We start from the raw sequence: 57,671 nt of genomic DNA on the forward strand, positions 1-57,671 counted from the left end.
GCTATGGGTGTTGCAGTGGTCAACGTTCTGGATGTAGATACGGCCGGTAGAGGCACGTTCCTGCATCATCAGAGAGAACAGTTCAACCGCTTTGATGCGCTGTTTACGAATGCTGTCGTCTTGTTCGTATTGGGTATACAGACGCTCGAATTCGTCCTGATCGGCGAAGAAGGCATCGTACAGGCCCGGGACATCAGACGGGCTGAACAGGGTAATGTCGCCGCCTTTCAGCAGACGGGTGTACATCAGCTTGTTGATCTGTACGCCGTAGTCCATGTGACGCACGCGGTTGCCTTCCACGCCGCGGTTGTTTTTCAGTACCAGCAGGCTTTCCACTTCCAGGTGCCACATCGGGTAGAACAGGGTAGCCGCGCCGCCGCGAACGCCGCCCTGAGAGCAGGATTTCACCGCCGTCTGGAAGTGCTTGTAGAACGGAATGCAGCCGGTGTGGAACGCTTCACCGCCGCGAATCGGGCTGCCCAGCGCACGAATGCGGCCGGCGTTGATGCCGATACCGGCGCGCTGGGAAACGTATTTCACGATCGCGCTGGAGGTGGCGTTGATGGAGTCCAGGCTGTCGCCGCACTCGATCAGCACGCAGGAGCTGAACTGACGGGTCGGGGTACGCACGCCGGACATAATCGGCGTCGGCAGCGAAATTTTGAACGTAGAGACCGCATCGTAGAAACGTTTGACGTAGCTCAGACGGGTTTCACGCGGGTAGTTGGAGAACAGGCATGCCGCCACCAGAATATAGAGGAACTGCGCGCTCTCGTAGATTTCACCGGTCACGCGGTTCTGAACCAGGTATTTCCCTTCCAGCTGCTTAACGGCGGCGTAGGAGAAGGTCATGTCACGGTCGTGAACGATGAACGAGTCCATCTGCTTGAACTCTTCTTCCGTATAGTCTTCCAGCAGATGATTGTCGTATTTACCCAGGCTTACCATGTTTTTCACGTGGTCGAGCAGCGCCGGCGGCTCAAACTGGCCGTAGGCTTTTTTGCGCAGGTGGAATACCGCCAGACGCGCGGCCAGGTACTGGTAGTCCGGCGCGTCGCGGGAGATCAAGTCAGCAGCGGCCTTAATAATCGTTTCATGAATGTCTGACGTTTTGATGCCATCGTAAAACTGGATGTGTGAACGCAGCTCGACCTGGGAAATCGACACGTTGTGCAGCCCTTCCGCTGCCCAATCCAGCACGCGATGAATTTTGTCGAGGTTAATGCGCTCTGTGCGGCCGTCACGCTTCGTCACCAGCAGACTCTGATTCATGTGATTGTTACCTGTCCGTGAAAAGAAAAATATCCCCTGATTTATCCACAATTGCGCTAGTCGTAAAACCTGTGGATAAATACTACATGTAGGGGTTCGTTGATTAAGTGAACGCTATATGGTGAGTATTCTAGTCCGGATTCTTTTGAGTACAAGGGTTGATTTTGACGTTAAATTGAGGTTGATAAAGGGTGAAAAACGTCAAGTCCACGGCGCATAAGGGCTGGCGGGGATGTCAATAATATGCAAAAAAAAATGAAAATTTGATCGAGTGCTGATTTCTTCGGCGAAGCTGTAAATTGCGCAATGTGATGTGGCGCAATTTTGTTGTAAGCGCCTCCCATGATTGGTAGGCAATATGTCGCAGGCGGATAATTAGTGGGTAGCCCGGGCGAGGCATTTATGCCGACCCGGCGTCGCGTTCGCTCGACCGGGCTACCGGTCATGCTGATTTGGCGGTGGTGTGCAGCATATAGTTAACGTCAACGCCCGGCGCCAGCTTGAAGCGGTTGGTGATCGGGTTATAGTGCAGGCCAATCATATGGCGCTCTTTCAACACCGTCTGGTCGACCCAGCCGAGCAGCTCGGCAGGCTTGATGAATTTCTTCACGTCATGGGTGCCTTTCGGCACCATACGCAGGATATATTCCGCGCCGACCACCGCCATCAGCCAGGACTTGCCGTTGCGGTTAAGGGTAGAGAAGAACACCTGGCCGCCGGGTTTCACCAGCTGCGCGCAGGCTTTAACCACCGACTGTGGGTCCGGCACGTGCTCGAGCATCTCCATACAGGTCACCACATCATACTGACCGGCGTGCTTTGCGGCATGCTCTTCTACCGTCTCCTGGACGTACTCGACGGGAATACCGGTTTCCAGTGAGTGCAGCTTTGCCACCTGTAACGGCTCAAAGCCCATATCCAGCCCGGTGACCGTCGCGCCTTCGCGGGCCATGCTTTCGGCCAGAATGCCGCCGCCGCAGCCGACATCCAGCACCTTTTTACCGAACAGGCCGCCGGAGCGCTCGGCGATGTAGCCCAGACGCAGCGGGTTAATGCGGTGTAGCGGCTTAAATTCGCCTTCCAGATCCCACCAGCGTGACGCGACGGCCTCGAATTTGGCGATCTCTTCGTGGTCAACGTTATGCGCTACCGCAGCTTTTTCGGCATTCATGGGTGTTCCTGCTCCTTATTTCATTATTGTCTGCGAGTATATCAGCACCGACGCGCGAATAAAGCGTCTGGCAGGTGCTAATGGGTTTACCTGTCTTTACGCTAATGTGTTATAATTTGCGACCTTTGAATCCGGGAATACAGTAGAGGGATAGCGGTTAGATGAGCGACCTTGCGAGAGAAATTACACCGGTCAACATTGAGGAAGAGCTTAAAAACTCTTATCTGGATTATGCGATGTCGGTCATTGTTGGCCGTGCGCTGCCGGATGTCCGAGATGGCCTGAAGCCGGTACACCGTCGCGTACTTTACGCCATGAACGTATTGGGCAATGACTGGAACAAAGCCTATAAAAAATCAGCCCGTGTCGTTGGTGACGTAATCGGTAAATACCACCCGCACGGCGACTCCGCGGTATATGACACCATCGTTCGTATGGCCCAGCCGTTCTCGCTGCGCTACATGCTGGTGGATGGCCAGGGGAACTTCGGTTCAATCGATGGCGACTCCGCGGCGGCAATGCGTTATACGGAAATCCGTCTGGCGAAAATCGCTCACGAACTGATGGCCGATCTCGAAAAAGAGACGGTGGATTTCGTGGACAACTATGACGGCACGGAAAAAATTCCGGACGTCATGCCGACCAAAATTCCTAACCTGCTGGTTAACGGTTCGTCCGGTATCGCCGTAGGTATGGCAACCAACAGTCCGCCGCACAACCTGACGGAAGTGATCACCGGCTGTCTGGCCTATGTCGATAATGAAGACATCACTCTCGAAGGCCTGATGGAACACATCCCAGGCCCGGACTTCCCGACTGCTGCCATTATCAACGGCCGCCGCGGGATTGAAGAAGCCTATCGCACCGGCCGCGGTAAAGTGTACATTCGTGCCCGCGCGGAAGTGGAAGTTGACCCGAAAAACGGTCGTGAAACCATCATCGTGCACGAAATTCCGTATCAGGTGAACAAAGCGCGCCTGATCGAGAAAATCGCCGAGCTGGTGAAAGACAAACGCGTTGAAGGCATTAGCGCGCTGCGCGACGAGTCTGATAAAGACGGCATGCGCATCGTGATTGAAGTGAAGCGCGACGCGGTGGGTGAAGTGGTTCTTAACAACCTTTACTCCCAGACTCAGCTGCAGGTTTCCTTCGGTATCAACATGGTTGCGCTGCACCATGGTCAGCCGAAGATCATGAACCTGAAAGATATTATCGCCGCGTTCGTTCGCCACCGTCGTGAAGTGGTAACGCGTCGTACGATTTTTGAACTGCGTAAAGCGCGCGACCGTGCGCACATCCTTGAAGCGCTGGCGGTTGCGCTGGCGAACATCGACCCGATCATTGAACTGATCCGTCGCGCACCGACGCCGGCCGAAGCGAAAGCGGGCCTGGTGGCGCAGGCGTGGGATCTGGGCAACGTATCGGCGATGCTGGAACGTGCAGGCGACGACGCCGCGCGTCCGGAATGGCTGGAACCTGAGTTTGGCGTACGCGACGGTAAATACTACCTGACCGAGCAGCAGGCACAGGCGATTCTGGATCTGCGTCTGCAGAAACTGACCGGCCTTGAGCATGAAAAACTGCTCGACGAATACAAAGAGCTGCTGGAACAGATCGCTGAACTGCTGCACATTCTGGGCAGCGCCGAGCGTCTGATGGAAGTGATCCGCGAAGAGCTGGAGCTGGTTCGCGAACAGTTCGGTGACGAGCGTCGTACCGAAATCACCGCCAACAGCGCCGATATTAATATCGAAGATCTGATCAGCCAGGAAGATGTTGTCGTGACGCTGTCTCACCAGGGTTACGTCAAGTATCAGCCGCTTACCGATTACGAAGCGCAGCGTCGTGGCGGTAAAGGCAAATCAGCCGCGCGTATTAAAGAAGAAGACTTTATCGACCGCCTGCTGGTGGCCAACACCCATGACACCATCCTCTGCTTCTCCAGCCGGGGCCGTCTGTACTGGATGAAGGTCTATCAGCTGCCGGAAGCCAGCCGTGGCGCGCGTGGCCGTCCGATCGTCAACCTGCTGCCGCTGGAAGCGAACGAACGTATCACCGCCATCCTGCCGGTGCGCGAGTACGAAGAGGGCGTGAACGTCTTTATGGCGACCGCCAGCGGTACCGTGAAGAAAACGGCGCTGACCGAGTTCAGCCGTCCGCGTTCCGCCGGTATCATCGCGGTGAACCTGAACGACGGCGACGAGCTGATTGGCGTTGACCTGACCTCCGGTTCCGATGAAGTTATGCTGTTCTCCGCCGCCGGTAAAGTGGTGCGCTTCAAAGAAGATGCCGTGCGTGCCATGGGTCGTACTGCGACCGGCGTACGCGGTATCAAGCTGGCGGAAAACGACAGCGTAGTCTCGCTGATTATTCCGCGCGGCGAAGGCGCAATCCTCACCGTGACCCAGAACGGCTACGGTAAACGTACCGCTGCGGAAGAGTATCCGACCAAGTCGCGTGCGACCCAGGGCGTTATCTCTATCAAAGTGACCGAGCGTAACGGCTCCGTGGTCGGCGCGGTGCAGGTCGACGATTGCGACCAGATCATGATGATCACCGATGCGGGCACCCTGGTGCGCACTCGCGTATCGGAAGTCAGCGTGGTTGGCCGTAACACCCAGGGCGTGATTCTCATCCGTACCGCGGAAGACGAAAACGTAGTGGGCCTGCAGCGCGTGGCCGAGCCGGTTGACGACGAAGAGCTGGACGCTATCGACGGTAGCGTGGCGGAAGGTGACGATGAAATCGCGCCGGAAACCGACAGCGACGACGACGTAGCGGACGACGCTGACGAGTAATCGTTGAGCAACGTTGCGAAAGGGCCGGTGAATACCGGCCCTTTTTTATTCGGGGTATGGGCGTCGCGACGCGCGGTTGGGCTACTCTCTGATTGCGACAAATGCCTTTTCCCGCTACCTTAAACCCCATCCTGTTAGCCATTGACGGCGGAGTTTCGCCCCCTTGAAATATCTTGTCTCCTTTCGCACAACGCTGAAAGTTTCACGCTACCTGTTCCGGGCTTTGGCGTTGCTGCTGTGGCTGCTTATCGCGCTGATCTCCGTGTTCTATATCGTGAACACGCTGCATCAGAAAGAGTCGGAAATCCGCCAGGAGTTTAATCTCAACGCCGATCAGGCGCAGCGCTATTTCCAGCGAACCTCCGATGTGATGAAGGAGCTGAAGTATATTGCGGAAAACCGCTTAACCGCCGCTAACGGCGTGCTGCCGGCCATCTCCACAAAAGACAGCACCGACGTGCCGGACTTTGAGCCGCTGTTCTCTGACTCTGACTGCGGCGCGCTCGACACCACCTGGCGCGGGCCGTTGGAGTCGCTGGCCTGGTTCCTGCGCTACTGGCGGGAAAACTTTTCGGCGGCCTACGACCTTAATCGCGTGTTCCTGATTGGCAGCGATAATCTGTGCATGGCCAACTTTGGCCTGCGCGAAATGCCGGTTGAGCGCACCGAAGCGTTGCAGGAACTGCACCAGCGCATCATGGACTACCGTAACGCGCCGCAGGACGATCGCGGCGGCAACCTGTTCTGGGTCGGGCAGGGGCCGCGTCACAGCGTCGGTTATTTCTATGCCCTGACGCCGGTGTATCTGGCTAACCGCCTGCAGGCGCTGCTGGGCGTGGAACAAACTATCCGCGCAGAGAATTTCTTTACCCCGGGCAGTATGCCGATGGGGGTGTCGATTCTTGACGATAACGGCAAGACGCTCATCGCGCTGGCCGGGCCGGATAGCCGCCTGCGCATTAGCACAAAGGGAATGCAGGAGCGGCTGTGGTTTGGCTACACCGCGGGCTATCGTGAGCTGGTGCTGAAAAAGACGCTGGCACCTTCGTCGCTGAGCATCGTGTATTCGGTGCCGCTGGACGCGGTGCTTGAGCGGATCCGCGTGCTGGTCCTGAACGCGCTGCTGCTGAACCTGCTGACCGGCATCGCGCTGTTCACCATGGCACGCATGTATGAGCGGCGCATTTTCCTGCCGGCAGAGTCTGACGCGCTGCGCCTGGAAGAGCATGAGCAGTTCAACCGTAAAATCGTCGCCTCGGCGCCGGTGGGGATCTGCATTCTGCGCACCCAGGATGGGACCAATATCCTGAGTAACGAACTGGCGCACAACTATCTCAATATGCTGACCCACGAAGACCGCCAGCGGCTGACGCAGATTATCTGCGGCCAGCAGGTGAACTTCGTAGACGTGCTGACCAGCAACAATACCAACCTGCAAATCAGCTTCGTCCATTCGCGCTATCGCAATGAAAACGTGGCGATCTGCGTGCTGGTGGACGTGAGCTCGCGCGTCAAAATGGAAGAGTCCTTACAGGAGATGGCGCAGGCGGCGGAGCAGGCGAGCCAGTCGAAGTCGATGTTCCTCGCCACCGTCAGCCATGAGCTGCGCACGCCGCTGTACGGGATTATCGGTAACCTGGACCTGTTACAGACCAAAGAGCTGCCGAAGGGAGTTGACCGCCTGGTGACGGCGATGAATAACTCTTCCGGGCTGCTGCTGAAAATCATCAGCGATATTCTCGACTTCTCGAAAATTGAGTCCGAGCAGCTGAAAATCGAGCCGCGCGAGTTCTCGCCGAAAGAGGTGATGAACCACATTACCGCCAACTATCTGCCGCTGGTGGTGAGAAAGCAGCTGGGGATGTACTGCTTTATTGAGCCGGATGTGCCGACCAAGCTGATGGGTGACCCGATGCGTCTGCAGCAGGTGATTTCCAACCTGCTGAGCAATGCCATCAAGTTTACTGATGTTGGCTGCATCGTGCTGCACCTCAAGCGGGAAGGGTACTACCTGAGCATCAGCATTCGCGATACCGGCGTGGGCATCCCGGCCAAAGAGGTGGTGCGTCTGTTCGACCCGTTCTTCCAGGTGGGGACCGGGGTGCAGCGTAACTTCCAGGGTACCGGGCTGGGGCTGGCGATTTGTGAAAAGCTGGTCAACATGATGGACGGCGATATTGCCGTGGATACCGAGCCGGGCATGGGCAGCCAGTTTACACTGCGTATTCCGCTGTACGGCGAGCAGGATGCCACGCCGCTGGAGATTGACGGCCTGGCGAAGATTCGCTGCTGGCTGGCGGTGCGTAACGCCTCCCTCGCCGACTTTATTCAGTCGCTGCTCGTTTTCCACGGGATGGATGTGCAGATCTATAATGGCGAAGCACCGGCCGCGGACGATCTGCTGATTACCGATGCCGCGCTATCGCAGCCGTGGGCGGGCAGGGCGGCAGTCGTGTTCTGCCGCCGGCATATCGGTATTCCGCAGGAATCCGCGCCTGGCCAGTGGGTGCACAGTATCGTGTCGCCGCATGAGCTGATGACGCTGCTGGGCCGTATTTATCGCGTGAGGGTGACCACCGGCGATGCGACGGAACTGCAGTCCGCGCCGGAAGAGCCGGAAGACAGCAACGACGATATGATGATCCTCGTGGTTGACGATCATCCGATTAACCGTCGACTGCTGGCCGATCAGCTGGGATCGCTCGGCTATCAGTGCAAGACCGCTAACGATGGCGTCGACGCGCTGAACGTGCTGAGTAAGAACCATATTGATATCGTGCTGAGCGACGTCAACATGCCGAATATGGACGGCTATCGTCTGACCCAGCGTATTCGCCAGCTGGGGCTGACGCTGCCGGTTGTCGGGGTGACGGCGAATGCGCTGGCGGAAGAGAAGCAGCGCTGTCTTGAGTCGGGCATGGATAGCTGCCTGTCTAAACCGGTGACGCTGGATGTGCTGAAGCAGACCCTGACGGTCTATGCGGCGAGAGTGCGCAAATCGCGGGAATAATGGCGCCTCCACGGCGTCGGCTGCGCCTCGTCCGGGCTACGATCGTGTAGCCCGGCCAAGCGAAGCGCCGCCGGGACGGGCGCTGAAGTTTGAATAAAGACGTTAGTCTTTGTCGGAAGGAGACAGCGTGACGGAAGAGAGGTAGTTCAGCAGCGCGATGTCGTTTTCCACGCCCAGCTTCATCATCGCCGATTTTTTCTGGCTACTGATGGTTTTGATGCTGCGGTTTAGCTTCTTGGCAATTTCGGTCACCAGGAAACCTTCTGCGAACAGACGTAGCACTTCACTCTCTTTTGGCGACAGACGTTTATCGCCATAGCCGCCGGCGCTGATTTTCTCCAGCAGGCGAGAGACGCTCTCCGGGGTAAATTTCTTGCCTTTCTGCAGGGCAGCCAGCGCTTTCGGCAGATCCGTCGGCGCGCCCTGTTTCAGCACGATCCCTTCGATATCCAGATCCAACACGGCGCTCAGAATCGCCGGGTTGTTGTTCATGGTCAGTACGATAATCGCCAGCCCTGGGAAATGGCGTTTAATGTACTTAATCAGGGTAATACCGTCGCCGTACTTGTCTCCGGGCATGGAGAGGTCTGTGATCAGCACGTGGGCATCAAGTTTCGGTAAGTTGTTAATTAGCGCAGTGGAGTCTTCAAATTCGCCAACAACGTTTACCCATTCAATCTGTTCCAGGGATTTACGGATCCCGAACAGCACAATCGGATGGTCATCGGCAATAATTACGTTCATATTGTTCATGTAAAGGCTACCTTGCTACAGCAAGCTCTTGACGTAGGCGTCAATGTCGCTGATGTATTTTTCTATGCTGGATGCATCTTTCTCACGAATAAGATGTTCAAGCGTTTCACATAACTGCTTGCCAGGTACCAGATTTAGCATGGCAAACACACCCTTAAGGCGGTGAGCTGTCTGTGCCAGTGCGGCAAAGTCCTTTGCTGCAGATTCAGTATACAGCCTGCTAACATCTTCCGGTACCGTATCAACAAACAGAGCATAATATCCGCTGGCCTGAAGTTCGGCGTTTTCATCACCACCCAGCGGCGATTCCGTCACTTCTTCCTGCGCCAGCTGCTCCTCAATAAGCTGGAGCACGGCATCCTGCATGGCATTACTCATGTTAAAGTTGACGCGCAGCTGGCCTGGGCCAATTTTGCGTACTCCAGCCTCATCATCGCTTAAAAGCAAGCCGGAAGCAGTAAGATTAGACGGATTATCAGTTAAAAACAGATCAAATTCTTGACTTGTTGCGCGCTCGTCCGGGCTGATGCAGGTTGCCCCCCAGCTTTCCAGCTGGCGAGTGACGATGTTGCGAATCTCGTTAGAGGTGATATCCACCATCGCCACCACATCATCAAGCAGCTGCTCTTCCACCTCGGCGCCTTCCTCACGCACCGCCATTTTCACGTGCAGCGTGTAGCGGGTGCCCAGCGTTTCCCGCGATTTAATGTTCAGATGCCCGCCAAGTTTGCGCGCCAGCTGGTCGCACAGCCAGAAGGTGAGGGCGTTGGCCTTACCGTAGCGGTCCGACTGGGTATCGTTCAGATACGGGAAGTGCAGGTTGTCGATTTCGCCATGCGACACGCCGCTGCCGGTGTCGAGAATGCGGAAGGTTAAGCGCTCCTCCGCCGACTCGTCGGCGCTGACTTCAAGGGTAATTTTGCCTATCTGAGTGGTGGTCACGGCGTACTGGATCAGCAGCAGCAGGATCCTACGCAGCGCGTCGCGGTCGCCGTGGCGCTGCTCTTTACCCGGAACCTGGTTGTTGATCAGCAGCTGCAGCCCTTTACGTTTGATCGACGGCAGCACTTCCGGCACCACTTCATCAATCAGCTCCTGCAGCGAGAACTGGGTGGTCGAGCCTTTCCAGCTGTCGTTTTCCAGCATGTTGGCCAGCTGAATTTCGTCGACCAGACGCACCAGTAGATCGGCGTGGTTCGCCAGCCGCTGGCTGTCTGGCGTATTAAGGTGGCTGGCTTCCGCCGCCAGCGCCTTGATCGGCTGCTTCAGCGTATCGCTAATATTCTGCATAAACGCCGCGCGACCCTGCTGATTTTTCTCATACAGACGCTGCGCCTGTTTGAGCTTTTTATTCACCAGTATTTCACGATCCTGATCGCGAATGATGAAAATCTGCGTGCGCGGCGATACCTGGCTGCGGAACTGGCGGATCTCGTACAGTTCGTTATTGATGGTGGCCTGAATCACCCCTTGATGCTGGTCCGCCATGCTGGTGATGTTCTGCAGATTAAGGTGCGGCAGCAGGTGGTCGGCAATTTTATTACTGATGACCGTACGGTTCGACTCCTGGTCGTGTACCAGCAGACCCAATGGTAATAAAGAGACGATTTCTTCATTAATCGCTCTGAGCACGCGCAGTTCGTTGTTGTTGCCGGCAGAGGAGACGCTGCTGCTGGTATTGCCGCGTGTGGGCAGGTTACGGAAGGTGGAATAGCCGAACAGCGCCAGCGCCAGCAGGCCGATATTCAGCAGCAGCGGCAGCATGATGTTCTGGAAGGTATCCAGCAGCAGCGTGCCGAACGGCACCTGCCACACCAGCCGCATCCCGGTGGTGTTCAGGGCTGAAGTGATCTCAATGCGCGAGCTATTAAAGTTAATCGCTACGCTGTCGCTCGGATCTTTCTCCTGGCTGCGCTGGGCGTTTTGCGCCGGATCCGGTTCGAGGCGGAAGCTATCCAGTGACATGGTTGGCGGCACCAGATCGTTAATCGGCAAATCGAAGGCCACGACGGTCGCCAGATGCCCCGGCTGATTAAAGGTGGTGCGCAGGGTGAAGTAGCGGCCATTCTGCCAGGCCAGACGGCGTAACGACGAGAACGTTTCACGTTCATCCAGCGTGTTGGCCTGCTGCAGCATCTCGGCGCGGCGTGAGTCGACAATGCTGCCGACGGTGGATTCTTTAAAGCCGGAAGAGAGATCTTTAAGCGGGAGCGTAGAGATCAGGATCAGGCTGTTGTCCTGGCCGTTCAGGTAGTACATCGACCACGGTACGTTTTCCGCGCCCCACAGGGTATCCAGATAAGTTGACATGCGCTGGGTGATGTCGAGCGTTGCGCTGTCGTGAGAGCCAAAAATCAGCGCCTCGGTTTTACGCCGCGGCTTTTCCAGATAATAGACGTCCTGCTTCAGACGTGTTTCCTGAAGACCATCGGCAGGCGTGGCGTTGGTGCTGGACGCGGCAATGTTGTCGTAGATCTGCCAGGTGGTGTAGCGCCAGGTATCGATGCGCTTATGGACGGCATGCGTCATATCGACAATCTGATAGCTTTTATCTTTCAGCCACGCGTTGACCGCGCTTTGAATCATCACGCCCATCGTCACGAGCAGAACGATGATCATAAGAAGGAAGAAACGCGTGATGCTCCCAGGGAGCAGGGTGAATTTCGTCGGGCTCATCTTGTCGGACTGACTCATTGGCGTGTGTAACCCATCATAACGGCATCTGAATGAGGATATGCTCAAGCTTATAACGCATTGAGACGTGCAAACCCTGCTTTTGTTCTGCTGGCAGTATATACAAAAAAATCGGCGGGGTGCATCCACGAGGCAAAAACGTCGTCGGCAAGGGGCGCTTTTGGCTGGCAGAATGAAACGGAGTTTTATTGTCAGAGGCCAGGAAAATTCAATATTGCGGATTATGTGTACAACAAGACGGATATTGTACAATTATTGATTAAATTCGGATAAAAATAGCACTAAATAACAAGACATTAATTTTCATTGGTGTGCAAAGACATTATTTGTCATCAAATGCGATTAGTTAATAGTCGTTATAATTTACGATTGTTAGCACAGTATGATTAAGTTTACGTAAAGAAAGGTAAAAAAAAACCGGATGCGAAGCATCCGGTGGAAATAGGGGTAAACAGACATTCAGAACTGAATGACGGTAATAAATAAAGTTAATGATGATAGCACTGACTATTTTAGTTCTGGGTGAAGGTTTTGTTTTACCATTCAGTGCTATACCCTTTAGGTTTTTTAACTCATTGATTTTATGTATGTATTTTTTATTCTTTTGATTATTAGTGCTATTTTTCCAGGCTTTTTGTGCTTATAAAAGTTCCCTTGAATTTACATTTTGAAACATCTGTATGGACAAATGAAACATTTCAAGGGTTTTCGTATCATATTCTTATTGGATTATTCCTGTTTTTACAGCACAATGGGTCTGCCGACTGATTAATGAGGGTTAATCAGTAAGCAGTGGCATATATAAAGGCATATATATATAACAGAGGGTTAATAACATGAAAGTTAAAGCACTGTCCCTCCTGGTACCAGCTCTGCTGGTAGCGGGCGCAGCGAATGCGGCTGAAATTTATAACAAAGACGGCAACAAATTAGACCTGTACGGTAAAGTTGATGGTCTGCACTACTTCTCCAGCGACAACGGCGTTGACGGCGACCAGTCCTACGTTCGTCTGGGTATCAAAGGTGAAACTCAGATTAACGACCAGCTGACCGGTTACGGCCAGTGGGAATACAACGTTCAGGCGAACAACGTTGAAGGTTCTTCTGACCAGGCGTGGACCCGTGTAGGCTTCGCAGGTATCCGCGTTGCTGACGCAGGTTCTTTCGACTACGGTCGTAACTACGGCGTGGTTTACGACGTGACTTCCTGGACCGACGTTCTGCCGGAATTCGGCGGCGACACCTACGGTTCCGACAACTTCCTGCAGTCCCGTGCTAACGGCGTTGCGACCTACCGTAACACCGACTTCTTCGGTCTGGTTGAAGGTCTGAACTTTGCTCTGCAGTATCAGGGTAAAAACGGCAGCGTATCCGGCGAAGGTTCAACCGCTAACGGTCGTAAAGATCTGAAGCAGAACGGTGACGGCTTCGGCGGCTCCCTGACTTACGATCTGGGCGAAGGCTTCAGCGTAGGTACTGCGATTGCTAGCTCCAAGCGTACCACCGATCAGAACAACATGGTTTACGGTCACGGCGACAACGCAACCACCTACTCCGGTGGCGTGAAATATGATGCGAACAACATCTATCTGGCCGCTCAGTACACCCAGACCTACAACGCTAGCCGCTTCAGCGGTAACGGCAATGCTGACGCAATCAGCGGTTTTGCTGAAAAAGCGCAGAACTTTGAAGTGGTTGCACAGTACCAGTTCGATTTCGGCCTGCGTCCGTCCATCGCTTACCTGCAGTCTAAAGGTAAGGACATCAATGGTTCTGCCGGTAACTACGGCGACCAGGACCTGCTGAAATATGTTGACGTAGGTGCGACCTACTACTTCAACAAAAACATGTCCACCTACGTTGACTACAAAATCAACCTGCTGGATAGCAACGAATTTACCCGTCGCGCCGGTATCTCTACCGATAACGTCGTAGCACTGGGTATGGTTTACCAGTTCTAATACTGTTAATACCGTTGCAAAAGGGGCCTTTGGCCCCTTTTTTTGTGCCGAATTTCAGCAAATTAGTGTACTCTTGCGCCGATTGCAGGAGGGTAATAACGGATGGAAATGACTTTTATACGAATGGCGCTGTTGAGCGTCGTCATTCTGCTGACGGGCTGTGATAACGCCAGCGCGCCAGCGGCCCCCAAAGCGGCGGTAACCGTGCTGGAAGGCAAAACCATGGGCACCTTCTGGCGCGTGAGCGTGGTAGGCATCGACAAAGCCCGGTCTGAAGAGTTGCGCACCAAGGTACAAAACCTGCTGGATAGCGACGACCGCCTGCTGTCGACCTGGAAAAACGACTCGTCGCTGATGCGTTTCAACCATTCACAGAGCACCACGCCGTGGCCGGTGAATGAAGCGATGGCGGATATCGTCACCGAATCACTACGCGTCGGGCGTAAAACCGACGGGGCGATGGATATCACCGTTGGCCCGCTGGTCAATCTCTGGGGTTTCGGCCCGGACAAACAGCCGGTGAGCACGCCGACCCAGGCGCAAATTGACGCCGCGAAAGCGCGTACCGGGCTGGACAAACTGACGGTGATCAACCGCGCGGATCGGCAGTATCTGCAAAAATCGATCCCCGATCTTTATGTCGATCTCTCCACGGTAGGCGAAGGTTATGCCGCCGATCATCTCGCGCGACTGATGATTGAAGAAGGCATCTCCCGCTATCTGGTTTCGGTCGGGGGGGCGCTGGTAAGCCGCGGCATGAACGCCGATGGCCAGCCGTGGCGAGTGGCGATTCAGAAGCCGACCGACCGGGAAAACGCGGTGCAGGCGATCGTCGATATCAACGGTCACGGCATCAGCACGTCCGGCAGCTATCGGAACTATTATGAACTGGACGGCCAGCGGATCTCACACGTGATCGACCCGCAAACCGGACGGCCGATTACCCATAAGCTGGTTTCCGTCACCGTGATTGCGCCAACCGCGCTGGAAGCCGACGCCTGGGATACCGGCCTGATGGTGCTCGGCAGCGAGAAAGCCCAGCAGGTGGTACGCGAGCAGGGCCTGGCGGTGTACATGATCATGAAAACGGATGATGGTTTTAACACCTGGATGTCGCCGCAGTTCCGCGCCTTCCTGGTGAATGGGAAAAATTAGAAAGCAAGATTGCGGGTTTTTTAATTCCTCCTTTCCGGCACTGTGGCAGTTACACTAGAAGGAGGAGCCCATTATGACGATTCAAACGCGACATACCGACGAGGCGCGCTGGCAGGCGGTCCTCGATCGCGACGCAAATGCCGACGGTCAGTTCGTCTTTGCCGTGCTGACGACCGGTATCTTCTGCCGTCCGTCCTGCCGCGCGCGTCATGCGCTGCGGCAGAACGTACGCTTCTTCAACGATGCCAGCGCGGCACTGGCGGGCGGTTTTCGTCCCTGCAAGCGCTGCCAGCCGGACACGCTCTCGCCTGAACAGCAGAAAATCGCTAAGGTGGCCCACGCCTGTCGGCTGCTGGAGCAGGACCGCCCGGTCACGCTCGATGCCCTGGCGCAGGCGGTGGCGGTTAGCCCCTATCACTTCCACCGTCTGTTTAAGTCCGTCACCGGTCTGACGCCCAAAGCCTGGCAGCAGGCCTGGCGCGCAAACCGTCTGCGAGAGGCGCTAAGCGAGGGCAGGCCGGTCACCGAGGCGGTGCTGGCGGCGGGCTTCCCGTCGAGCAGCAGCTATTACCGCCACGCCGACTCGCTGCTGGGTATGACCGCAGCTACCCGGCGTCGGGGCGGCGAAGCGGCGGAGATTCACTACACCGTGGGTGAGTGCTCGCTGGGGCGTTGCCTGGTGGCGCTGAGCGAGCGGGGCGTTTGCGCCGTCCTGCTGGGCGACGATGACGCTAGCCTGCTGGCCGAACTGCAGCGTAGTTTTCCCGCCGCGCGGCTGCTGGCCGCCGGAGCGGAGGTGAGCGCGGCAACCCGCACCGTAATGGCAAGCCTTGAACCCCACGCGGCGGCGCTGACTTTACCGCTGGATATTCAGGGGACCGCTTTTCAGCAGCAGGTCTGGCAGGCATTACGCGCCATTCCCACGGGCGAGACCCGCAGCTACCGGCAGGTGGCGGAGGCGATCGGCAAACCGAACGCGGTGCGCGCGGTGGCCAGCGCCTGCGCGGCAAACCGGCTGGCAATACTGGTACCCTGTCACCGGGTGGTACGCGGCGACGGCAGCCTCTCCGGCTACCGCTGGGGCGTGGCGCGTAAAGCCCGATTGTTAGCGCGAGAAAAAGCGCAGGAGAGCGAATGTTAGATTTGTTTGCTGATGAAGCGCCATGGTCGGAACCGCTGGCTCCCGGCGCGATGGTGTTACATCGGCTGGCGCGGGCGCAGAGTGACGCGCTGCTGGCGGCGATCGCCGAGGTTGCGACGGCCTCGCCGTTTCGCCACATGGTGACGCCGGGCGGCTATACCATGTCGGTGGCGATGACCAACTGCGGCCCGCTCGGCTGGAGTACGGACCGTCGCGGCTATTGCTACGCCACCGTTGACCCGCTGACGGGAAAGCCCTGGCCCGCGATGCCGGACTGTTTTCGCCGGCTGGCGCAGGAGGCGGCCAACTGCGCGGGCTACCCGGGCTTTAACCCCGACGCCTGCCTGATTAACCGCTATCAGCCGGGGGCAAAGCTGTCGCTGCATCAGGACAAAGATGAAGCCACGCTGGACGCGCCAATCGTGTCGGTATCGCTCGGCCTGCCCGCTGTTTTTCAGTTCGGCGGCCTGACGCGCAGCGCCCCGCTGCAACGCGTGCTGCTCGAGCATGGTGATGTGGTGGTATGGGGCGGTGAATCGCGGTTGTTTTATCATGCCATTCTGCCGCTCAAAGAGGGTAATCACCCGCAGGTTGGCCCGTGGCGTTACAACCTGACCTTCCGCCGCGCCGCAGAATGACGAATAAAAATAAGAATTATTCTTGATGTAGACTCTCAGCAGTTTACACTGCTGGCTGTTTTTTCTTGCCCTGGTCACTGCTATGGAACTTCTGTTACTTGTCTGGCGTCAGTATCGCTGGCCCTTTATCGGCGTTATCGCCCTAAGCCTGCTGAGCGCCGCGCTCGGTATCGGGCTGATTGCCTTTATTAACGTACGTCTGATTGAGACGGTGGATACCACGCTGACCGTACTGCCGGAATTTCTTGGCCTGCTGCTGCTGCTGATGGCGGTGACGCTCGGTTCACAGCTGGCGCTGACCACCCTGGGGCACCATTTTGTCTACCGCCTGCGCCGGGAATTTATCAAACGGATCCTCGACACCCAGGTGGAGCGCGTAGAGAAACTCGGCAGCGCCTCGCTGCTGGCGGGCCTGACCAGCGACATTCGCGCCATCACCATTGCCTTCGTGCGCCTGCCGGAGCTGGTGCAGGGGATTATCCTGACCGTGGGGTCGGCGGCCTACCTGGCGATGCTATCGAGCAAAATGCTGCTGATTACCGCGCTGTGGATGGCGCTGACCATCTGGGGCGGTTTTATGCTGGTGGCGCGCGTGTACCGCCATATGGCGACCCTGCGTGAAACGGAAGATCGGCTGTACAACGACTACCAGACGGTGCTGGAAGGGCGCAAAGAGCTGACCCTCAACCGCGAGCGCGCGGAGTACGTTTTTGAGCAAAAATTTACCCCGAATGCCAAAGACTACCGCCACCATATCGTTCGTGCCGACACCTTCCACCTGAGCGCCGTTAACTGGTCAAACATTATGATGCTTGGTGCCATCGGCCTGGTGTTCTGGATGGCGAACAGCCTCGGTTGGGCCGACACCAACGTCGCCGCCACCTACTCGCTTACGCTGCTGTTCCTGCGCACGCCGCTGCTGTCGGCGGTGGGGGCGCTGCCTACGCTGCTGAGCGCCCAGGTGGCGTTCAATAAGCTGAATAAATTCGCGCTGGCGCCGTATCAGGAAACCTTCCCGCAGCCGACCGCGCACCCGAACTGGCAGACGCTGGAGCTGCGCGACGTCACCTTCCATTATGAAGACAACACCTTTGCGGTAGGCCCGCTGAACCTGACGCTTAAGCGTGGTGAACTGGTGTTCCTGATTGGCGGCAACGGCAGCGGTAAATCAACGCTGGCGATGCTGCTGACCGGCCTGTATCAGCCGGTTTCCGGGCAGATTCTGCTGGACGGCCAGCCGCTGGCGGCGGACAAGCCGGAAGATTACCGCAAGCTGTTCTCGGCGGTGTTTACCGACGTCTGGCTGTTTGACCAGCTATTAGGCCCGGAAGGCAAGAACGCGGACCCGGCGCTGATTGATAAATGGCTGACTCAGCTACAGATGACGCACAAGATTAAGCTGGAAGACGGGCGGATTCTGGATCTGAAGCTGTCGAAAGGGCAGAAGAAGCGCGTGGCGCTGCTGCTGGCGCTGGCGGAAGAGCGTGACATCATTATGCTTGATGAGTGGGCGGCCGATCAGGACCCGCATTTCCGCCGTGAGTTCTATCAGGTATTGCTGCCGCTGATGCAGCAGATGGGGAAAACCATTTTCGCCATCAGCCATGACGATCACTACTTTATTCATGCCGATCGCTTGCTGGAAATGCGTAACGGCCAGCTCAGCGAGCTGGTGGGCGAGGAGCGCGAACGCGCTTCCCGCGATGCCGTTGCCCGTACCGCCTAACTTTTTTTTCGCCGCTCTGCCGGTTTTTTCACCGGACGGGCGGCTCGTTTAAACTTTTTTACATCTCTGCGCGCTATGCTTAATTCGCCCGGCTATCCGGCGGGGTAACGTCTCACGAATAAGGATTATTCATGTCTCTGTTGAAAAAGAACAGCGCCCGTCTGCGCGACGAAGAGCGCCAGCGCCTTATCTGGCTGCTGACCACTGATAAAGCCGTGACTTCCGCGCTGCTGGGCAAACTGACGCTTGCCGAGCAGTACGATGAAGGCACGCTGGTTGACGACCTTGCTGAAGTCGGCAATTTAGTGGCGCACCTGCCGCCGCCGGATCTCGCCGATACCCTGGAAGCGTTACCGTCTGAAGAACGCCATGCGCTGTGGAACATGGTTGAAGACGATCGCCGCGGGAAAGTGTTGCTGGAAGCATCGGAGAACGTCTGGGACGACCTCATTGAAGATATGAGCGACCGGGCGTTGCTCGATGCACTGCAAACGCTGGATATCGACGAACAGATTTACCTGGTGCAGCACCTGCCGCGCGACCTGACCGGACGCCTGCTGGCGTCGATGTCGCCGGAAGAGCGCGCGCGCGTACGTCAGGTGATGAACTACGCCCACGAGCAGGTGGGTTCCATCATGGAGTTCGAGGTGATTACCATTCGCCCGGACGTCACGCTGGCCTCGGTGCAGCGCTTTTTGCGCCGCCTGGGCAAAATGCCGGAGAACACCGATAAGCTGTTTGTCGTCCAGCGCGATCAGACCCTGATTGGCGAGCTGGAGCTGAAAACCATTCTGCTCAACCCGGCGGAAAAACTGGTGCATGAAGTGATGGAAGCCGATCCGGTCGCCTTCCATCCGGAAGAAAAGTCGGAACTCGTCGCGCGTACCTTCGAACGTGACAACTTAATCAGCGCCGCGGTAATTGACTCTCAGGGCAAGCTGATGGGGCGTTTGACCATCGATGAGATCGTCGACGTGGTCTATGAAGAGACCGACAGCGACCTGCGCCGCATGGGCGGCCTGAGCAGTGAAGAAGACGTGTTTGCGCCGGTGACCAAAGCGGTGAAAACCCGCTGGGCGTGGCTGGCCATTAACCTCTGCACCGCGTTTATCGCCTCGCGAGTGATTGACGGCTTTGAACACACCATTTCTCAGCTGGTGGCGCTGGCATCGTTGATGCCTATTGTCGCGGGCATCGGCGGGAATACCGGTAACCAGACCATTACCATGATCGTGCGCGCGTTGGCACTGCAACACATTCAGCCGGGTAACTTCTCGTTCCTGATCCTGCGTGAAATGGGGGGGGCGCTGATTAACGGTATTGTCTGGGGCGGCATCATGGGCACCGTGACCTGGCTGCTGTATGACGACCTGGCGCTCGGCGGCGTGATGACGCTGGCGATGATCCTGAACCTGCTGGTGGCGTCGATCATGGGGGTGCTGATCCCGATGATCATGGCCAAGCTTGGGCGCGACCCGGCGGTCGGCTCAAGCGTGATGATCACCGCGATCACCGATACCGGCGGCTTCTTTATTTTTCTTGGGCTGGCGACGCTGTTTCTGCTTTAAGCTTCGCCCGAAGCTTCAGGCGTGCAGGCACGATCGCCATCATGATGATACCTGCCAGCACGCCAATCGCCAGATTACCGGTACTGACCGTTGCGCCAACGGTGACCAGCATCACCAGCGTTTCCGGCCACGGCGCGCGCTTGAGCGTCGCGGGCTGGAGGCTTGGCCAGCTAAAGGTCTTAAAGGCCACAATCACCATAATCCCCGCCAGTACCGCCATCGGGATCTTCGCCATCACTTCGCTTAAGGCGGTTACCAACAGCAGCAGCACCAGCGCGGCGGCAACGGTTGATACGCGGCTGCGGCCTTTCCCCATCTCCACGTTCACAATGGTCTGACCGATCATCGCGCATCCGGCAATACCGCCGTAGCAGCCGGCCAGCATATTGGCGATGCCGAGGCCCGCGCTTTCACGCGTTTTGTTCGATGGCGTATGGGTGAGATCGTCTACCAGTTTAGCGGTCAGCAGCGATTCCATCAGTCCGACGAAGGCAATGCTCAGCGCACAGGGCCAGATAATTTGCAGCGTCTCGAGGTTAAACGGCACCAGCCACTGAGTCAGCCCCGGCAGGCCGCCGCTCATTGAGCCTTCATCGCCCACGGTCGGCAGAATCTGCCCGCTGGTGACGGTAAACAGCGTCAGCAGCACGACGGCAACCAGCGGGGAAGGGATGCTTTTTGTCACCCGCGGTAGCCACAGTACGATCAGAATGGTAGCGGCAAACAGCGCGACGATAAGCGGGCTGCGGCTCCAGAAGTGGGGTACCTGGGCAAAGAAAATCAGGATGCCGAGCGCGTTCACAAAACCGGTCATTACCGACTGGGGAATAAAGCGCATCAGCTTCGCCATGCCGCAGAGGGCAAACAAAATTTGAATGATGCCGGCCAGCAAAACCGCAGGTAAAATATAGGCCACGCCGTGCACGTGGACCATCGGGCCGATGACCAGCGCGACTGAACCGGCGGCGGCCGTGACCATTGCCGGGCGTCCGCCAAGGAACGACATGCTAAGGCACAGCACGACCGACGCAATCAGGCTGACTTTAGGGTCAACGCCGGCAATCACTGAAAACGAGATCACTTCAGGGATCAGCGCCAGGGCGGTAATAACGCCAGCCAGCGCTTCGCGGGTAAGCAGCGACGGTGAGCGTAGCACGCTCAAGGAGGAGGTGTTCGACATTAGAGTATTCGCAGGTTATCGATGGCCGGTTTTCCATAAGCCACGGCTTCCGTGCGTACCATCACAAAGGGGAGAATAATACCGCTTCCCGTCACATTCTGCCAGTACCAAATCTCATTTTCTGTACACATTTATTAAACATTTTAATAACAGATCTCAAAACTCAACTTAAATTTTAAACAATATTTAAATTTCATCGCCCTGGTGGTAACGTAACTGTACGGATGTTTTTACCTGCATGTAACAACTCGATGGTCAAGTAAGGCCCCCTACGATGAAAAAAAAGATAGCTGTACCCAACTCACAGAAATCGGGTACCGAGAAGACTTCTGTGGCGAAAAAGGCGAAGACTCGTGCGGTTCACGAGACGGATGTATTGCTGATCGGTGGCGGAATTATGAGCGCTACGCTGGGTACGTGGCTGCAGGAGCTTGAACCAGACTGGTCGATTACCATGGTTGAGCAAATGGAGAGCGTCGCGGAAGAGAGCTCAAACGGCTGGAATAACGCCGGAACCGGGCACTCCGCGCTAATGGAACTCAACTATACCCCGCAAAAAGCTGACGGCTCCGTCAGCATCGATAAAGCCATTGATATCAACGAAGCGTTCCAGATCTCCCGCCAGTTCTGGGCGCATCAGGTGACGCGCGGGGTGCTGACGCAGCCGAAAAGTTTTATCAACACCGTGCCGCACATGAGCTTTGTGTGGGGCGAGGATAACGTTAATTTCCTGCGCGCCCGCTACCGCGCGCTGCAGAAGAGCCCGCTGTTTAACGGCATGCGCTACTCCGAAGACCACGATCAGATTAAAGCGTGGGCGCCGCTGGTGATGGAAGGGCGCGATCCGCAGCAGAAAATCGCCGCCACCCGCACCGAAGCGGGCACCGATGTGAACTACGGCGAGATCACCCGTCAGATGATCAATGCGCTGAAAACCCGTGACGGTTTTTCTCTTCAGCTGAACACCGTGGTACGCCGTTTTCATCGTAACGCCGATAACAGCTGGAACGTGACGGTTTCCAACGCCAATAACAGCCATGAAAAGCGCACGATTAAAGCGAAATTTATATTTATTGGCGCGGGCGGCGCGGCGCTGAAGCTGCTGCAACAAACCAAAATCCCGCAGGCGAAAGAGTATGCGGGCTTCCCGGTCGGCGGGCAGTTCCTGGTGTGTGAGAACCCGGAAGTGGTCAACCATCATCTGGCGAAAGTCTACGGCCAGGCTTCTGTGGGCGCGCCGCCGATGTCGGTGCCGCATATCGACACCCGTATTATTGACGGCAAACGGGTGGTGCTGTTCGGGCCGTTCGCCACCTTCTCTACGCGCTTCCTGAAAAATGGTTCGCTGTGGGATCTGCTGGCGTCCACCAATAAATCCAATATCTTGCCGATGCTTAACGTCGGGCTGGATAATTTCGATCTGGTCAAATACCTGGTCAGCCAGGTGCTGCAGAAGGATAAAGATCGCCACGCCGCGCTACGCGCCTACTACCCCATGGCGAAAAAGCAGGACTGGCGTCTGTGGCAGGCGGGCCAGCGCGTGCAGATTATCAAACGCGATGCGCGCATTGGCGGCGTGCTGCGTCTGGGCACTGAAGTGGTGAGCGACGATGAAGGTACCGTTGCCGCGCTGCTGGGCGCTTCGCCGGGCGCGTCTACCGCCGCGCCGATCATGCTGGATCTGATGGAAAAAGTGTTTAAGGATAAGATGCAGACCGCCGAGTGGCAGACTAAGATTCGCGCCGTGGTGCCAACCTATGGCTCAACGCTAACCGAAAACCCGCATCTGATTGAACAAACGCTGGCTTATACCAGCGAGGTGCTGGGCCTGCGTCATGAAGCGCCGCGTGAAGCCGATCCGGTGCCGGCAGTGCAGACGCCGCCGAAGACGGTGACGGTGAAAGAGGTTGCCGATATCGCGCTGTAGCTGCGGGACAGGTTATCATCAGGCAGTAAAAAAAAACCGGCATCGCCGGTTTTTTTATCATCTATTTTAAACCACCTCCGGGGAGGTGGCGATCGTTCATCAACGCACTTCGGCGTTATGTACCGTTTCCTGGGCTTCCCAGACGCGGTATTTGACTTCCACATTTTCCGGGGCGTAAACCACGATCGGCAGCTTGCTGTTGTAGCGCAGCATGCCATCGTCACCCAGCGAAGCGGTGATGAATTTCCTGGTTTTTTTCTGGTCAGGGCAGGCCATCATTGTTGACATCGGGCCGCTGACTTTCTCTACCACGTAGTAGTCATAGCCCCAGCCTTCCAGCGTTTTGCTTTCCAGCTCGGCACCCAGGCGCTGATGATTACAGTCGACTTCCAGCGTTTTACCAATTAATAACTCTACCTTATAGGCAGATTCGTCTTTCTGCGCCGGTAACTGAATGACCTGACGCTTCATGCCTTTCTCAGCCTGCGGGTAAGGGGCAACCTTTTCAAGCGGCTGTTCTGCGGCCCAGGCGGTGCTGGAAGCGCAGGCGATGGCGAGTAATGAAGCGGCAAGCTTATGTGAATTTTTCACTGTTCATCCTTTTTATCAGTTTCAACAACAAGAGAATAGCATTCCTGATGTGAATGGTAATCGGTTTTTACTATATTTTTCATTAGGAATAGTTTGATATTTTGGTTTTGTGTTTATGTGTGGTGTTTATGACTGGCTTGTTGCTTTGTAATGTGCTTTTTACTCTGTGATTTTGCGGGGCTCCCTTTTATTTGCTTACCGACTGCTTGCCGGGGTTGGCTGGTTTCTGGATTGAGAGGTCATAGAACAGATTATTTTTAAATTTAGAATAAATATCCTACATAGTGGTATACATAAATTTAAAAATTAATTGGCTAATTATATTTTTGCTGGGTAATAGAGGGGTAAACGGGTTGATCTGGTATTACCTGTGGCTGATATTTTATTTTTCCTATTGTAAAAAAATGTATATGAGAATAGATTGCCAACATCTTTCGATGTTCAAAATTTGTTCTAACAAATATCCAACAATTATGATGGTGGTTTCATATGAAGTATAAAGTATTCGCTTTATCTATTTTCTTTTCCGTCTCCGCTTATGCAGGTGTGGGGGCATCTTCATTAGCTAACAATGGGATTACCGATCCTTCTTTAGGGAATACCATAAACTATTCAGGCAACAATGCTAATATAGCAAATCAGTCATATGGCTCTTCCTACATGAATGCACGTAGCCAACAGGTTCTTGGCACAGCCCCTAATACTGGAACCCCACCTAATACTGGTAATCCATCGAATACAGGTACCCCATCGAATACAGGCACTCCGTCGAATACAGGTACTCCATCGATTACTGGCACTCCTGATGTAACAGAACCCAATGAACCCGGGCATGTGGTCACCGTTCATCCTCCGTTTGCGGGCGAATCCTGGGGTAATCATAGCCAGAGCAAGAGTAGCCATGGAGAGCATGGAACGGGTAATGGCGGCGAAAATGCGCAGAACAGCCATAGCGCCGGCGGGTTCTCCACTGCGGGTACCCACATCGGTGGCGGGCATTCCAGTTCAGGTTTCCATTATTAAGCTATTGGTAGCATCCACATTTAACATTGTGGGCGTTTACACGTTGCCGTTTTCTCGGTACAGAAATAATGATGCTAGCAGGGTGCTATTTTTTCGGCATAGAGAGACAAATATTTATTTATAATCATTAAGTTCGCATCAAATTTGGGCTGAATATAGTGTTATAACCATTTTTATAATAATGGGGATTACCTATGGGCGAATTATTGATGACTAAAGTATACATATATACATCAGAATAGGTGCGACCTGGACGTGCGTGAGGAATGACTAAATAGAAACAGGGGCCACCCCTGTTTCTATTTATGGTGAGGCTCAGCATGACTGATATGCTAAAAGCCCTCGGCCAGCTTTATCCTCACAGGCTACAAACCTATTGGTAAATAACCCTGCCATTCTGGTCGATCCCGGCACCCTGAATCACAAGGTGTGAGATGAATGAATAGATCGCCAATCCTCTCAAGTAGTAAGCAATCATCAACCTCGGTCAAATTATCTTTATGCTGCTGATCGACACCACAGAGCAGGGTATTCAACGCTTTATTTTTTGCAGCCTGGGCATTCTCGGCGACAAATAAATCGTACTCATGGAGCTCCGCGAGCGTATCCGGCCTGTAGCCTCCTGCGTTAACGAAGAACAATCTTTTGGAGGACTTGGGCGGCACCGGGGAGAGTGTGACAGAATACCCATCTGCCCACGTGATACGACTGTAACCGTCGATATGAATTTTATCTTTATCACCGAACCATGCTTCACGCAGCGCGGGCCAGGTATCTTTTGCTTCGTTGGCTGCTACAAACTGAATATCGTGGACCTCGATGTTCGATTTTCCGGCATTCCCACCGATGTAAAACATAAACAAATGCATCGTTAACCCCATTAAAATAATATAATCGTTATGTATTTGACTATATAACGATAGTTCTCGCAACTGACTTATCGATGCCATGTTGAGATAGGTATGTTCAGCGACTATCGACCGCGGACTCTTACGCTCAGGGAGCCATCGTGCTCTGAACGTCGGCGGTGAAAGAAAGTGATAAAGACCAGAAGTGGGTTCATTACTGATGTATTACGCAGAATGCCGGGAGGAAAACGAAGGGGGATTTCCCAGTATGTCCGCTCAGAAGACAGGCATAAAAAAACCAGCCTTAAGAGGCTGGTTTATATAATAATTTTGGTCGGCACGAGAGGATTTGAACCTCCGACCCCCGACACCCCATGACGGTGCGCTACCAGGCTGCGCTACGTGCCGACGCATGGGCAAATACTACCGCTTTTATCGCTGATTGCAAGCCGATAACCCACTGATTGATTCATAATTAATCAATCAGTTAGCGATAAAACGTTTTTCGTCGGTCAACACCTGCAGCAGCAGGCTCAACTGGGCTTTCTGATCGCGTACGCGTTCGCCCTCGGCGGTCCAGGTTTTATAGTGGCCGTTATGATCGAGCACCACGGTGAGGGTCGGCGTGGTGATGGCCAGCGTACTGCTATCTGCCGCGGTAACCCAATTATGACGGCGCGCGGCGCTGAACAGATCCTGGCCCTGCGAGTATTCGTTGGCCGACGTTGATACGTGCAGCAGGCGCTGCATCAGGGTAGTCATAACGTCTTTATGATCGGTCAGCAGGTCGATACGCTGGGCCGGGGTGCCTGGCCAGTGAATCACCAGCGGTACCTGCAGCCGCGCGCGTGACCAGTCGAAGCTGTTTTCCTGCCCGCTGAGCGGCACGCCGTGACCGGCGGTAATAATCACCACCGTATTTTTCAGCTTGCCGGAGCTACGCATTGCGTCCAGCATGCGGCCAATTTGCTCATCAACCTGCGCGGCCGCGCGGCCATACTGACGGTCGCTAGCCGGTGAATTGCTGACGGTGGTGCCGTTAAAGGATACCCACGAGAACCAGCGCGTTTCCTCCTGCGCATTGTTGGTCAGCCAGTTAATCCACTGATTGGCCGTTTGAGTATCGTTCTGCGGCTTGCCAGGCGGCAGCGAGAAGTCGGACAGCAGCGCCTGGCGGTAAATAGGGCTTTCAAAGCCGTCGGAGGAGAACAGCCCCAGCTGATATCCCTGCTGGTTAAGCGCGCTGATGAGCGCTGCCGGAATGCGCGCCGCGAGCACGCCGTCCATATAGCCAGGCGAGATACCGTAGAACAGGCCAAAGATACCGCTATCGGCGGTGTTACCGGCGCTCATATGCTGGGTAAAGTTGACGTTATCGTTGGCAAACCGCGCCAGCGACGGCATCTGCTGTTCGAAGCGTGAATAGTTCAGCCCATCGACGGTAATCAGCAGCACGTTCTGGCCTGCACCCATATCGCGATAGCGCAGATCGCTCAGCGGATATTGCACGGTGACCGCTTCCGGGTCGCCTTGCTCCACCAGGCGGCGCTGATAATCCTGCGCGTCAAGCAGGCCGTGTTTCTCCAGGAAGCGGCGGGCCGTCATCGGATAGGAGAGCGGCAGGTTGGCGCGCTGCATGGTAATCGGGCGATAGAAGTTGGCGTCTGCCCAGATGTACATCACGTGCGAAGCGATAAACGAGGCAAAGAAAAACCACGCGACCGGGCGCGCGTAGTGGCGGCGGCGCGTCAGGCTGCGCAGCTTCTGCCAGCTCCAGGTGGCGAACAGCATTTCGACGAGCAGAATCACCGGCACGCTGATAAACATCAGCTGCCAGTCGCGAGCCGTCTCGTTTTGATCGGGGTTGATGACCAGCTCCCACACCACCGGGTTCAGGTGCAGGTGGAAGCGGGTAAAGACCTCGCTGTCGATAATCAGCAGCGTCATGCCCGCCGTCGCCAGAATGGCCGACAGGAAGCGCATCAGGCGCTGGGACATGACGATAAAGGTCAGGGGGAATAAGATCAGCAGATAGGTGGAGAACACCAGAAAGCTGAAGTGCCCGACGAGGCTGATGTAGGAGAACACGCGTCCTGCCAGCGTCGTCGGCCAGTCGGCGACAAACAGATAGCGGCTACCGAGCACCATGGCCAACAGCATGTTGAACAGGGCGAACCAGTGCCCCCAGCTAACCATCTGGGAGACTTTTTCTCGGTAAGGCTGACGATGTGTCACCATAAACTGTTGCTTGTACCCTTAGTGCGCAGGATCGCTATTAATGGAAGATTGCAGCGCCTGGGCAAAAGAACGCGCGATAGCCTGGCGCTGAGCCGGAGCCACGCTGCTGTTAATCAGGTTGGTTACCATATTGCCCAGCACCATCAGCGAAAGATCGGTCGGGGTTTTATGTTGTTCCAGCACGTTAGCCAGCTCGCTCAGCAGCTGTTCTACGTGTTCATCACTATAGCGGGATTGTTGTGGCATAAATCGAAATCTGTCTGTTCATTAAAGGGCAGTATATTACCGTAGCAGCAGCATTTTTTCCGCTTTTTTTCCGCGTAACGCGTTATCCTTTGCGCATTATACTGCCGCGACCCCGGTAATATGCGAGTTGCACTGTGATATCGGGGGTGGTTGAATACACCCGATCTTAAAGGAGAGTTTAACATGAGTCTGGATATCGACCAGATCGCTTTGCATCAGCTCGTCAAACGCGATGAGCAAAACCTCGACGTGGTGCTGCGCGACACGCTGCTGGAGCCGACGGCGCCGGTTGAAGAGATGATGGCCGAGCTGCATCGGGTGTACAGTGCCAAAAACAAGGCCTATGGCCTGTTTACCGAAGAGAGCGAACTGGCGCAAACGCTGAAGTTGCAGCGTCAGGGCGAGGAAGATTTCCTCGCGTTTAGCCGCGCGGCCACAGGGCGTCTGCGCGATGAGCTGGCAAAATATCCGTTCGCCGACGGCGGCATCGTGCTGTTCTGCCACTATCGCTATCTGGCGGTAGAGTACCTGCTGGTGGCGGTGCTGAACAACCTCAGCAGTATGCGCGTCAACGAACAGCTGGATATCAGCGCCACCCACTATCTGGATATCAACCATGCGGATATCGTGGCGCGTATCGATCTCACCGAGTGGGAAACCAACCCGGAATCAACCCGCTACCTGACCTTCCTGAAAGGGCGCGTTGGGCGCAAAGTGGCCGACTTCTTTATGGACTTCCTCGGCGCCAGCGAAGGCCTGAACGCCAAGGTGCAGAACCGTGGTCTGCTGCAGGCGCTGGACGATTTCGCCGCCGAAGCGGAGCTGGATAAAAACGAACGCCAGAACGTGCGTCAGCAGGTGTATAGCTACTGCAACGAACAGCTGCAGGCGGGCGAAGAGATCGAGCTGGAGTCGCTGTCGAAGGAGTTGGCTGGCGTCAGCGAGGTGAGCTTCAGCGAGTTTACCGCGGAGAAGGGCTACGAGCTGGAAGAGAGCTTCCCGGCGGATCGCAGCACCCTGCGCCAGCTGACTAAATTTGCCGGCAGCGGCGGCGGGCTGACGATTAACTTCGACGCCATGCTGCTGGGCGAGCGTATCTTCTGGGATCCGGCGACTGACACGCTGACGATTAAAGGCACCCCGCCGAATCTGCGTGACCAGCTACAGCGCCGGACATCAGGCAAAAGCTAATCCCTAAAGCCCGCCTTCGTGCGGGCTTTGTCTATTTGCTCTCTGCGCATAGTGAGTGACCCCACTCGCAATTCTGAGATCGCTTCTTTTGTATGCAGGTCAAATCTTGACCTGACTCTCAGTTATTTCGCATGAAAATAAATAAAAATGCGTTTCATTTTAAATGCAAAATTATTTTGATTTTATAAGGAGAGCTGTTTTTACAACAGCAGCTCATGAACGCGGTTATTTGTGCCCAATACCGCGGAAAACTGAGAGGAAAAATAAAACATGCACAATACCTTCAGGCATTCCCGAATTGCGCTGGCTTCGGCGCTACTCTTTACAGGCCTGCTGAGCGGCTGCGACGACAGCGCTGCCGCCGAGCGCGCTGAGTCGGCAGCGCCGCAGAACGTCCAGTCGCCGGTACTGTCAGCCGACGATGGGCACGTGGTGCTGGTTTGGGAAAAGCCGCTCGCGGAAGCAGAGAAGGTGGTTGATTACCATATTTATCGTGATGGCGTGTTTACGGGGAGCGCGCGGGATAATCAGGACGTTTACTCTCCGGCCAAGCCTTACATCGATAACTTCTATCAGACGCTGGACGACGGCTGGCAGCAGAAGGTGGATCTGCGTACCTTTACCGCCGACGGCCTGAAGGCCGATACCGAATACCGCTTCACCGTGCGGGCCGTTTATGCGGAGGGTAAAGAGTCTGTCGATAGTGCGCCGATTGCATTGCGGACCACCAAAACACCGCACGTTGTGGATGTGAAAGATTTTGGGGCGGTGGGTGACGGTAAAACGCTGGATACCGCTGCACTGCAAAAGGCGATCGACAGCTGCACCCTTGCGGCGTATCCCCAGGGATGCAAAGTCAGCCTGCACGACGGCGTTTTTAAAAGCGGCGCGTTGTTCCTGCACAGCGACATGACGCTGGATATTGCCGCCGGGGCAACGCTGCTGGGTTCCGATAACCCGGCTGACTATCCGCTCAGTAAAGGCTATTACCTTTATCCTTATACCGACAACCCGCTGCCAAAGCGCCCGCCGTCGCTGATTAACGCGCTGGAGGCGGACGATCGCGGTAGTTCACACGCGGGCACCTTCCAGAATATTCGCATCGTCGGCAAAGGCAGCATTGATGGCAATGGCTGGACGCGGGGCGTGAAGGCCGGCGGCGCAGAATCGATTACCGATGAGCTGGGAAACACGCTGCCGCAGTATCGGGCCAGCAATGCGAAGAAGGTTGCAAGCGACGGCATCCTGGCGAAAAACCAGACCGAGCAGGCGGTAGCCGAAGGGATGGACCGTGATAGCGCCTATAAAAACCGCCGCTCCAGCCTGATGACGCTGCGCGGCGTCAGCAATCTCTATCTCGAGGGGTTAACCATTCTCAACCCGGCGTTTCACGGCATCATGGTGCTGGAGTCAGAGCACATCGCTTTCAACGGGCTCTCGCACAAAACCTTCGACGGTAATAACGCCGACGGCATTGAGCTGGGCAACAGCCAGAACGGTATGGTGTTCAACAACTTCTTCGACACCGGCGATGACGGGATGAACTTTGCGGCGGGCTATGGCAAGGGGGTGGAGACGTTTAACCAGAAAGCGCAAAGCGGTACGTGGATCTTCAATAACTACTTCCGTAAAGCGCACGGCGCGGTGGTAACCGGCAGCCATACCGGCGCGTGGATCGAGAAGATCGTCGCGGAAGATAACGTGATGTACCTGACAGACATTGGCCTGCGCATGAAAAGTCGTCCTTATTACGGCGGCGGGGCGCGTGAGGTGGTCTTCCGCAATAACGCGATGAAAGATTTAGCCAAAGAGCCGTTTATCTTCACCATCAAATACAGCGCGGACGTCAACGACACCACGCCAGCCGCAGAACCGGCGCAGTTCCGTGATGTAACGGTGGAAAATGTGACCGTCGACGGCACGGCGGCGAAGAGCAGCATTCTGGTCGATGGTATGACGGCGGATGAAATGGCGGCGGCCTATGGCATCACGTTTGCTCGCGACGCGTACCATCAGAATCTGCTGTTCAGCAACGTGAAGTTCCGCAATACCCGGGCGACCAATATTTCCTTCCTGCGTGACAGCCAGTTCAAAAATGTGACCTTTGAGAATACGGTGCAGGCGTGGAATTTTGCGCAGGTGAGCAATGTTACCTTGCAGGATAGCGCCAACAATGAAACGCTTTCAGCGACGGGAACGGAAACGGTGATACGGGAAGCGGCAACGCAATAAACGACAGGCATAAAAAAACGGCTCCCATAGGGAGCCGCTCTTTCGTCACGTAGACTCGCTGGCGATTAAGCGCGAACGAAGTCGATGTGAGCCAGTTTCGGCTTGAACGGGTGACGCTGCACCGCCTGAGCCTTAACTTTTTCTTCTTTACCATCAACAACGATGGTCAGAACTTCGCTGTAGAATTCAGCGTTGTTCTGCAGGTTCCACAGCTTGTCGTGATCCAGTTCGATAGCAACCGGAGCTGCTTCGCCACCATAAATGATAGCCGGGAACTTGTTAGCTGCGCGCAGGCGGCGGCTCGCACCCTTACCCTGCTCTTTACGTGCTTGTGCTTCGATAGTAAACATTGAATAGCTCTCTTGATTAATCCTGCTACAGGCGACCCAGCAGCAGGCAAATGATCTGCTTCACGGATGTGAAAGCGGGCGGCATTATAGCCTCCAATCCACTGGCGGGCAATGAAAACCTCACCGTCAATTGGCCGTCATTCGCAGACGCAGGCTGTCGGGGTAGGGCGCAAAATAGCGCTGAGTCTGCAGGTAGGCGTCCGGGTGCTCGGCCAGATAGTGCTTCAGCAGCGTCAGCGGCGCGAGAATCGGCAGCAGCCCCGCGTGATAATCATCGATAGCGTTGCGTAGCTCCGCGCGCTGACGGTCGTTCAGCTGTTTGCGGAAGTAGCCCTGAATATGCATCAACACGTTGGTGTGGTTCTTGCGCGAGGCGGGCTGCTGCAAAATCGCCATCAGTTTTTCCCGGTACGCCACAAAAAAAGCCGCCAGATCGTCCCATTCATGAATACGGGCGATAAACGGACCAATTTCGCGATATCCCGGCTGGCTATGGGCCAGCAGATGCAGCTTATAGCGGCTGTGAAAGGCAATCAGGCCGCCGCGCGTCAGCCCACTTTCCCGCAGCGTGTTCAGCTCGTGCAGGGCAAACACGCGCGCGACGAAGTTTTCCCGCAGCACAGGATCGTGCAGGCGGCCGTCTTCTTCAATCGGCAGCCACGGGTAGCGCTGGCGAAGCGCGGCGGTAAACAGCCCGACGCCCGCCTTGGCGCCCCGGTTGCCGCGATCGTCATAGAGCCGCACGCGCTCCATGCCGCAGCTTGGCGATTTTGCGCAGACGATAAAGCCAGCGTAATCGGCAATACCGGGAAGGTAGCCTTCGGCAAAACGCTGCATTTTGTCGGTCAGATCGTTGTCGGCATCCTGGCTGACGCGCATACGGGTGTCGCCGTCGGTGGTAAGCACCAGCCGCAGCGCCGGGCGCGGCACCGGCAAGCCAATAGCCATTTCCGGGCAGACCGGTTTAAAGGTTACCCATGCGGCAAGTTCATCCATAATGAACCCCATCCGCTTATGTCCGCCGTCGAAACGGACGGCCGCGCCGGTCAGACAGCCACTAATGCCCAGCATCGGTTTATTACTCATGTTCGCGTCCTTTTGCTTGCGGAGGATAAGTTAAGCATAGGATCGGCCTATTCTGGTCGCGCGGCTTTTTTTATCTTCTACACTGGAGGAATACCGTTTTTTGAAAGGAGATTGCATGAAGCTATGGCCGGTGGTTACAGGGGTTGCTATCACACTCGCGCTGGTGGCCTGTCGTTCGCCGACGCCGCCTAAGGGCGTCACGCCCATCAGCAATTTTGACGCCAGCCGCTATCTGGGCAAATGGTATGAAATCGCCCGCCTGGAAAACCGCTTCGAGCGAGGGCTGGAGCAGGTGAATGCCACCTACGGCAAGCGCTCGGACGGCGGCATCTCGGTGGCGAATCGCGGTTTTGATCCGCAAAAGGGTGAGTGGAAGCTCAGCGAGGGCAAGGCCTATTTTACCGGTAAGCCCACGACCGCCGCGCTGAAAGTCTCCTTCTTTGGCCCGTTTTACGGCGGCTACAACGTGATTGCGCTGGATGACGACTATCAGTATGCGCTGGTGAGCGGGCCAAACCGCGACTACCTGTGGATTCTGTCGCGTACGCCAACCCTGCCGCCTCAGGTTCGCCAGAACTATCTCACCATCGCCCGCGGTCTGGGCTTTGCGGTGGATGAGCTGGTATGGGTAAAACAGTCGCGTGATTAGCGCAGCTCGTTAGCCCGACGGTAGCGACCTTCATAGTCGAACACCTTCTCGCGCACCTGCCAGTAGGGGCCCTTTTTCCGGGCGACGACAAAATCCGGCGCCCGCAATAGCGCCTGCTGGGCGATAATGTCGGCCGGCGTTATCCAGCGCAGCGGTACGCCGGGCGTGCGGGTGTGCGGGCGGATAAACAGCTGCTCAAACGCCGTTTTTTGCGCCGGCGTGTGCAGGCGGAAACGCTCGCTGACGTCGGCACCGTCCTCATCGTAGTAGGTTATTTTCAGCCAGCTGCCTTTCTCGTCCATCCCGTCCTGTAGCACCATGCCGCTACAGCGCAGCACCAGCGCGTCCTTCAGCTTCAGCGCCGCCTTCAGCATGTCGTCCGGGTCAACCAGTACCGTATCGCACTCGCGGCAGCGGCGGGCGGCAATGTCGTTTTCAGCGTTACACTGCGGGCAGTTTTTAAAGCGGAATCGATAGTCGCACTGCTCGCGGTGGCCCTCGTCATCCTCCAGCCAGCCCTGACAGCGGCGGCCAAAGTGCTCAATCAGGGTGCCGTCGGCGGTGGTTTTGCCCCAGAAGGTGTTGGCGAAGCCGCAGCCGGGGCAGAACACCTGTACCGGCACGTTATCACTTTTGCCTTTTGGCGCGCCCACTTCCGGCGCGTAGAGGTCGTGCGGGTTACCAGCGTAATCGAGGATCAGGCAGTCCGTTTTTCCCGGCGCCAGGCGCAGGCCGCGGCCGACAATCTGCTGATACAGACCGATCGATTCGGTCGGGCGCAGGATGGCAATCAGGTCGACGTGCGGGGCGTCAAAGCCGGTGGTCAGCACCGCCACGTTCACCAGATAGCGGAACTGCTGATTTTTAAAGGCCTCGATCAGCGTATCGCGCTGCGGCCCCGGCGTTTCACCGGTGATCAGCGCCGCGTCATCGGCGGGCAGCAGGCCGGTTATTTCCCGGGCGTGCTCAACGGTGGCGGCGAAAATCATCACCCCTTTACGCGTCTGGGCAAACTCTTCAATCTGGCTGATGATGTGCGGCGTAATACGCTGCTGCTGTTTCAGCTCGCGGTTGAGATCCGCCTCGCTGAACAGGCCGTTACTGTTGGACTGTAAACGGCTGAAGTCGTACTGCACCACCGGCATATCCAGCCGCTCCGGTGGGGTGAGGTAGCCATGCTTAATCATATAGCGCAGCGGCAGCTCATAGATGCAGTCGCGAAACAGCGCCTTGTCGTCGCCGCGCACCATGCCGTGGTAGTGGAACTGGTAAATCCAGCCTTTGCCCAGGCGGAAGGGGGTGGCCGTCAGCCCGAGCAGGCGAATCTGTGGGTTAACCTGCTTAAGATGGCTCAGTATCTGCTGGTACTGGCTGTCATCATCGTCGCTGATGCGGTGGCATTCGTCGACGATCAGCAGCGAAAACTCGCCTTGAAAATGGTCGAGGTTGCGGGCGACGGACTGCACGCTGCCGAAGACCACTTTGCCGTGGCTCTCTTTACGCTGCAGCCCGGCCGCATAAATATCGGCCTCCAGCCCCAGCGCGCAGTATTTCGCGTGGTTCTGCGCCACCAGCTCTTTGACGTGGGCCAGCACCAGCACGCGCCCGCGCGCCAGCCGCGCCAGCTCGGCGATAACGAGGCTTTTGCCCGCACCGGTCGGCAGAACGATAACGGCAGGCTGCGTGTGGCGGCGGAAGTAGGCCAGCGTGGCGTCAACCGCTTCCTGTTGGTAGGGGCGAAGTGTAAAAGTCATGAGCGTCGTGATTGTCCTTAACAGCCAAATAGTATGCCACGAATCTTTTCACTTGAGTGGCAGGGTAAGCCCGTTATACTTACCGATTGTTATTACCCCTTTTTTCGGACGCCTCGTCCGGCACCCGGCACTTTTTACAGGCTAAAAATACTTCATGCGACTTGATAAGTTTATCGCTCAGCAACTCGGCGTCAGCCGTGCTATTGCCGGGCGTTTGATCCGCGGCCACCACGTGACCGTTGACGACGAAGTGGTACGCGATACCGCCTTCAAACTACAACCTGACCATAACGTGGCCTATGAAGGCAATTCGTTGACCCAGCAGAACGGTCCGCGCTATTTCATGCTGAACAAGCCCCAGGGCTACGTCTGCTCGACGGAAGATCCGGATCACCCGACGGTGCTCTACTTCCTGGATGAACCGGTTGCCCACAAGCTGCACGCCGCGGGGCGTTTAGATATCGACACCACCGGCCTGGTGCTGATGACCGACGACGGCCAGTGGTCTCATCGCATTACCTCGCCGCGCCACCACTGCGAAAAAACCTATCTGGTGACGCTGGAAAATCCGGTCAGCGACGATACCGCCGCGCAGTTCGCCAAAGGCGTACAGCTGCATAACGAAAAAGATCTGACCAAACCGGCGGTGCTGGAAGTGGTGACGCCGACCGAAGTGCGTCTCACCATCAGCGAAGGCCGCTACCACCAGGTCAAACGCATGTTTGCCGCCGTGGGTAACCATGTGGTGGGGCTGCACCGTGAACGTATCGGTGACATTGCTCTCGATCCTGAGCTCGAGCCGGGAGAATACCGCCCGTTAACCGCAGAAGAAATCGCCAGCGTTGGCGCCCCCGCGCGCTAACCCACTCATCAGAGGTAGATTGTGACGTCCAGGTCGCGCTCGTCGTTAAAGATTGTTTTCATTCTTGGCCTTCTGGCCATGTTAATGCCGCTGTCGATAGACATGTATCTTCCGGCGCTGCCGGTGATCTCCGAACAGTTCGGCGTCCCGGCCGGCAGCGCGCAGATGACCCTCAGTACCGATATTCTGGGGTTTGCCCTCGGCCAGCTGCTGTATGGCCCGATGGCCGACAGCCTCGGACGCAAGCCGGTGATCCTTGGCGGCACGCTGATCTTTGCGGCGGCAGCGGTGGCATGTGCGCTCGCGCCGTCCATCGACTACCTGATCGCCACCCGCTTCTTCCACGGGCTGGCTGCCGCGGCGGCCAGCGTGGTGATCAACGCCCTGATGCGCGATATCTATCCCAAAGAAGAGTTTTCACGGATGATGTCGTTCGTGATGCTGGTGACCACCATCGCCCCGCTGGTGGCACCGATGGTCGGCGGCGCGGTGCTGGTCTGGTTTAGCTGGCACGCCATCTTCTGGATTCTGGCCGTTGCGGCGCTGCTGGCGTCGGCAATGATCTACTTCTTTATTGATGAAACGCTGCCGATTGAAAAGCGTCAGCCGTTCCGCCTGAGCACCACTCTCGGGAACTTTGCCTCGCTGTTTCGCCACAAGCGCGTGCTGTCGTATATGCTGGCCAGCGGCTTCAGCTTTGCGGCGATGTTCTCGTTCCTCAGCGCCGGGCCGTTTGTCTATATTGAGCTGAACCACGTTTCGCCGCAGCATTTTGGGTACTACTTCGCGCTGAATATCGTGTTCCTCTTTATTACTACCACCATCAACAGCCGCTTTGTCCGCCGGGTAGGGGCGCTGTGGATGTTCCGCGCTGGGCTGCTGATTCAGTTTGCGATGGCGGTGTGGATGGTGGTTACCGCGCTGCTGGATGTTGGCTTCTGGTCGCTGGTGCTGGGGATTGCGGTGTTTATCGGCTGCGTGTCGATGGTTTCGTCTAACGCGATGGCGGTGATCCTCGATGAGTTCCCGCATATGGCCGGGACGGCGTCGTCGCTGGCAGGCACTTTCCGCTTTGGTATTGGGGCCATTGTTGGCGCGCTGCTGTCGCTGGCGACCTTCACCACCGCCTGGCCGATGCTGATTTCAATCGCGCTTTGCGCCTCCTGTTCCATTCTTTTCTATCTCTATGCCAGTCGGCCACGCAAATCCGCGCACTAATACATCTTTCGTAGGGGCGAAATACGCCCCTTTGTTGATATGTATCAACAGAAATGGCATTGCTGCTGGGGTGCGATGTTTCTTTTATGTAAAATCCATTCATGCAAAAAGTCACATTGTTGTAGATAAAAAGGTTGCGTTAGATCACAGATACGGGTACATATAGCGCACAAATGCATCAGTGCACCGAATAATGTCGTAAGAAGAATGTTGAATGCTGGCGTTTTTTTTCTGGATGCAGGACGATTTGTCAACAATGTGTTAATATGGATGTGAAATAATTGTGAAGTCATGTGGCTTCCGGGGAAAAGAACGTAATGACATTCCAGCTATCAATCGTACATCGACTGCCGCAGGACTATCGCTGGTCTGCGGGTTTTGCAGGTTCCAAAGTTGAACCGATTCCGCAAAATGTCGCTGAGAGCGACAACGCACTGGTGGCGCTGAAATTATTAAGCCCGGACGGCGATAGTGCCTGGCCGGTCATGCACTCGCTCAGCCAGGCGTTAACGGACATTTCCGTTGATTGTTCGGTGCTCGAGTGTGAAGGGGAACCGTGCCTGTTCGTGAAGCGCCAGGACGAGTTTGCCGCCACCTGCCGCCTGAAAAATTTCGGCGTCGCCATTGCCGAACCGTTTTCCGGCAACAACCCGTTTTAACCGTCAGCTCAACGTAATGAGCTGACGCGTATACGCCTGCTTCGGTTCGGTAAACACGCGCCGACACTCACCCTGCTCGACAACCTCTCCCTGCCGTAACACGATTACCTGGTGGCACAGCGACCGGACAACCTGCAGATCGTGGCTGATAAAAATATAGGCCAGGCGGTGTTTTTCCTGTAACGCCTTCAGCAGCGTCAGGATCTGCGCCTGCACCGTGCGATCGAGCGACGAGGTCGGTTCATCCAGCACGATCAGCTCGGGTTTGAGGATCAGCGCCCGCGCGATGGCGATACGCTGCCGCTGCCCGCCGGAAAACGCCGACGGATAGCGCTGGCGGGTTTCGGGATCCAGCCCCACTTCCTGCATCACGTGGATAACCTGCTGCTCGCGTTCAGCGGCGCTCAGCGACGGATGGTGTACCCGCAGCCCCTCTTCAATAATCTGTAGCGCCGTCAGCCGTGGATTAAGCGATGAGTTCGGATCCTGAAATACCACCTGGATGCGATGACGCAGCGGCAGCATCTGCCGCCTGTCGCGTCCCTGAATGGCTTCGCCCGCAAAACGAATATCTCCCTGCGAGGCAATCAGCCTCAGCAGCGCCAGCCCGGTGGTGCTTTTCCCCGACCCGGACTCGCCAACCAGACCCAGCGTTTCACCGGCCCGCAGCGTAAAGCTGAGTTCTTTCACCACGCGGTTATGATCGACAACGCGGCGCAAAACACCTTTACGAATAGGGAACGCGACGCTGAGCTGGTTCACTTCGAGCAGCGGTGCGGCATCGGGCGGCAGAGGAATAGGCTCGCCCGTCGGTTCGCTGTCGAGCAGTTTACGGGTGTAGGGATGCTGAGGTGCGGCAAACAGCGCCGGTGCCGCGTTTTGCTCCACACAGCGGCCATGCTGCATCACCGCCACCCGGTCAGCCAGTTTGCGCACGATGCTCAGGTTATGGGTGATAAACAGCAGCCCCATATTCAGTTCAACGCGCAGCTCGCGCAGCAGTTGCAGGATTTGCGCCTGCACCGAAACGTCCAGCGCGGTCGTGGGCTCATCGGCAATCAGCAGCTCCGGGCGCGTGAGCAGCGCCATGGCAATCATCACTCGCTGGCGCTCGCCGCCGGAGAGCTGGTGCGGGTAGTCCGCCAGCCGTTTCGCCGCCTGACGAATGCCAACGCGATCCAGGCAGTCCAGAATCTCCCCGCGCGCCGCCTCTTTGCGCATCCCGCGGTGCAGCGACAGCACCTCGTAGAGCTGTTTTTCCAGATTGTGCAGCGGGTTTAGCGAGACCATCGGCTCCTGGAAAATCATGGCGATACGGTTGCCGCGCACCCCGCGCAATGTTTGCGGGCTGGCGTGAAGCAGCGACTCGCCGGCAAAGCGGATGTCGCCGGTGGGATAGCTGACCGGCGGCTCCGGCAACAGGCGTAAAATGGACAGCGCCGAGACGCTTTTCCCCGAACCCGACTCGCCGACCAGCGCCAGCGTCTCCCCGGCGTTCAGCGACAGCGACAGCTGCTCAACCACCGTGGTGATCACCCCCTGCTGGCGGAAGGCGATAGAGAGGTTGTCGATTTCCAGAAGTGGCTGCTGCATCTTATACCGCCTTAGAAGGATCGAAGGCGTCGCGTACCGCTTCACCGATAAAAATCAGCAGCGACAGCAGGACGGCGACGCAGAGAAAGCCGGCGATCCCCAGCCATGGAGCCTGGAGGTTATTTTTGCCCTGCAACAGCAGCTCGCCCAGCGACGGCGAACCGAGCGGCAGACCAAAGCCGAGAAAATCGAGTGAGGTCAGGGTGGTGATCGAGCTACACAGAATAAACGGGATAAAGGTCAGCGTGGCGACCATCGCATTGGGCAGCATGTGGCGCAGAATAATACTGCGATCGCCCACTCCCAGCGCCTGCGCGGCGCGGATATAGTCGTAGTTACGGGTACGCAGGAACTCGGCGCGCACCACGCCGACCAGCGACATCCAGCCGAACAGCACGGTGATGGCCAGCAGCCACCAGAAATTAGGCTGTACTACGCTTGAGAGCAGGATAATCAGAAACAGCGTCGGCATCCCCGACCACACTTCGATAAAACGCTGGCCCCAAAGGTCGATACGCCCACCGTAGTAGCCTTGCACCGCGCCGACCAGCACTCCCATCACGCTGGAACAGAAGGTCAGAATCAGGCCGAACAGCAGCGAGATCCGCGTGCCGTAGAGAATCCGCGCCATCACGTCGCGGCCGTTGGCGTCTGTGCCCAGCCAGTTCTGCCGCGAGGGTGGTGAAGGGAAGGGGACGCTGCTCGCATAGTTGATGCTGGTGGCGCCAAAGCGCACCGGCGCCCACAGCACCCAGCCGTTATCTTCGAGCCGTTGCTGTAGCCACGGATCCTGATAGTCCGCCGTGGTGGCAAACTCGCCGCCGAAGGTTTTTTCGTCGTAGTTTTTCAGTACCGGCACGTACAGGCTGCCCTGATAGCTCACCAGCAGCGGCCGATCGTTGGCGATAAGTTCGGCGCACAGGCTGCAGAGAAAGATCGCCAGAAAAATCCACAGCGACCAGTAGCCGCGACGGTTGTGGCGAAAGCGCGCCCAGCGGGCCTGATTGACGGAGCTTAGGGTCATGGTTAGCGGCCCTCAAAATCAATGCGGGGGTCGACCAGCGTATAGCTGATATCGCTGACGATATTCATCAGCAGGCCGATCAGGGTGAAGATATACAGCGTGCCGAACATCACCGGGTAGTCGCGCGAGACGGTGGCCTCGTAGCCCAGCAGCCCCAGCCCGTTGAGGGAGAACATCACCTCAATCAGCAGTGAACCGGTAAAGAACATGCTGATAAACGTGGCGGGGAAGCCGGCGATCACCAGCAGCATGGCGTTGCGAAACACGTGCTTCCAGAGGATCTGCTTTTCGCCGACGCCCTTCGCCCGGGCGGTGACCACGTACTGTTTACGAATTTCATCAAGAAACGAGTTTTTGGTCAGCATAGTCAGCGCCGCAAAGCCGCCAATCACCGTCGCCAGCACCGGCAGGGTAATATGCCAGAGATAGTCGGTGATTTTTTGATACCACGGCAGGGTATCAAAATTGGCCGACACCAGCCCGCGCAGCGGGAAAATATCGTAGTAGCTGCCGCCAGCGAACAGCACGATCAGCACGATGGCGAACAGAAACGCCGGAATGGCGTAGCCGATAATAATGCCGGTGCTGCTCCAGATATCGAAGCGGCTGCCGTTATATACCGCTTTGCGGATGCCAAGCGGTATCGACACCAGATAGATAATTAACGTACTCCACAGCCCCAGAGTGACCGACACCGGCAGGCTCTCCTTCATCAGCTGCATCACCGAGGCGTTGCGGAACAGGCTGTTGCCGAAATCGAAGCGCAGGTAGTCGCCGAGCATTTTGAAGTAGCGCTCGTGCAGCGGCTTGTCGAAGCCGTAGCGCTGGGTAATTTCCGCAATCACCTCCGGGTCGAGGCCGCGCCCGCCGCGGTACTGGCTTTCGGCAATATTACTGACGCCCGCGCGCGCCTGGCCGCCGCCCATCCCACCGCCGCCGCCGGGCAGGCTGCCCTGGTGACCGAACTCGACCGCCGCAATGGCCTGATCGACCGGGCCGCCGGGGGCAATTTGCACAATAAAAAAGTTCAGCGTGATGATGGCCCACAGGGTCGGGATAATCAGCAGCAGTCGACGAATCAGGTAGGCGCCCATATTCTCTCCTTAGCGACGGGCAGCGGGCAGGGTGGCCGCTTTGTTGACGTCATACCACCAGGTGTCAAAACCGGGCGCGTCCACGCCGGATGAGTACAGCGGATGCACCGGCGGATAAGAGAACTTATTCCAGTAGGCGGTACGGCTGCCGGCCATGTACCACATCGGTAACATGTAGTTGTTCCAGGTTAATACCCGGTCGAGCGCGCGGCCGAGCGGCACCAGCTTCTGTTTGTTGCCCTGCCAGCGGATGATTTGGTTAATCAGGCTGTCGATGGCTGGGCTGGCTACGCCGGGCGCATTGTAGGAAGAGTTGATATACGCCGATGACCAGGCGATTTGCAAATCCGCGCTGGGCCACGGCGTGGCCCGCCACAGGCTTGGCATCATGTCATAGTCGCGCTTGCGCAGGCGGTTGGTGAGCTGGGAAATATCCACCTGACGGATATCCATCCTGACGCCAAGGCGCTGTAAATTATGCTGGAACGGCATCACCCACTGGTCGTTTCCGCCGGAGGCCAGCAGCAGTTCGAAGCGCAGCGGCTGGCCGGTTGTGGCGTTTACTCGCTGTTGGCCCTTCAGCACCCAGCCCGCGTCGTCTAACAGCTGGCCGGCTTTAAGTAGATTCTTACGATCGAAACCGTCGCCGTTCGACGTTGGCGGCTGATAAATCGATGTAAACACTTCCGGCGGCAGTTCATCTTTGAGCGGCCCCAGCAGCACCAGTTCGTCGGCGTCCGGATAGCCGCGGGCGGCGTATTCGGTATTCTGGAAATAGCTGTTTGGGCGGCTGTAGGCGTTATAGAACAGCGCTTTGTTCATCCATTCAAAATCAAACGCCAGGCTGACCGCCTGACGTACCCGACGGTCGGCAAACACCGGGCGCTGAATGTTAAAGGCCAGCCAGCGCGTATCCTGCGCGGCATCGTTTTTTTGCCGATCTTTAACGATAAACCCGCTGGCGAAGTTTTTGCCGATATAGCGGGTTGCCCAGTTTTTGGCGCTGCTTTCGGTGCGAACGTCGTAGGCACCGGCCTTAAAGGCTTCGAAGGCGACGTTGTCATCGAGGTAATAATCGTAGCGCAGCATGTCGAAATTCCAGCGCCCGCGGTTTACCGGCAGCTCGGCGCCCCAGTAATCCTTGACGCGGGAGTAGACAATATATTGCCCCATCTTCCAGCTGCTGATGCGGTACGGGCCGCTGGCCAGCGGCGGCCTGCTTAGCGGATCGCTGAGCTTATGATCTTTCCAGAACTTTTGCGGCAGAATCGGCAGCGTAAACAGCCCGAGCATATCTTCTTTACCGGGCTTCGCCAGTTCAATACGGACGGTCAGCGGAGCGATGGCTTTGACGGTTGAGCCTTTATAAATCAGGCGGAACTGCGGTACGCCTTCGGCCATAAATTTGTGGAAGGTAAAAGCCACATCGTCGGCGGTAATTGGGCTGCCATCGTGAAAACGGGCGTGGGGGTTTATCGTCAGCTCCACCCATGAATAGTCGTCGGCATAGCGCGCACGGTCGGCAACCAGCGGATAGTAGCTACCCGGTTCATCGTCAGAAGTGGTGAACAGCGCATCGTACAGCGATTCGGTGCGCACCGCGGCGTTGCCGCGCAGGGCATAGCGGTTAAAGTTGTCGAAGGTGCCAATGGCCGCCAGGGTGACGCTGCCGCCCTTGGGGGCCGCAGGGTTAACGTAGTCAAAGTGATGAAAATCGACGTCGTTCTTTGGGTCGCCGATCACCGCAAAGGCAAAGCTCTCTTTGATCGTTTGCGCTTGCGCGGGCAACGCGCTAAGCAGCAGCAGGGCAAAACAGATACGCGCTATGATCACGACAGGCTACCCCGCATTGAACGTGTTGATTGAACACACCTTTTACCACGAAATCTTAATCGAGCTTGATTAACTTGTGAAATAATTTGCGGGCTTATGATATTCCGCCAGCAGATCCTTCAGCGTCAGCGGGCGGCTTATCAGGTAACCCTGGAGGTAATCCACCCCGTGATCGCGCAGCCACGCCGCCTGCTCTTCGGTTTCTACGCCTTCCGCCACTGTCACAATATCCAGCCGCTGGGTTAGCGTCAGCACGGCGTCCAGCACCGGAGAGGTGATCGTCTCACGGCCAATGGCGCTCACAAAACCGCGATCGATCTTCAGATAATCAAGGGTAAAGCGTTCGAGGTAAATCAGCGCGCTGTGGCCGGTACCGAAGTCATCAATCGCCACTTCGACGCCTTCACCGCGCAGCCAGCTAAACAGGCTCATGGCCTTTTCCTGGTGGAGCATGTCGCGTTCGGTTATCTCCAGCACCAGCTGGAAATAGTTGTCGGGCAGGCTCGCCGCCAGCTTACGGATATCTTGCTGGAAACTCTCGCCGTGCAGATGCCCCGGCGCGATGTTGATGCCGAGCTTCGCCCCCGGCGGCAGAATCTCTTTGAGCGTCGCGGCGTCATTGGCGATCAGTTCAAACAGATGCTGGGTGAGAGGAACAATCAGATTCTGCGCTTCGGCAAAGCTGATAAAGGCGTCCGGCGGAATATTGCCCGCCGTCGGGTGCGACCAGCGCATCAGCGCTTCGACGCCGCCAATCTGCCGATTCTTTGCATCCACCACCGGCTGATACACCACATGGAACTGATGATGTTTGATGGCGGAGAGGATCTCTTTGCCCGGGCGTGAGCGAATGGTCAGGATATAGAAGCACAGGATCCCGCCAACCAGGCCGCAGGTCAGCCCTAAAAGCAGCGCAAACAGCGAGTTGTCGGTGCTCGAGGCGTTGCTATAGAGATAAACCTCCAGCGGCACGCCTTTAATTTTGACGTGGCGCACCGCGGTGTCGGTAATCTCGCTCAGTGCGATAGGTTTACTGCTAAAGGTGGAGATGGCCGTTTTGCCGTTAACCACCAGCGCTACGCCGTTGTACGGCGTCTGTTTTGAGGAATAGAGCACCCACGGCATTAAATTGGCGTTAATCGAGGCGAAGATGCCGCGGTTTTCCAGCAGCGGGCTTTTGACCCACAGCACGAAGGCTGGCGTGGTGGGCATCATCGGTGTGCCGGGCAGGATCCCCATGACGTGGTTTTTATTGAGATCGAGATCCGGCACCAGATCTTTTAACGGCATCGACATCGGCCCGGTGGCCGAGGAGCAGTAGGCGATGTGATCCTTCACCAGCAGGAACGCGCGTACGTTCATGCTGAACGCGGCGCGAGCGGTCAGCTCGGACGACACATCGTCGCACGGGTTCATGGTCAGCGTTTGTAGCGAATCCATGGTGATGAGGATTTGGCTGAAGTAGCCGTTAAGGTAGTTCTGCAGGCTGGAGATGGTGTTGTCGAACTGTACCGCGCGACGATGATGGAATATAGAAAACTGCATCACCCCGGCAAGCAGAGCAATCAGCAGACCAGCAATAACGCTGGTAAATATAATACGACGGTTAATCGACGAATAACGGGTGAACATTCAACTTCTCTATGCTACGGAACTCTAAAGAAAAGAATACTGATGAAGCATAAAAAAAGCACTGCCGAAGCAGTGCTTTTTTTATGCTTACCGTCAGCCAAGGGAAACTGACGCTAAACGGCATTACGAACGGCTCAGTACGCGGCGAGCCTCGTTGTAACGCTTGTTCCAGTACGGTTCATTCATGCTGGAAATCGTCACACCGCTGCTGGTGGATGCATGTACGAACTGATTGTTACCAATATAAATGCCAACGTGGCGACCGGTAGAACCGGCACGGAACAGCACTAAATCACCGGTACGAAGCTGACTGCGCGAAACGGCTTTGCCCGTTTCCTGCTGCTCCCAGGTGGAGCGCGGCAGTTCTAAACCAAACTGTTCACGGAAGGTGCGCTGTACAAAGCTGGAGCAGTCAACGCCGCGTTTGGTGTCACCGCCGAGACGATAACGAACGCCTTTCCAGCCTGCGTATTGATCCATCAGACGGGATTTCACGTCGAGGTTACGCACCATCTTTTCAAATTCATCCTGAGAGGCTTGCAGTGACGAAGTATCTTCGCTACCCACAGCATGCGTCTCAGAATGCATGTTCTTCGCGGTATTACTGGTTGAACTACATGCAGAAAGCAGAACCGCGACTGCTACTGCTGGAATCGCTCGCAAGATATATCTCAAAATCGGCTGAGATTTGACCATTTTCGTTGTTTTCCCTTGAAGTCCTTACGACCGTAGCCGTTATAAAAAATGCCAAACGCGTCTGAGACTAAATACACGCAATCAATGAGACAATTCTTTGAATTCAGATTTGTGGCGCAGCGCACAAACTTTATTTTATGGCCACAATAATTGCTCTTTGAAACGACAAACGCGAATGAGATTACCTTAACGAAAGCGGCATTGCGAGCGCTTTTGGCCGATTTTTTATAAGAAATAGTGATACACAAAGTTAAAATTTGTGAATGGGTAAAAATTCGGCGTTAGTGAGTAAAAAATCAGCAACCCATTCATTATTCGGGTGAATATTATGACCCGCAGATGACATTCACGAGAAACAGATAAAAAAATAAAAAGAGGGCCCAGGCCCTCTTTCCGGAATGTCAGACGTAATGGTTATTTAATAGCCCGATTCATTTTAGTGAAATGGGGTAAATTTCGGGCAAATAGCCCAATCAGTTTATCGCTTACCGGCGTCAACAGAACCCATGGCACCCCAATCAGCACGGCGGTCAGGGAACCGACGGCGATATCGGTAAACCAATGGGCGCCGATCATTACCCGTGGGAAGGCAAAAGCCACAAAAATAACCAGTGAAATAAGGAACGCGCGACGGCCGAAATAGCGCAACATGAAACTGGCGAATATCAGCAGCATCATGCCGTGGTCGCCCGGGAAGCTGTCGCGGGAGCCGTCTTTGGTGGAGAAGGCGATAAAGTCTCTGACGCGGTGTACGCCCGGCACAGAAACCGACGGGCTGCTGCGGGTAACCGGAATCAGGTTCTGCGCCAGCTGGTTGATAATCACCGCCGCCAGCAGCATCACCAGGCCAATAACAACAATGCGGCGGCGGCCGTCGGGGTCTTCTTTCAGCCAGAAGCTCAGCATCAGGCCGCCCATCGCCAGCAGCGCGCAGCCGTCAAAGGCGCGGTTGTTGATGATGGCTAAAAACCATGCATAGCCCAGATTGTCAGCGCTCAGGCCCTGATTGAAGAAATGAAAAATCGCCAGGTCGAGCGTCGACCACAGCCCGTGGTTCTCGGGCAGATACCAGGACATAAATAACGCCACGCCGGCGGCGTTAAGTAACAGAATCAAGGGAAAACGTGTACGCATGGTCATAGTTACCGCAGTTAGTCTCGACGCAAACCTTAGCGGTATCACCCTAAACGAAGTTTCAACAGCGCTGATTGTAGTGTATTCCAGTCGCTTTCGGCGTCGTTAATCAGCTCGATTCGGCTGTCCGGCGGCGCGACGTTTTGCGTTTCAATATGCAGGTCTGCGCCCTGGCGGTTAATGCGCACCAGCCCCTCTGGAATACGCATGACGGCCTTCAGCCTGGCGACCGGGGCCAGCCGCGCCCACTCCAGCAGGCCGATGGTGTCAAAAGTGGTGTCGGCGTCAAAAATCCAGCCGCAGGCGTAGTAACCTTGTCCCTGGTTGACGCTGCGACGCCAGCGCTGATGCTCCGGCAGGCTTAATGCCGCCAGCCCTTTGTTCGAGGGATGCGAGTGGGAATGGGCGGCGCTGGCGGTGAGTTCCACCCGATTGCTGCGCGGCCTGTCGAGCAGGGTGATGTCGATATTGCCCTGAGTGGCGTCAACGCGCAGGCGCTCGCCGCCGTTCTGCTGCCACCACTGGTTCATCTCTTGCTGGCTTTCCGCCGTGGCGCGGTCGGATTTATTGCTGACGATAATGTCGGCCGCCGCCAGCTGATCGCGGAAGTTTTCGTTGTGGCGGATCTTGTCGTCCAGCAGCTGACGCGAGTCGATCACGCACAGCGTCGCCCGCAGGTCGATCCACGGTTCATAGACCGGCGCGGTCAGCAAATCGAGAATTTGTTTCGGATGGCCCAGGCCGGTTGGCTCAATCAGCAGACGATCCGGTTTCCCCTGGCGCAGCAGCGTGTTTAAGCCAACCTGCATCGGCAGGCCGTTCACGCAGCACATGCAACCGCCGGGAATTTCCTTCAGCAACGCGCCGCTGTCGGCCAGCAGCGCGCCGTCGATGCCCACTTCGCCAAATTCGTTGACCAGTACGGCCCATTTTTCATCGGCGGGCTTATGGGCTAACAGGTGCAGAATGGAGGTGGTTTTACCGCTGCCGAGAAAGCCGGTGATCAGATTGGTTTTAGTCACGAAAACTCCGGGATGAAAGAGAGAACAGTGTTACCTGGATCACTTTATCCTGGCGAAAACGGGAACAAAAGAGAAGCGCTGAAGCGGGCCGGAGAGAAAATGGCCCGCCTGAAGACAGGAAACGTTAACGGTTCAGCGCCGTCAGCACCGCCTGACGCGCGCCTTCGCGCACCAGACTTTGCCAGGCAGCTTCCACCGCCTGAACAAACTGCGGGTTGGCGGGGAGGTCGTTGCCGAAGATTTCGTTGAGCGTGAGCAGCGCGGCCACGCGGTTTTCATCGTTGCTGTTGCCGACAATCGAGCGAATTTTCTCCGCCAGCGGATCGCGAATATCAATGGCGTTGCCCGCATCGTCAACGCCGCTCACGTAGCGCATCCAGGCGGCCACGCCCAGCGCCAGCAGCGGCCAGGCGCTACCCTGGCGCAGATGAATGCGAATACCATCGAGCAGCCGTTGCGGCAGTTTCTGGCTGCCGTCCATGGCGATTTGCCAGGTGCGGTGCTGAAGCGCCGGGTTGCTGAAACGTTCGATCAGGCTATCGGCATAGGCGCCGAGATCGACGCCGGAAATACGCAGGGTCGGCGCCTGTTCGGCCATCATCAGGTGACGGGCGGCACGGCGGTAAGAGGCATCCTGCATACAGTCGCTGATGTGCGCATAGCCCGCCAGATAGCCGAGGTAGGCGAGGAAAGAATGGCTGCCGTTCAGCATTCGCAGCTTCATCTCTTCCCAGGGCAGAACGTCATCCACCATCTGCGCGCCCACGCTGCCCCAGTCGGGACGCCCGGCAACGAAGTTATCTTCAATCACCCACTGAATAAACGGCTCACAGCTGATGGCGCAAGGATCTTCAACGCCAAGCTCGGCGGTGATTTCCGCCAGCGATGCGTCGGTGGCCGCCGGGACAATACGGTCAACCATGGTGCCAGGGAAGCTGACGTGTTCGGCAATCCAGCTTGCCAGCTGCGGGTCGCGCCGGGTAGCCATGTCCAGTACCGCATTTTTCACTACGTGGCCGTTGTCGGGAATGTTGTCGCAGGAGAGAACGGTAAACGCCGGCAGGCCGCGTTCACGGCGGCGGGATAGCGCTTCGACGAGGATCCCCGGTGCGGAATGCGGTTCGTCAGGCGATTGCAGATCGTGGACGATCCTGGGCTGGGTCAAATCCAGATGGCCGGTGGCCGGATCGATGCAATAACCTTTTTCGGTGATGGTCAGCGAGACGATCGCCACCTGCGGCTCGCAGAATTTTTCGATGATCGCCGCCAGAGAATCGAGCTTCGCGTTAAGGCACTCATGTACCGCACCGATAATAATTGGCTGATTGCCCGCCGCGCTTTTCTCCATCACGGTAAACAGATGATCCTGCTGACGCAGCTGGCTCATCAGCACGTCGCCGCTGAACAGGCTGATCTCGCAGATGCCCCAGTCGCCGCCGTGTTGATTCAGCACCCGGTTCGTCAACAGCGCCTGGTGCGCGCGGTGAAAGGCGCCGAAGCCGAAATGCACAATCCGCGAGCGCAGCTGTTGTCTATCATATTGGGGTAACTGTACGCTGGCGGGGAGGGTGCACGAGGCGATTGTCTTCATTGTCTACACATCCGATTAACGATTAATTAACGTCGGCAGTGTAAAGTTATATGACAGCAAATTAAATTGGTGTGCCGTATTTATCGCGTTAGTGTGAGCTGGATCAATCAATCCAGGCGGATTATTTGACGGTCCGGAATAAACATGTATGGTAGTCGTCATTAACAGCGAATTTATTGGTATAACAACTTTCAGAGGTGAGGCAATGGAACAAACCTGGCGTTGGTACGGCCCGAACGATCCGGTATCTCTTGATGATGTGCGTCAGGCTGGCGCCACCGGCGTAGTCACGGCATTGCACCATATCCCGAACGGTCAGGTATGGCCGGTTGAAGAAATTAAAGCGCGTCAGGCGCTGCTGGCGGAAAAGGGGCTGACCTGGTCCGTCGTCGAAAGTATTCCGGTTCACGAAGATATCAAAACCGCTTCTGGCCAGTGCCAGACCTGGATTGCGAACTATCAGCAGAGCATTCGCAACCTGGCAGAATGCGGCATCGATACCGTGTGCTATAACTTCATGCCGATCCTCGACTGGACGCGTACCGACCTGGAGTACACGCTGGAAGACGGTTCTAAAGCGCTGCGTTTTGACCAGATCGCCTTTGCGGCGTTTGAACTGCATATCCTGAAGCGTGAAGGCGCAGAAGCGGACTATACCGCCGAAGAGCAGCGTCAGGCGCAGGACTATTTCAACGCCATGAGCGAAGCGGAAGTCACCAGGCTGACCCGCAACATCATCGCTGGCCTGCCGGGTGCGGAAGAGGGCTATACCCTTGACCAGTTCCGCGCGCGCCTGGCGGAATACGACCACATCAGCAAAGATCAGCTGCGTGAAAACATGGCCGTATTCCTGCGCGCGATTGTGCCGGTTGCGGAAGAAGTGGGCGTGCGCCTTGCCGTACACCCGGACGATCCGCCGCGCCCGATCCTCGGCCTGCCGCGTATCGTTTCCACCATTGAAGATATGCAGTGGCTGAAAGAGACCGTTAACAGCATCAACAACGGCTTCACTATGTGCACCGGTTCTTACGGCGTGCGCGCCGATAACGACCTGGTGAAAATGATTGAAACCTTCGGCGATCGTATTCACTTCACGCACCTGCGTTCTACCTGCCGTGAAGAGAACCCGAAAACCTTCCACGAAGCCGCGCACCTGCAGGGCGACGTGAACATGGTGGCGGTGGTTGACGCCATCCTGACCGAAGAGCAGCGCCGTAAAAAAGCGGGCGACCTGCGTCAGATCCCGATGCGCCCTGACCACGGTCACCAGATGCTGGACGATCTGAAAAAGAAAACCAACCCGGGCTACTCCGCGATTGGTCGTCTGAAAGGTCTGGCGGAAGTGCGCGGCGTTGAGCTGGCGCTGAAAATGACCAAGTTCCGCGATCTGCTGTAATTTCTGATTTTCCTTACCCATCGGGGCGCGCTTGGGCCTCGAGATGCGCGCCGGTGGGGGAGGAGAACGCAGCACAAAAAAAGGACAGCCGCCTGGCTGTCCTTTTTTGCTTTCCCGGCGTCACTTCGTTCGGCCGGGCTACAATGAAGCGTAACTTCTAACCCGGACGAGGGGCGAAGCGCCGACTCCGGGGAAGGCAACGCTTAGTCTGCGCGGCCCATATAGCGTTTTTCTTCGATATGAATGCGGATCTTCTCGCCGCTGGTCAGGTATTCCGGTACCTGCACCACCAGACCGGTGGTCAGCGTTGCCGGTTTGGTGCGGGAGCTGGCGGACGCGCCTTTGATGCCCGGCGCCGTTTCCACGATTTCCAGATCCACGGTCTGCGGCAGTTCCAGCGCCAGCACCTGGCCGTCCCACAGCAGAACCTGCATGTCAGGCATACCGCCTTCCGGGATAAACTGCAGCTCTTCCGCAATCTGGTCGTGGGAGAAGATATACGGGGTGTAGTCTTCTTTATCCATAAACACGTATTCGTTGCCGTCGATGTAGGAGAAGTCAACGAAGCGGCGGTTCAGGGTCACGGTATCGACCATATCGTCGCCCTTAAAACGCTCTTCCACTTTCAGGCCGGTGCTGACGTCGGAAAAACGCATTTTGTACAGCGTTGCGGCGCCGCGGGCGCTCGGTGACTGAATATCAATGTTTTTTACAATCAGCAGCTTGCCGTTGTAATTCAGCACCATACCTTTTTTAATTTCGTTCGCTCTTGGCATTGCAATTATCCTGTGAAAAGGGTGTCAAAAATATCGCGTAAAAGTACTCGCGCCGGGCGTTTCAGGCAAGGGGAATTAAAGGCTTTTGCTAACCCTTATTAAAAGGTGGTACTGTGCGCCACAACCACCTCAACACCTTAACTGAGAACCCGCGATGGAATGTCGTCCGGACTGCGGGGCTTGCTGCACTGCACCGTCAATCTCCAGCCCGATCCCCGGCATGCCCCACGGCAAACCGGCTAACACGCCCTGCGTGCAGCTGGACGAGCATCAGCGCTGCAAAATCTTTACTTCACCTCTGCGCCCGAAGGTGTGCGCCGGGCTACAGCCGGCACGCGACATGTGCGGCGCGAGCCGGGAGGAGGCGATGACCTGGCTACTGCATCTTGAGGCGCAGACCGCGCCCTAAACGTCTTTAATCCGCATCAGGCAGCCGATGGTGGCTACACACAGCACCAGCGCAATCCAGAACACGGTGTGATAGTTCCAGATTTCCGCCACCACGCCCGCCAGTGAACCGGCGATAATCCAGCCCACGCGCGACGTGTTGGCGTACAGCGTCGTGGCTGAACCGGCCTGGCCCGGCATCAGATCCTGGAAATAGAGCATGCCAATACCGCCGAGAATTCCGATATACACCGCGTTCAGCAGCTGCATCGCCAGCAGCAACGTCGGGCTGTTGAAGGTCAGCATGCTAATATAGAAGCATAGGCCCGCTACCGCCGCCACGCGCATCAGGAAGCGTTTCCCCAGCCGTTTCGCAAAGTAGCCGGCAATCAGCATCGTCGGGATTTCCAGCCCGGCGGCGGTGCCCATCATCACCCCGGCCAGTTTCTCCGGCAGGTGCAGCTCATTAATGATGTACAGCGGCATGTTGATGATATAGAGGCTGTTGGTCCCCCACATCAGGGTACAGATGACAAACAGCAGCAGCGCGTCTTTACGGTTGGTGCGCGGGGCCTGGATGGCGCCGCTCATGGCCACTTTCTCTTTGCGCATGGTCGGTAGAAACAACCAGACCATCGCTCCGCAAACCACAAACGCCACCGCCGCTGACAGATACATCGCCGTAAAACCGAAGCCCATGGCCAGCGCATAGGCCAGCGGCGGACCAATCACCCACGCCAGCGACACCTGGGCACGCATGATCGAGCTGAACATCACCGCTTCGCGACCGGTTTTATCGGCATGCTCTCGGGCGAGAGCAAACATCTGCGGGTTGGCGGTGGAGCCGAAGCTGCTGAGGAACACGCCGATGAATAGCAGAACAAAGTAGTTGCGGTTCCAGGCGAACAGCACGCAGGCCAGTACGCCCAGCAGGCAGCAGAAGACGATCAGATTTTTGCGGTCGCCGCGCTTATCCGAATAGCCCGCCAGAAACTGGCTGACGAAAATGCCGATCACCGCGCTACCGGTAAAGAAGAAACCCACCATCGCCGGGCGGACGTGGACCTCATTGCTGAGAAACAGGCTCAGCGTCGGGGTTTGCAGGGCGCCGGCGATACCGGTTAAAAATGCGACGATCAAAAAAGAGGACGAAGTAAAATCAAGCGATCGCCGAGGGGCGGCGGCGGTACTGTTTTGCATGGTGTTTTATCGGTCACTGTAGGAGAGGCGGCGAGTTTACGCCGCGAGTCAGAAAATAAACAGTCACCTGAATCAAATTTGGCACGGAAAAATAAAAACCCATTTCAAAAACTAGCTTACATCATGCTGAAGTGATTGAAGGTGTCGTCCTGGCGCTTCAGCAAATGTGGCGAGAATGCTAACGAAATGTGCTGTAGATCTAATTTATGCGATCAAGTTTACGGCATAACTTGCAGGCTGATTAAGAAAGGCACAAAATTATTGAAACGTTTCAGCGTCGGCTTCAGCACTTTTCGCGCTAAGTACGACGATTTTTTCTCACAGAAGCTGAATCGATTCAATTCAGCGAGCGAGGGGAACCATGTTCCAGTTAACTGTTCAGGATATCCATCCCGGCCAGCAGGCCGCGAATAAAGAAGAGGCTATTCGTCAGGTTGCCGCTGCGCTGGTTAGCGCGGGTAACGTTGCGGAAGGCTACGTCGCCGGTATGCTGGCGCGTGAGCAACAAACCTCCACGTTCTTAGGCAACGGCATTGCCATTCCGCACGGCACCACCGATACCCGCGATCAGGTGCTGAAAACCGGCGTACAGGTTTATCAGTTCCCGCAGGGCGTGACCTGGGGTGAAGGGCAGACCGCGTATGTCGCCATCGGTATTGCCGCCAGCTCCGACGAGCATCTGGGGCTGCTGCGTCAGCTGACGCACGTGCTGAGCGATGACGAGGTAGCTGAACAGCTGAAAACGGCGACCACCGCTGAAGAGCTGCGTGCGCTGCTGATGGGCGAAAAGCAAAGCGAAGCGCTGAAGCTGGACAACGATATGCTGTCGCTGGACGTCGTCGCCAGCGACCTGGTGACTCTGCAGGCGCTGAACGCCGCACGTCTGAAAGAAGCCGGCGCTGCGGATGCTAACTTCGTGGCGAAAGTGATCAACGAGCAGCCGCTGAATCTGGGTCAGGGCATCTGGCTGAACGACAGCGCCGAGGGCAACCTGCGCAGCGCCATCGCGGTTAGCCGCGCGGCCGCGCCGTTCTCCGTGGGCGAGGCGACGGCTTCCGTGCTGATCACCGTGGCGATGGCCGATGCGCAGCCGACTACGGTGCTTAACCGCCTGATCAACCTGCTGCTGGACAATAAAGCTGAACGTCTGCTGAAAGCCGATGCCGCCACGCTGCTGGCGCTACTGACCAGCGATGACGCCGCGGCTGACGACCAGCTGAGCGAAGAATTTGTTATTCGCAACGAACACGGCCTGCATGCCCGCCCGGGCACCATGCTGGTGAACACCATTAAAAAGTTTAATAGCGACATCACCGTCACCAACCTTGACGGCAGCGGTAAACCGGCCAACGGTCGCAGCCTGATGAAGGTTGTCGCGCTGGGTGTCAAAAAAGGTCATCGCCTGCGCTTTACCGCCCAGGGTGATGACGCTCGTCAGGCGCTGGACGCCATTGGCGAAGCAATTGCTTCAGGCCTTGGGGAGGGCGCATAAATGAGCAGAAGAGTTGCCACAATTACCTTAAACCCGGCCTATGATTTGGTAGGGTTTACGCCGGAAATTGAACGCGGCGAAGTGAACCTGGTGCGTACCACCGGGCTGCACGCGGCGGGTAAAGGCATTAACGTTGCCAAAGTGCTGAAAGATCTCGGCATCGACGTCACCGTCGGCGGCTTCCTGGGGAAAGATAACCAGGACGGTTTTCAGCAGCTGTTCAGCGAGCTGGGCATCGCCAACCGTTTCCAGGTGGTGCAGGGTCGTACGCGTATTAACGTTAAGCTGACGGAAAAAGACGGCGAAGTCACCGACTTCAACTTCTCCGGTTTTGAAGTGACGCCAGCTGACTGGGAGCGTTTTGTTAATGATTCTCTGAGCTGGCTGGGCCAGTTCGACATGGTGTGCGTCAGCGGTAGTCTGCCGGCGGGCGTCAGCCCGGAAGCGTTCACCGACTGGATGACGCGTCTGCGCAGCCAGTGCCCATGCATTATTTTTGACAGCAGCCGCGAAGCGCTGGTTGCCGGTCTGAAAGCCGCGCCGTGGCTGGTGAAGCCGAACCGTCGCGAGCTGGAAATCTGGGCAGGCCGTAAGCTGCCGGAAATGAAAGATGTGATTGAAGCCGCCCACGCGCTGCGTGAGCAGGGGATTGCCCACGTCGTCATTTCGCTGGGTGCGGAAGGCGCGCTGTGGGTTAACGCCTCCGGCGAGTGGATTGCGAAGCCGCCGTCAATGGAAGTGGTCAGTACCGTAGGCGCAGGGGATTCAATGGTTGGTGGCCTGATCTATGGCCTGCTGATGCGTGAATCCAGCGAGCACACCCTGCGTCTGGCAACGGCGGTTGCCGCACTGGCTGTCAGCCAGAGCAACGTCGGGATCACCGATCGTACCCAGTTGGCCGCGATGATGGCGCGTGTCGACCTGAAACCCTTTAACTAACAGCAGGAGAGGCGTATGAAAACGCTGCTGATTATCGATGCCAAACTCGGACAGGCTCGTGCTTATATGGCGAAGACCCTGCTGGGCGCGGCGGCGCAAAAAGCGCGCCTGGAGTTAATTGATAACCCGAACGACGCCGAGCTAGCAATTGTGCTGGGCTCCACGCTGCCAGCCGATACCGCGCTGGCGGGCAAACAGGTTTACCTTGGCGACATCAACCGGGCGGTTTCGCATCCGGAGCTGTTCCTGAGCGAAGCCAAATCGCACGCGCTGCCTTACGAGGCTCCGGCGCAGGCCGAGCCGACCGCCACCGGCGCGGTGAAGCGTATTGTTGCAGTAACCGCGTGCCCAACCGGCGTCGCGCACACCTTTATGGCGGCGGAAGCAATTGAAACCGAAGCCAAAAAACGCGGCCTGTGGGTGAAAGTGGAAACCCGCGGTTCCGTCGGTGCTGGCAACGCCATCACCCCGGAAGAAGTTGAACAGGCGGATCTGGTGATCGTGGCGGCGGATATCGAAGTGGATCTGGCGAAATTTGCCGGAAAACCGATGTATCGCACCACCACCGGCCTGGCGCTGAAGAAAACCGCGCAGGAGCTGGATAAAGCGATGGTCGAGGCTAAGCCTTACCAGCCTGCTGGCCAGAGCAAATCGCCTGCCGACGCGGCGAAAAAAGAGAGCGGCGGCGGGGCGTATCGTCACCTGCTGACCGGCGTTTCTTACATGCTGCCGATGGTGGTGGCGGGCGGTCTGTGTATCGCGCTTTCCTTCGCGTTCGGGATTAAAGCGTTTGAACAGCAGGGCACGCTGGCGGCGGCGCTGATGCAAATCGGCGGCGGCTCTGCCTTTGCCCTGATGGTGCCGGTGCTTGCGGGCTTTATTGCCTTCTCCATCGCTGACCGTCCGGGTCTGACGCCGGGTCTGATCGGCGGTATGCTGGCGGTGAGCGGCGGTTCCGGCTTTATTGGCGGTATTATCGCGGGCTTCCTCGCGGGTTACGCGGCGAAGTTTATCAGCACTAAGCTGAAGCTGCCGCCGAGCATGGAAGCGCTGAAGCCGATTCTGATCATCCCGCTGGTCTCCAGCCTGATTGTCGGCCTGGCGATGATCTACCTGATCGGTACGCCGGTTGCGGCGCTGCTGAACTGGCTGACCCACTGGCTGCAAACCATGGGCACGGCTAACGCGGTCCTGCTGGGCGCAATCCTCGGTGCGATGATGTGTACCGATATGGGCGGCCCGGTAAACAAAGCGGCATACGCCTTCGGCGTCGGCCTGCTGTCTACCCAGACCTATGCGCCGATGGCGGCGATTATGGCGGCGGGGATGGTGCCACCGCTGGCGATGGGTATCGCCACGCTGGTTGCGCGTAACAAGTTCGACAAAGGTCAACGTGAAGGTGGTAAAGCGGCGCTGGTACTCGGCCTGTGCTTTATCTCTGAAGGGGCGATTCCGTTCGCTGCCCGTGACCCGATGCGCGTTCTGCCTTGCTGTATCGTGGGCGGCGCGGTGACCGGCGCTATTTCGATGGCGGTGGGGGCGAAGCTGATGGCGCCGCACGGCGGTCTGTTTGTCCTGCTGATCCCAGGCGCTATCACGCCGGTGCTGGGCTACCTGGTGGCAATTGTTGCCGGTACGCTGGTGGCGGGCCTGTCTTACGCGGTGGTGAAGCGCCCGGAAGGCGAGGTAGTGGCGAAAGCGTAAGCGTTCGACGAAGATAAAAAAGGGCCGATGATTCGGCCCTTTTTTTACGCCTGATGGCGGCTACGCCTTATCATGCCTACCCGAATCTGTAGTCCCGGTAAGCGCAGCGCCACCGGGGAATCAAGCGGCCGCGGACTCAGCCTGCTGTGCTTTCAGCCACGCAATCTCTTCTGCCCAGATATCCGGATTGATGGTTTCCAGCACCAGCGGAATGCCG

The 57,671-nt window shown here is 56.6% G+C and carries 45 protein-coding genes and 1 tRNA gene (1 of these 46 running past the window's edge); 21 read left to right on the top strand and 25 right to left on the bottom strand.

Annotated elements, in window-relative coordinates:
• Positions 1-1,272: class 1a ribonucleoside-diphosphate reductase subunit alpha (gene nrdA / locus ACK5JN_RS19950; protein WP_416871747.1), on the bottom strand; the 1,272-nt coding region annotated here is incomplete at its 3' end.
• A 442-nt stretch (positions 1,273-1,714) separates the two neighbouring features.
• A complete protein-coding gene (ubiG, locus tag ACK5JN_RS19955) occupies positions 1,715-2,443 on the bottom strand; it encodes a bifunctional 2-polyprenyl-6-hydroxyphenol methylase/3-demethylubiquinol 3-O-methyltransferase UbiG (protein ID WP_416871748.1) in 729 nt (242 codons plus the stop codon).
• Positions 2,444-2,604: 161 nt separating this feature from the next.
• On the opposite strand from ubiG, the gene gyrA reads away from it, so the two are divergent.
• Entirely contained in the window at positions 2,605-5,241 is a 2,637-nt protein-coding gene (gene gyrA / locus ACK5JN_RS19960; protein WP_416871749.1) for a DNA topoisomerase (ATP-hydrolyzing) subunit A, read from the top strand.
• Positions 5,242-5,404: 163 nt separating this feature from the next.
• Positions 5,405-8,251 (top strand): two-component system sensor histidine kinase RcsC, encoded by a 2,847-nt coding sequence (rcsC, locus tag ACK5JN_RS19965; RefSeq protein WP_416871750.1) that lies wholly within the window; start codon positions 5,405-5,407, stop codon positions 8,249-8,251.
• A 102-nt stretch (positions 8,252-8,353) separates the two neighbouring features.
• Here rcsC and rcsB read toward each other — a convergent pair whose 3' ends face one another.
• The gene (gene rcsB / locus ACK5JN_RS19970) at positions 8,354-9,004 is read right to left on the bottom strand and encodes a response regulator transcription factor RcsB (protein ID WP_064544005.1); all 651 of its coding nucleotides are present in this window, start codon (positions 9,002-9,004) and stop codon (positions 8,354-8,356) included.
• A 15-nt stretch (positions 9,005-9,019) separates the two neighbouring features.
• A complete protein-coding gene (rcsD, locus tag ACK5JN_RS19975; RefSeq protein WP_416871751.1) occupies positions 9,020-11,698 on the bottom strand; it encodes a phosphotransferase RcsD in 2,679 nt (892 codons plus the stop codon).
• An 836-nt stretch (positions 11,699-12,534) separates the two neighbouring features.
• On the opposite strand from rcsD, the gene ACK5JN_RS19980 reads away from it, so the two are divergent.
• The 6 genes from ACK5JN_RS19980 (at position 12,535) to mgtE (ending at position 19,887) form a co-directional block, all read left to right on the top strand.
• Positions 12,535-13,659, top strand: coding sequence for a porin OmpC (locus tag ACK5JN_RS19980; RefSeq protein WP_416871752.1), 1,125 nt, complete (start codon positions 12,535-12,537; stop codon positions 13,657-13,659).
• A gap of 102 nt (positions 13,660-13,761) precedes the next feature.
• Positions 13,762-14,814, top strand: a complete 1,053-nt coding sequence (gene apbE / locus ACK5JN_RS19985) for an FAD:protein FMN transferase ApbE (protein ID WP_416871753.1) — start codon at positions 13,762-13,764, stop codon at positions 14,812-14,814.
• Positions 14,815-14,887: 73 nt separating this feature from the next.
• A complete protein-coding gene (gene ada / locus ACK5JN_RS19990; RefSeq protein WP_416871754.1) occupies positions 14,888-15,955 on the top strand; it encodes a bifunctional DNA-binding transcriptional regulator/O6-methylguanine-DNA methyltransferase Ada in 1,068 nt (355 codons plus the stop codon).
• Entirely contained in the window at positions 15,949-16,593 is a 645-nt protein-coding gene (gene alkB, locus ACK5JN_RS19995) for a DNA oxidative demethylase AlkB (RefSeq protein WP_416871755.1), read from the top strand. The genes ada and alkB overlap by 7 nt, the downstream gene beginning before the upstream one ends.
• Positions 16,594-16,675: 82 nt before the next feature.
• Positions 16,676-18,319, top strand: a complete 1,644-nt coding sequence (locus tag ACK5JN_RS20000; protein ID WP_416871756.1) for a multidrug ABC transporter permease/ATP-binding protein — start codon at positions 16,676-16,678, stop codon at positions 18,317-18,319.
• A 131-nt stretch (positions 18,320-18,450) separates the two neighbouring features.
• A complete protein-coding gene (mgtE, locus tag ACK5JN_RS20005) occupies positions 18,451-19,887 on the top strand; it encodes a magnesium transporter (protein WP_416871757.1) in 1,437 nt (478 codons plus the stop codon).
• On the opposite strand, the gene ACK5JN_RS20010 is transcribed toward mgtE, so the two are convergent.
• Positions 19,850-21,067 carry a SulP family inorganic anion transporter gene (locus ACK5JN_RS20010; protein WP_416871758.1) on the bottom strand — a complete coding sequence of 406 codons (1,218 nt, stop codon included), beginning with the start codon at positions 21,065-21,067 and terminating at the stop codon, positions 19,850-19,852. The genes mgtE and ACK5JN_RS20010 overlap by 38 nt on opposite strands.
• A gap of 274 nt (positions 21,068-21,341) precedes the next feature.
• Here ACK5JN_RS20010 and mqo point away from each other — a divergent pair, with 274 nt between their 5' ends.
• Positions 21,342-22,994, top strand: a complete 1,653-nt coding sequence (gene mqo / locus ACK5JN_RS20015; RefSeq protein ID WP_416871759.1) for a malate dehydrogenase (quinone) — start codon at positions 21,342-21,344, stop codon at positions 22,992-22,994.
• Between the two features lie 99 nt (positions 22,995-23,093).
• Here the strand turns inward: mqo and eco are convergent, their stop codons facing one another.
• Positions 23,094-23,585 carry a serine protease inhibitor ecotin gene (eco, locus tag ACK5JN_RS20020; RefSeq protein ID WP_416871760.1) on the bottom strand — a complete coding sequence of 164 codons (492 nt, stop codon included), beginning with the start codon at positions 23,583-23,585 and terminating at the stop codon, positions 23,094-23,096.
• A 489-nt stretch (positions 23,586-24,074) separates the two neighbouring features.
• On the opposite strand from eco, the gene ACK5JN_RS20025 reads away from it, so the two are divergent.
• Positions 24,075-24,608, top strand: coding sequence for a hypothetical protein (locus ACK5JN_RS20025; protein ID WP_416871761.1), 534 nt, complete (start codon positions 24,075-24,077; stop codon positions 24,606-24,608).
• Between the two features lie 365 nt (positions 24,609-24,973).
• Here the strand turns inward: ACK5JN_RS20025 and ACK5JN_RS20030 are convergent, their stop codons facing one another.
• The 4 genes from ACK5JN_RS20030 to ACK5JN_RS20045 all read right to left on the bottom strand — a co-directional run bounded on the left by ACK5JN_RS20030 (position 24,974) and on the right by ACK5JN_RS20045 (position 27,940).
• Complete coding sequence (locus ACK5JN_RS20030; protein ID WP_416871762.1) at positions 24,974-25,477, bottom strand: DUF1543 domain-containing protein; 504 nt, start codon at positions 25,475-25,477, stop codon at positions 24,974-24,976.
• Between the two features lie 310 nt (positions 25,478-25,787).
• Positions 25,788-25,864, bottom strand: a tRNA-Pro gene (locus ACK5JN_RS20035).
• A gap of 75 nt (positions 25,865-25,939) precedes the next feature.
• Positions 25,940-27,694 carry an LPS biosynthesis-modulating metalloenzyme YejM gene (yejM, locus tag ACK5JN_RS20040; RefSeq protein WP_416871763.1) on the bottom strand — a complete coding sequence of 585 codons (1,755 nt, stop codon included), beginning with the start codon at positions 27,692-27,694 and terminating at the stop codon, positions 25,940-25,942.
• Between the two features lie 18 nt (positions 27,695-27,712).
• A complete protein-coding gene (locus ACK5JN_RS20045) occupies positions 27,713-27,940 on the bottom strand; it encodes a YejL family protein (protein ID WP_416871764.1) in 228 nt (75 codons plus the stop codon).
• Between the two features lie 183 nt (positions 27,941-28,123).
• Here ACK5JN_RS20045 and yejK point away from each other — a divergent pair, with 183 nt between their 5' ends.
• Both yejK and ACK5JN_RS20055 read left to right on the top strand, forming a co-directional pair.
• Positions 28,124-29,131: a nucleoid-associated protein YejK gene (gene yejK / locus ACK5JN_RS20050; RefSeq protein WP_416871765.1), complete on the top strand. Its 1,008-nt coding sequence runs from the start codon at positions 28,124-28,126 to the stop codon at positions 29,129-29,131.
• Positions 29,132-29,401: 270 nt separating this feature from the next.
• Complete coding sequence (locus ACK5JN_RS20055; RefSeq protein WP_416871766.1) at positions 29,402-31,363, top strand: glycosyl hydrolase family 28 protein; 1,962 nt, start codon at positions 29,402-29,404, stop codon at positions 31,361-31,363.
• A 65-nt stretch (positions 31,364-31,428) separates the two neighbouring features.
• Here the strand turns inward: ACK5JN_RS20055 and rplY are convergent, their stop codons facing one another.
• Complete coding sequence (gene rplY / locus ACK5JN_RS20060; protein ID WP_416871767.1) at positions 31,429-31,713, bottom strand: 50S ribosomal protein L25; 285 nt, start codon at positions 31,711-31,713, stop codon at positions 31,429-31,431.
• A 126-nt stretch (positions 31,714-31,839) separates the two neighbouring features.
• Positions 31,840-32,799, bottom strand: a complete 960-nt coding sequence (locus ACK5JN_RS20065; protein ID WP_416871768.1) for a YbgA family protein — start codon at positions 32,797-32,799, stop codon at positions 31,840-31,842.
• Between the two features lie 115 nt (positions 32,800-32,914).
• Here ACK5JN_RS20065 and blc point away from each other — a divergent pair, with 115 nt between their 5' ends.
• Positions 32,915-33,448, top strand: a complete 534-nt coding sequence (gene blc, locus ACK5JN_RS20070) for an outer membrane lipoprotein Blc (protein WP_416871769.1) — start codon at positions 32,915-32,917, stop codon at positions 33,446-33,448.
• On the opposite strand, the gene ACK5JN_RS20075 is transcribed toward blc, so the two are convergent.
• Positions 33,445-35,202 carry a DEAD/DEAH box helicase gene (locus ACK5JN_RS20075; RefSeq protein WP_416871770.1) on the bottom strand — a complete coding sequence of 586 codons (1,758 nt, stop codon included), beginning with the start codon at positions 35,200-35,202 and terminating at the stop codon, positions 33,445-33,447. The genes blc and ACK5JN_RS20075 overlap by 4 nt on opposite strands.
• 154 nt (positions 35,203-35,356) lie before the next feature.
• Here ACK5JN_RS20075 and rsuA point away from each other — a divergent pair, with 154 nt between their 5' ends.
• The 3 genes from rsuA to ACK5JN_RS20090 all read left to right on the top strand — a co-directional run bounded on the left by rsuA (position 35,357) and on the right by ACK5JN_RS20090 (position 37,941).
• Positions 35,357-36,064, top strand: a complete 708-nt coding sequence (gene rsuA, locus ACK5JN_RS20080) for a 16S rRNA pseudouridine(516) synthase RsuA (protein WP_416871771.1) — start codon at positions 35,357-35,359, stop codon at positions 36,062-36,064.
• 21 nt (positions 36,065-36,085) lie between these two features.
• Entirely contained in the window at positions 36,086-37,282 is a 1,197-nt protein-coding gene (locus ACK5JN_RS20085; RefSeq protein WP_416871772.1) for a Bcr/CflA family multidrug efflux MFS transporter, read from the top strand.
• A gap of 317 nt (positions 37,283-37,599) precedes the next feature.
• Positions 37,600-37,941: a YejG family protein gene (locus ACK5JN_RS20090; protein WP_416871773.1), complete on the top strand. Its 342-nt coding sequence runs from the start codon at positions 37,600-37,602 to the stop codon at positions 37,939-37,941.
• A gap of 3 nt (positions 37,942-37,944) precedes the next feature.
• On the opposite strand, the gene yejF is transcribed toward ACK5JN_RS20090, so the two are convergent.
• The 9 genes from yejF to ACK5JN_RS20135 all read right to left on the bottom strand — a co-directional run bounded on the left by yejF (position 37,945) and on the right by ACK5JN_RS20135 (position 49,560).
• A complete protein-coding gene (yejF, locus tag ACK5JN_RS20095) occupies positions 37,945-39,534 on the bottom strand; it encodes a microcin C ABC transporter ATP-binding protein YejF (protein WP_416871774.1) in 1,590 nt (529 codons plus the stop codon).
• A gap of 1 nt (position 39,535) precedes the next feature.
• Positions 39,536-40,558 (bottom strand): microcin C ABC transporter permease, encoded by a 1,023-nt coding sequence (locus ACK5JN_RS20100; RefSeq protein ID WP_416871775.1) that lies wholly within the window; start codon positions 40,556-40,558, stop codon positions 39,536-39,538.
• Positions 40,559-40,560: 2 nt separating this feature from the next.
• Positions 40,561-41,652: a microcin C ABC transporter permease YejB gene (locus ACK5JN_RS20105; protein ID WP_347289969.1), complete on the bottom strand. Its 1,092-nt coding sequence runs from the start codon at positions 41,650-41,652 to the stop codon at positions 40,561-40,563.
• Positions 41,653-41,661: 9 nt separating this feature from the next.
• The gene (locus ACK5JN_RS20110; protein ID WP_416871789.1) at positions 41,662-43,482 is read right to left on the bottom strand and encodes an extracellular solute-binding protein; all 1,821 of its coding nucleotides are present in this window, start codon (positions 43,480-43,482) and stop codon (positions 41,662-41,664) included.
• Between the two features lie 72 nt (positions 43,483-43,554).
• On the bottom strand, positions 43,555-45,117 hold the full coding sequence (locus ACK5JN_RS20115; RefSeq protein ID WP_416871776.1) for a cyclic di-GMP phosphodiesterase: 1,563 nt from the start codon (positions 45,115-45,117) through the stop codon (positions 43,555-43,557).
• A 123-nt stretch (positions 45,118-45,240) separates the two neighbouring features.
• Positions 45,241-45,813 (bottom strand): bifunctional murein DD-endopeptidase/murein LD-carboxypeptidase, encoded by a 573-nt coding sequence (gene mepS / locus ACK5JN_RS20120; RefSeq protein ID WP_416871777.1) that lies wholly within the window; start codon positions 45,811-45,813, stop codon positions 45,241-45,243.
• Between the two features lie 414 nt (positions 45,814-46,227).
• Positions 46,228-46,947: a phosphatase PAP2 family protein gene (locus ACK5JN_RS20125; RefSeq protein WP_416871778.1), complete on the bottom strand. Its 720-nt coding sequence runs from the start codon at positions 46,945-46,947 to the stop codon at positions 46,228-46,230.
• 44 nt (positions 46,948-46,991) lie between these two features.
• On the bottom strand, positions 46,992-47,969 hold the full coding sequence (locus ACK5JN_RS20130) for a CobW family GTP-binding protein (protein ID WP_416871779.1): 978 nt from the start codon (positions 47,967-47,969) through the stop codon (positions 46,992-46,994).
• 124 nt (positions 47,970-48,093) lie between these two features.
• Positions 48,094-49,560, bottom strand: coding sequence for a mannitol dehydrogenase family protein (locus ACK5JN_RS20135; protein WP_416871780.1), 1,467 nt, complete (start codon positions 49,558-49,560; stop codon positions 48,094-48,096).
• Positions 49,561-49,765: 205 nt separating this feature from the next.
• Here ACK5JN_RS20135 and uxuA point away from each other — a divergent pair, with 205 nt between their 5' ends.
• Entirely contained in the window at positions 49,766-50,956 is a 1,191-nt protein-coding gene (gene uxuA, locus ACK5JN_RS20140; RefSeq protein WP_416871781.1) for a mannonate dehydratase, read from the top strand.
• A 203-nt stretch (positions 50,957-51,159) separates the two neighbouring features.
• Here the strand turns inward: uxuA and yeiP are convergent, their stop codons facing one another.
• The gene (gene yeiP / locus ACK5JN_RS20145; RefSeq protein ID WP_106924386.1) at positions 51,160-51,732 is read right to left on the bottom strand and encodes an elongation factor P-like protein YeiP; all 573 of its coding nucleotides are present in this window, start codon (positions 51,730-51,732) and stop codon (positions 51,160-51,162) included.
• 154 nt (positions 51,733-51,886) lie between these two features.
• On the opposite strand from yeiP, the gene ACK5JN_RS20150 reads away from it, so the two are divergent.
• A complete protein-coding gene (locus ACK5JN_RS20150; RefSeq protein ID WP_416871782.1) occupies positions 51,887-52,141 on the top strand; it encodes a YkgJ family cysteine cluster protein in 255 nt (84 codons plus the stop codon).
• Here the strand turns inward: ACK5JN_RS20150 and setB are convergent.
• Positions 52,138-53,319: a sugar efflux transporter SetB gene (gene setB / locus ACK5JN_RS20155; RefSeq protein WP_416871783.1), complete on the bottom strand. Its 1,182-nt coding sequence runs from the start codon at positions 53,317-53,319 to the stop codon at positions 52,138-52,140. The genes ACK5JN_RS20150 and setB overlap by 4 nt on opposite strands.
• A gap of 361 nt (positions 53,320-53,680) precedes the next feature.
• Between setB and fruB the strand changes: the two genes are divergently transcribed.
• The 3 genes from fruB to fruA are packed head-to-tail and all read left to right on the top strand — an operon-like array spanning position 53,681 to position 57,454.
• Positions 53,681-54,811: a fused PTS fructose transporter subunit IIA/HPr protein gene (fruB, locus tag ACK5JN_RS20160; protein ID WP_416871784.1), complete on the top strand. Its 1,131-nt coding sequence runs from the start codon at positions 53,681-53,683 to the stop codon at positions 54,809-54,811.
• Positions 54,812-55,750, top strand: coding sequence for a 1-phosphofructokinase (gene fruK, locus ACK5JN_RS20165; RefSeq protein WP_182930294.1), 939 nt, complete (start codon positions 54,812-54,814; stop codon positions 55,748-55,750).
• Positions 55,751-55,765: 15 nt separating this feature from the next.
• Entirely contained in the window at positions 55,766-57,454 is a 1,689-nt protein-coding gene (fruA, locus tag ACK5JN_RS20170) for a PTS fructose transporter subunit IIBC (RefSeq protein WP_416871785.1), read from the top strand.
• A 120-nt stretch (positions 57,455-57,574) separates the two neighbouring features.
• Here fruA and nfo read toward each other — a convergent pair whose 3' ends face one another.
• Positions 57,575-57,671, bottom strand: the final stretch of a protein-coding gene (nfo, locus tag ACK5JN_RS20175; RefSeq protein WP_416871786.1) for a deoxyribonuclease IV. It continues 761 nt past the right edge of the window; 97 of the gene's 858 nt are visible here — the last part of the coding sequence; its start codon lies off the right edge, out of view — the gene reads right to left on this strand; it ends in the stop codon at positions 57,575-57,577.

The sequence above is a fragment of the Kluyvera sp. genome (assembly GCF_047971185.1).
Lineage (GTDB): Bacteria > Pseudomonadota > Gammaproteobacteria > Enterobacterales > Enterobacteriaceae > Kluyvera.

Coding starts and splice junctions, on each gene's coding strand:
- ubiG (WP_416871748.1), bottom strand. CDS start 2,443: ATGAATGCCGAAAAAGCTGCGGTAGCGCATAACGTTGACCACGAAGAG.
- gyrA (WP_416871749.1), top strand. CDS start 2,605: ATGAGCGACCTTGCGAGAGAAATTACACCGGTCAACATTGAGGAAGAG.
- rcsB (WP_064544005.1), bottom strand. CDS start 9,004: ATGAACAATATGAACGTAATTATTGCCGATGACCATCCGATTGTGCTG.
- rcsD (WP_416871751.1), bottom strand. CDS start 11,698: ATGAGTCAGTCCGACAAGATGAGCCCGACGAAATTCACCCTGCTCCCT.
- ACK5JN_RS19980 (WP_416871752.1), top strand. CDS start 12,535: ATGAAAGTTAAAGCACTGTCCCTCCTGGTACCAGCTCTGCTGGTAGCG.
- apbE (WP_416871753.1), top strand. CDS start 13,762: ATGGAAATGACTTTTATACGAATGGCGCTGTTGAGCGTCGTCATTCTG.
- ada (WP_416871754.1), top strand. CDS start 14,888: ATGACGATTCAAACGCGACATACCGACGAGGCGCGCTGGCAGGCGGTC.
- alkB (WP_416871755.1), top strand. CDS start 15,949: ATGTTAGATTTGTTTGCTGATGAAGCGCCATGGTCGGAACCGCTGGCT.
- ACK5JN_RS20000 (WP_416871756.1), top strand. CDS start 16,676: ATGGAACTTCTGTTACTTGTCTGGCGTCAGTATCGCTGGCCCTTTATC.
- mgtE (WP_416871757.1), top strand. CDS start 18,451: ATGTCTCTGTTGAAAAAGAACAGCGCCCGTCTGCGCGACGAAGAGCGC.
- ACK5JN_RS20010 (WP_416871758.1), bottom strand. CDS start 21,067: ATGTCGAACACCTCCTCCTTGAGCGTGCTACGCTCACCGTCGCTGCTT.
- mqo (WP_416871759.1), top strand. CDS start 21,342: ATGAAAAAAAAGATAGCTGTACCCAACTCACAGAAATCGGGTACCGAG.
- ACK5JN_RS20025 (WP_416871761.1), top strand. CDS start 24,075: ATGAAGTATAAAGTATTCGCTTTATCTATTTTCTTTTCCGTCTCCGCT.
- ACK5JN_RS20030 (WP_416871762.1), bottom strand. CDS start 25,477: ATGCATTTGTTTATGTTTTACATCGGTGGGAATGCCGGAAAATCGAAC.
- yejM (WP_416871763.1), bottom strand. CDS start 27,694: ATGGTGACACATCGTCAGCCTTACCGAGAAAAAGTCTCCCAGATGGTT.
- ACK5JN_RS20045 (WP_416871764.1), bottom strand. CDS start 27,940: ATGCCACAACAATCCCGCTATAGTGATGAACACGTAGAACAGCTGCTG.
- yejK (WP_416871765.1), top strand. CDS start 28,124: ATGAGTCTGGATATCGACCAGATCGCTTTGCATCAGCTCGTCAAACGC.
- ACK5JN_RS20055 (WP_416871766.1), top strand. CDS start 29,402: ATGCACAATACCTTCAGGCATTCCCGAATTGCGCTGGCTTCGGCGCTA.
- rplY (WP_416871767.1), bottom strand. CDS start 31,713: ATGTTTACTATCGAAGCACAAGCACGTAAAGAGCAGGGTAAGGGTGCG.
- ACK5JN_RS20065 (WP_416871768.1), bottom strand. CDS start 32,799: ATGAGTAATAAACCGATGCTGGGCATTAGTGGCTGTCTGACCGGCGCG.
- blc (WP_416871769.1), top strand. CDS start 32,915: ATGAAGCTATGGCCGGTGGTTACAGGGGTTGCTATCACACTCGCGCTG.
- ACK5JN_RS20075 (WP_416871770.1), bottom strand. CDS start 35,202: ATGACTTTTACACTTCGCCCCTACCAACAGGAAGCGGTTGACGCCACG.
- rsuA (WP_416871771.1), top strand. CDS start 35,357: ATGCGACTTGATAAGTTTATCGCTCAGCAACTCGGCGTCAGCCGTGCT.
- ACK5JN_RS20090 (WP_416871773.1), top strand. CDS start 37,600: ATGACATTCCAGCTATCAATCGTACATCGACTGCCGCAGGACTATCGC.
- yejF (WP_416871774.1), bottom strand. CDS start 39,534: ATGCAGCAGCCACTTCTGGAAATCGACAACCTCTCTATCGCCTTCCGC.
- ACK5JN_RS20100 (WP_416871775.1), bottom strand. CDS start 40,558: ATGACCCTAAGCTCCGTCAATCAGGCCCGCTGGGCGCGCTTTCGCCAC.
- ACK5JN_RS20105 (WP_347289969.1), bottom strand. CDS start 41,652: ATGGGCGCCTACCTGATTCGTCGACTGCTGCTGATTATCCCGACCCTG.
- ACK5JN_RS20115 (WP_416871776.1), bottom strand. CDS start 45,117: ATGTTCACCCGTTATTCGTCGATTAACCGTCGTATTATATTTACCAGC.
- mepS (WP_416871777.1), bottom strand. CDS start 45,813: ATGGTCAAATCTCAGCCGATTTTGAGATATATCTTGCGAGCGATTCCA.
- ACK5JN_RS20125 (WP_416871778.1), bottom strand. CDS start 46,947: ATGCGTACACGTTTTCCCTTGATTCTGTTACTTAACGCCGCCGGCGTG.
- ACK5JN_RS20135 (WP_416871780.1), bottom strand. CDS start 49,560: ATGAAGACAATCGCCTCGTGCACCCTCCCCGCCAGCGTACAGTTACCC.
- uxuA (WP_416871781.1), top strand. CDS start 49,766: ATGGAACAAACCTGGCGTTGGTACGGCCCGAACGATCCGGTATCTCTT.
- yeiP (WP_106924386.1), bottom strand. CDS start 51,732: ATGCCAAGAGCGAACGAAATTAAAAAAGGTATGGTGCTGAATTACAAC.
- ACK5JN_RS20150 (WP_416871782.1), top strand. CDS start 51,887: ATGGAATGTCGTCCGGACTGCGGGGCTTGCTGCACTGCACCGTCAATC.
- setB (WP_416871783.1), bottom strand. CDS start 53,319: ATGCAAAACAGTACCGCCGCCGCCCCTCGGCGATCGCTTGATTTTACT.
- fruB (WP_416871784.1), top strand. CDS start 53,681: ATGTTCCAGTTAACTGTTCAGGATATCCATCCCGGCCAGCAGGCCGCG.
- fruK (WP_182930294.1), top strand. CDS start 54,812: ATGAGCAGAAGAGTTGCCACAATTACCTTAAACCCGGCCTATGATTTG.
- fruA (WP_416871785.1), top strand. CDS start 55,766: ATGAAAACGCTGCTGATTATCGATGCCAAACTCGGACAGGCTCGTGCT.